56 protein-coding genes and 2 pseudogenes (2 of these 58 running past the window's edge) are annotated in these 57,671 nt (G+C 48.7%); 27 read left to right on the forward strand and 31 right to left on the reverse strand.

What is annotated here, in order from left to right; genetic code table 11:
• Positions 1-1,192: the 5' portion of an MFS transporter gene (locus tag ACJHYR_RS00865; RefSeq protein ID WP_000091836.1), read on the reverse strand. 62 nt of this gene lie to the left of the window's left edge; 1,192 of the gene's 1,254 nt are visible here — the first part of the coding sequence; the start codon lies at positions 1,190-1,192; its stop codon lies beyond the left edge, outside the window.
• A 106-nt stretch (positions 1,193-1,298) separates the two neighbouring features.
• Here ACJHYR_RS00865 and ACJHYR_RS00870 point away from each other — a divergent pair, with 106 nt between their 5' ends.
• From ACJHYR_RS00870 to bioD, 3 genes are all read left to right on the forward strand, one after another.
• Positions 1,299-2,192 carry a LysR family transcriptional regulator gene (locus ACJHYR_RS00870; protein WP_001019558.1) on the forward strand — a complete coding sequence of 298 codons (894 nt, stop codon included), beginning with the start codon at positions 1,299-1,301 and terminating at the stop codon, positions 2,190-2,192.
• A 134-nt stretch (positions 2,193-2,326) separates the two neighbouring features.
• The gene (gene mlc / locus ACJHYR_RS00875) at positions 2,327-3,547 is read left to right on the forward strand and encodes a sugar metabolism global transcriptional regulator Mlc (RefSeq protein ID WP_000225276.1); all 1,221 of its coding nucleotides are present in this window, start codon (positions 2,327-2,329) and stop codon (positions 3,545-3,547) included.
• Between the two features lie 124 nt (positions 3,548-3,671).
• Positions 3,672-4,367: a dethiobiotin synthase gene (bioD, locus tag ACJHYR_RS00880; RefSeq protein ID WP_000919226.1), complete on the forward strand. Its 696-nt coding sequence runs from the start codon at positions 3,672-3,674 to the stop codon at positions 4,365-4,367.
• On the opposite strand, the gene clcB is transcribed toward bioD, so the two are convergent.
• From clcB to ACJHYR_RS00915, 7 genes are all read right to left on the reverse strand, one after another.
• The gene (clcB, locus tag ACJHYR_RS00885; RefSeq protein WP_072262429.1) at positions 4,320-5,612 is read right to left on the reverse strand and encodes a voltage-gated ClC-type chloride channel ClcB; all 1,293 of its coding nucleotides are present in this window, start codon (positions 5,610-5,612) and stop codon (positions 4,320-4,322) included. The genes bioD and clcB overlap by 48 nt on opposite strands.
• A gap of 157 nt (positions 5,613-5,769) precedes the next feature.
• Entirely contained in the window at positions 5,770-6,384 is a 615-nt protein-coding gene (gene dmsD / locus ACJHYR_RS00890; protein WP_059328078.1) for a Tat proofreading chaperone DmsD, read from the reverse strand.
• A 42-nt stretch (positions 6,385-6,426) separates the two neighbouring features.
• The gene (gene ynfH / locus ACJHYR_RS00895; protein WP_410233036.1) at positions 6,427-7,281 is read right to left on the reverse strand and encodes a selenate reductase membrane anchor subunit YnfH; all 855 of its coding nucleotides are present in this window, start codon (positions 7,279-7,281) and stop codon (positions 6,427-6,429) included.
• A gap of 1 nt (position 7,282) precedes the next feature.
• Complete coding sequence (gene ynfG, locus ACJHYR_RS00900) at positions 7,283-7,900, reverse strand: DMSO reductase like molybdoenzyme iron-sulfur subunit YnfG (protein ID WP_000213028.1); 618 nt, start codon at positions 7,898-7,900, stop codon at positions 7,283-7,285.
• Between the two features lie 10 nt (positions 7,901-7,910).
• The gene (gene ynfF, locus ACJHYR_RS00905) at positions 7,911-10,334 is read right to left on the reverse strand and encodes a selenate/tellurate reductase subunit YnfF (RefSeq protein ID WP_072262431.1); all 2,424 of its coding nucleotides are present in this window, start codon (positions 10,332-10,334) and stop codon (positions 7,911-7,913) included.
• 60 nt (positions 10,335-10,394) lie between these two features.
• Positions 10,395-12,821, reverse strand: coding sequence for a selenate/tellurate reductase subunit YnfE (gene ynfE, locus ACJHYR_RS00910; RefSeq protein WP_000041649.1), 2,427 nt, complete (start codon positions 12,819-12,821; stop codon positions 10,395-10,397).
• Positions 12,822-13,019: 198 nt separating this feature from the next.
• On the reverse strand, positions 13,020-13,325 hold the full coding sequence (locus ACJHYR_RS00915) for a DUF1161 domain-containing protein (RefSeq protein ID WP_059328080.1): 306 nt from the start codon (positions 13,323-13,325) through the stop codon (positions 13,020-13,022).
• 107 nt (positions 13,326-13,432) lie between these two features.
• On the opposite strand from ACJHYR_RS00915, the gene ACJHYR_RS00920 reads away from it, so the two are divergent.
• Positions 13,433-14,143 (forward strand): YnfC family lipoprotein, encoded by a 711-nt coding sequence (locus tag ACJHYR_RS00920; RefSeq protein WP_072837393.1) that lies wholly within the window; start codon positions 13,433-13,435, stop codon positions 14,141-14,143.
• A gap of 2 nt (positions 14,144-14,145) precedes the next feature.
• Here the strand turns inward: ACJHYR_RS00920 and speG are convergent, their stop codons facing one another.
• Complete coding sequence (gene speG, locus ACJHYR_RS00925) at positions 14,146-14,706, reverse strand: spermidine N1-acetyltransferase (protein WP_001138584.1); 561 nt, start codon at positions 14,704-14,706, stop codon at positions 14,146-14,148.
• A 34-nt stretch (positions 14,707-14,740) separates the two neighbouring features.
• Positions 14,741-15,082 (reverse strand): DUF1283 family protein, encoded by a 342-nt coding sequence (locus tag ACJHYR_RS00930; protein WP_000705197.1) that lies wholly within the window; start codon positions 15,080-15,082, stop codon positions 14,741-14,743.
• 134 nt (positions 15,083-15,216) lie between these two features.
• Here ACJHYR_RS00930 and ACJHYR_RS00935 point away from each other — a divergent pair, with 134 nt between their 5' ends.
• The 5 genes from ACJHYR_RS00935 (at position 15,217) to ACJHYR_RS00955 (ending at position 20,968) form a co-directional block, all read left to right on the forward strand.
• On the forward strand, positions 15,217-15,543 hold the full coding sequence (locus ACJHYR_RS00935) for a YnfA family protein (RefSeq protein ID WP_025210519.1): 327 nt from the start codon (positions 15,217-15,219) through the stop codon (positions 15,541-15,543).
• A gap of 204 nt (positions 15,544-15,747) precedes the next feature.
• Complete coding sequence (gene rspA / locus ACJHYR_RS00940) at positions 15,748-16,962, forward strand: starvation-sensing protein RspA (RefSeq protein WP_072837380.1); 1,215 nt, start codon at positions 15,748-15,750, stop codon at positions 16,960-16,962.
• Between the two features lie 11 nt (positions 16,963-16,973).
• On the forward strand, positions 16,974-17,993 hold the full coding sequence (locus tag ACJHYR_RS00945; protein WP_059328082.1) for a Zn-dependent oxidoreductase: 1,020 nt from the start codon (positions 16,974-16,976) through the stop codon (positions 17,991-17,993).
• Between the two features lie 57 nt (positions 17,994-18,050).
• Complete coding sequence (gene ydfJ / locus ACJHYR_RS00950; RefSeq protein WP_000151245.1) at positions 18,051-19,418, forward strand: MHS family MFS transporter YdfJ; 1,368 nt, start codon at positions 18,051-18,053, stop codon at positions 19,416-19,418.
• Positions 19,419-19,507: 89 nt separating this feature from the next.
• A complete protein-coding gene (locus tag ACJHYR_RS00955) occupies positions 19,508-20,968 on the forward strand; it encodes a mannitol dehydrogenase family protein (protein WP_000527817.1) in 1,461 nt (486 codons plus the stop codon).
• Positions 20,969-21,003: 35 nt separating this feature from the next.
• Here ACJHYR_RS00955 and ydfZ read toward each other — a convergent pair whose 3' ends face one another.
• The 3 genes from ydfZ to ydfG form a co-directional block, all read right to left on the reverse strand.
• On the reverse strand, positions 21,004-21,207 hold the full coding sequence (gene ydfZ / locus ACJHYR_RS00960; RefSeq protein ID WP_000214712.1) for a putative selenium delivery protein YdfZ: 204 nt from the start codon (positions 21,205-21,207) through the stop codon (positions 21,004-21,006).
• Between the two features lie 177 nt (positions 21,208-21,384).
• Positions 21,385-22,071, reverse strand: coding sequence for a DNA-binding transcriptional regulator rspR (rspR, locus tag ACJHYR_RS00965; RefSeq protein ID WP_000215553.1), 687 nt, complete (start codon positions 22,069-22,071; stop codon positions 21,385-21,387).
• An 88-nt stretch (positions 22,072-22,159) separates the two neighbouring features.
• Positions 22,160-22,906 carry a bifunctional NADP-dependent 3-hydroxy acid dehydrogenase/3-hydroxypropionate dehydrogenase YdfG gene (gene ydfG, locus ACJHYR_RS00970; protein ID WP_000636571.1) on the reverse strand — a complete coding sequence of 249 codons (747 nt, stop codon included), beginning with the start codon at positions 22,904-22,906 and terminating at the stop codon, positions 22,160-22,162.
• 136 nt (positions 22,907-23,042) lie between these two features.
• On the opposite strand from ydfG, the gene dcp reads away from it, so the two are divergent.
• Positions 23,043-25,088, forward strand: a complete 2,046-nt coding sequence (gene dcp / locus ACJHYR_RS00975; RefSeq protein ID WP_059328083.1) for a peptidyl-dipeptidase Dcp — start codon at positions 23,043-23,045, stop codon at positions 25,086-25,088.
• A 44-nt stretch (positions 25,089-25,132) separates the two neighbouring features.
• On the opposite strand, the pseudogene ACJHYR_RS00980 reads toward dcp, so the two are convergent.
• Positions 25,133-25,213 (reverse strand): annotated as a pseudogene (locus tag ACJHYR_RS00980) (hypothetical protein); the annotation flags it as partial.
• 240 nt (positions 25,214-25,453) lie between these two features.
• Here ACJHYR_RS00980 and ydeI point away from each other — a divergent pair.
• Both ydeI and dgcZ read left to right on the forward strand, forming a co-directional pair.
• A complete protein-coding gene (gene ydeI, locus ACJHYR_RS00985; RefSeq protein ID WP_059328084.1) occupies positions 25,454-25,846 on the forward strand; it encodes a YdeI family stress tolerance OB fold protein in 393 nt (130 codons plus the stop codon).
• 254 nt (positions 25,847-26,100) lie between these two features.
• On the forward strand, positions 26,101-26,991 hold the full coding sequence (dgcZ, locus tag ACJHYR_RS00990) for a diguanylate cyclase DgcZ (RefSeq protein ID WP_000592808.1): 891 nt from the start codon (positions 26,101-26,103) through the stop codon (positions 26,989-26,991).
• Positions 26,992-27,105: 114 nt separating this feature from the next.
• Here dgcZ and mgtT read toward each other — a convergent pair whose 3' ends face one another.
• The 3 genes from mgtT to ydeE all read right to left on the reverse strand — a co-directional run bounded on the left by mgtT (position 27,106) and on the right by ydeE (position 28,619).
• Positions 27,106-27,210 carry a hypothetical protein gene (gene mgtT / locus ACJHYR_RS00995; protein ID WP_212734532.1) on the reverse strand — a complete coding sequence of 35 codons (105 nt, stop codon included), beginning with the start codon at positions 27,208-27,210 and terminating at the stop codon, positions 27,106-27,108.
• A complete protein-coding gene (mgtS, locus tag ACJHYR_RS01000; RefSeq protein ID WP_000901367.1) occupies positions 27,210-27,305 on the reverse strand; it encodes a protein MgtS in 96 nt (31 codons plus the stop codon). Before mgtS ends, mgtT begins: the two co-directional genes overlap by 1 nt.
• Positions 27,306-27,431: 126 nt before the next feature.
• Positions 27,432-28,619 carry an efflux MFS transporter YdeE gene (gene ydeE, locus ACJHYR_RS01005; RefSeq protein WP_059328086.1) on the reverse strand — a complete coding sequence of 396 codons (1,188 nt, stop codon included), beginning with the start codon at positions 28,617-28,619 and terminating at the stop codon, positions 27,432-27,434.
• Between the two features lie 194 nt (positions 28,620-28,813).
• On the opposite strand from ydeE, the gene eamA reads away from it, so the two are divergent.
• Positions 28,814-29,713, forward strand: a complete 900-nt coding sequence (gene eamA / locus ACJHYR_RS01010; RefSeq protein ID WP_059328087.1) for an O-acetylserine/cysteine exporter — start codon at positions 28,814-28,816, stop codon at positions 29,711-29,713.
• Positions 29,714-29,757: 44 nt separating this feature from the next.
• Here eamA and ACJHYR_RS01015 read toward each other — a convergent pair whose 3' ends face one another.
• A complete protein-coding gene (locus tag ACJHYR_RS01015) occupies positions 29,758-30,456 on the reverse strand; it encodes a GntR family transcriptional regulator (RefSeq protein WP_000577190.1) in 699 nt (232 codons plus the stop codon).
• A gap of 198 nt (positions 30,457-30,654) precedes the next feature.
• On the opposite strand from ACJHYR_RS01015, the gene ACJHYR_RS01020 reads away from it, so the two are divergent.
• The 5 genes from ACJHYR_RS01020 to ACJHYR_RS01040 all read left to right on the forward strand — a co-directional run bounded on the left by ACJHYR_RS01020 (position 30,655) and on the right by ACJHYR_RS01040 (position 35,935).
• The gene (locus tag ACJHYR_RS01020; protein ID WP_000722571.1) at positions 30,655-30,966 is read left to right on the forward strand and encodes a PTS sugar transporter subunit IIB; all 312 of its coding nucleotides are present in this window, start codon (positions 30,655-30,657) and stop codon (positions 30,964-30,966) included.
• Positions 30,967-31,080: 114 nt separating this feature from the next.
• A complete protein-coding gene (locus tag ACJHYR_RS01025) occupies positions 31,081-32,403 on the forward strand; it encodes a PTS sugar transporter subunit IIC (protein WP_034173948.1) in 1,323 nt (440 codons plus the stop codon).
• A 27-nt stretch (positions 32,404-32,430) separates the two neighbouring features.
• Complete coding sequence (locus ACJHYR_RS01030) at positions 32,431-32,742, forward strand: PTS lactose/cellobiose transporter subunit IIA (protein WP_020233614.1); 312 nt, start codon at positions 32,431-32,433, stop codon at positions 32,740-32,742.
• Positions 32,743-32,797: 55 nt separating this feature from the next.
• Positions 32,798-34,471, forward strand: coding sequence for a carbohydrate porin (locus ACJHYR_RS01035; RefSeq protein ID WP_059328088.1), 1,674 nt, complete (start codon positions 32,798-32,800; stop codon positions 34,469-34,471).
• 24 nt (positions 34,472-34,495) lie between these two features.
• Entirely contained in the window at positions 34,496-35,935 is a 1,440-nt protein-coding gene (locus ACJHYR_RS01040; RefSeq protein ID WP_410233038.1) for a 6-phospho-beta-glucosidase, read from the forward strand.
• Positions 35,936-35,991: 56 nt separating this feature from the next.
• Here ACJHYR_RS01040 and marB read toward each other — a convergent pair whose 3' ends face one another.
• The 3 genes from marB to marR are packed head-to-tail and all read right to left on the reverse strand — an operon-like array spanning position 35,992 to position 37,080.
• On the reverse strand, positions 35,992-36,210 hold the full coding sequence (gene marB / locus ACJHYR_RS01045) for a multiple antibiotic resistance protein MarB (RefSeq protein ID WP_000803518.1): 219 nt from the start codon (positions 36,208-36,210) through the stop codon (positions 35,992-35,994).
• A gap of 31 nt (positions 36,211-36,241) precedes the next feature.
• Positions 36,242-36,625 carry an MDR efflux pump AcrAB transcriptional activator MarA gene (marA, locus tag ACJHYR_RS01050; RefSeq protein ID WP_000091199.1) on the reverse strand — a complete coding sequence of 128 codons (384 nt, stop codon included), beginning with the start codon at positions 36,623-36,625 and terminating at the stop codon, positions 36,242-36,244.
• A gap of 20 nt (positions 36,626-36,645) precedes the next feature.
• Positions 36,646-37,080, reverse strand: coding sequence for a multiple antibiotic resistance transcriptional regulator MarR (gene marR / locus ACJHYR_RS01055; protein WP_000843419.1), 435 nt, complete (start codon positions 37,078-37,080; stop codon positions 36,646-36,648).
• A 211-nt stretch (positions 37,081-37,291) separates the two neighbouring features.
• Between marR and marC the strand changes: the two genes are divergently transcribed.
• Positions 37,292-37,957: an NAAT family transporter MarC gene (gene marC / locus ACJHYR_RS01060; protein WP_000885033.1), complete on the forward strand. Its 666-nt coding sequence runs from the start codon at positions 37,292-37,294 to the stop codon at positions 37,955-37,957.
• A 24-nt stretch (positions 37,958-37,981) separates the two neighbouring features.
• Here marC and ydeA read toward each other — a convergent pair whose 3' ends face one another.
• From ydeA to ptrR, 3 genes are all read right to left on the reverse strand, one after another.
• Positions 37,982-39,172: an L-arabinose MFS transporter gene (ydeA, locus tag ACJHYR_RS01065; protein WP_059328089.1), complete on the reverse strand. Its 1,191-nt coding sequence runs from the start codon at positions 39,170-39,172 to the stop codon at positions 37,982-37,984.
• Positions 39,173-39,321: 149 nt separating this feature from the next.
• Positions 39,322-40,437: a putative protein YneK gene (gene yneK, locus ACJHYR_RS01070; protein WP_059328090.1), complete on the reverse strand. Its 1,116-nt coding sequence runs from the start codon at positions 40,435-40,437 to the stop codon at positions 39,322-39,324.
• Positions 40,438-40,520: 83 nt separating this feature from the next.
• On the reverse strand, positions 40,521-41,396 hold the full coding sequence (gene ptrR, locus ACJHYR_RS01075) for a putrescine utilization regulator PtrR (protein ID WP_001587065.1): 876 nt from the start codon (positions 41,394-41,396) through the stop codon (positions 40,521-40,523).
• A 100-nt stretch (positions 41,397-41,496) separates the two neighbouring features.
• Here ptrR and sad point away from each other — a divergent pair, with 100 nt between their 5' ends.
• The 6 genes from sad to ACJHYR_RS01105 all read left to right on the forward strand — a co-directional run bounded on the left by sad (position 41,497) and on the right by ACJHYR_RS01105 (position 48,580).
• The gene (gene sad / locus ACJHYR_RS01080) at positions 41,497-42,885 is read left to right on the forward strand and encodes a succinate-semialdehyde dehydrogenase (RefSeq protein WP_001587064.1); all 1,389 of its coding nucleotides are present in this window, start codon (positions 41,497-41,499) and stop codon (positions 42,883-42,885) included.
• Positions 42,886-42,948: 63 nt separating this feature from the next.
• The gene (gene glsB / locus ACJHYR_RS01085) at positions 42,949-43,875 is read left to right on the forward strand and encodes a glutaminase B (protein WP_001587063.1); all 927 of its coding nucleotides are present in this window, start codon (positions 42,949-42,951) and stop codon (positions 43,873-43,875) included.
• Complete coding sequence (locus ACJHYR_RS01090; protein ID WP_001559156.1) at positions 43,875-44,234, forward strand: DUF4186 domain-containing protein; 360 nt, start codon at positions 43,875-43,877, stop codon at positions 44,232-44,234. The genes glsB and ACJHYR_RS01090 overlap by 1 nt, the downstream gene beginning before the upstream one ends.
• Before the next feature lie 138 nt (positions 44,235-44,372).
• Positions 44,373-45,791 carry a diguanylate cyclase gene (locus tag ACJHYR_RS01095; RefSeq protein ID WP_000558438.1) on the forward strand — a complete coding sequence of 473 codons (1,419 nt, stop codon included), beginning with the start codon at positions 44,373-44,375 and terminating at the stop codon, positions 45,789-45,791.
• Between the two features lie 226 nt (positions 45,792-46,017).
• Complete coding sequence (gene uxaB / locus ACJHYR_RS01100) at positions 46,018-47,469, forward strand: tagaturonate reductase (RefSeq protein WP_000854600.1); 1,452 nt, start codon at positions 46,018-46,020, stop codon at positions 47,467-47,469.
• A gap of 196 nt (positions 47,470-47,665) precedes the next feature.
• The gene (locus ACJHYR_RS01105; protein ID WP_000637083.1) at positions 47,666-48,580 is read left to right on the forward strand and encodes a bestrophin family protein; all 915 of its coding nucleotides are present in this window, start codon (positions 47,666-47,668) and stop codon (positions 48,578-48,580) included.
• A 3-nt stretch (positions 48,581-48,583) separates the two neighbouring features.
• Here the strand turns inward: ACJHYR_RS01105 and tam are convergent.
• The 7 genes and pseudogenes from tam to lsrA all read right to left on the reverse strand — a co-directional run bounded on the left by tam (position 48,584) and on the right by lsrA (position 55,198).
• Positions 48,584-49,342: pseudogene (gene tam, locus ACJHYR_RS01110) on the reverse strand (trans-aconitate 2-methyltransferase).
• A 56-nt stretch (positions 49,343-49,398) separates the two neighbouring features.
• Positions 49,399-49,689 carry a (4S)-4-hydroxy-5-phosphonooxypentane-2,3-dione isomerase gene (gene lsrG, locus ACJHYR_RS01115; protein WP_000558527.1) on the reverse strand — a complete coding sequence of 97 codons (291 nt, stop codon included), beginning with the start codon at positions 49,687-49,689 and terminating at the stop codon, positions 49,399-49,401.
• 23 nt (positions 49,690-49,712) lie between these two features.
• Positions 49,713-50,588, reverse strand: a complete 876-nt coding sequence (gene lsrF / locus ACJHYR_RS01120; RefSeq protein ID WP_000774181.1) for a 3-hydroxy-5-phosphonooxypentane-2,4-dione thiolase — start codon at positions 50,586-50,588, stop codon at positions 49,713-49,715.
• 26 nt (positions 50,589-50,614) lie between these two features.
• Positions 50,615-51,637, reverse strand: coding sequence for an autoinducer 2 ABC transporter substrate-binding protein LsrB (gene lsrB, locus ACJHYR_RS01125; RefSeq protein WP_000172485.1), 1,023 nt, complete (start codon positions 51,635-51,637; stop codon positions 50,615-50,617).
• Positions 51,638-51,648: 11 nt separating this feature from the next.
• Entirely contained in the window at positions 51,649-52,641 is a 993-nt protein-coding gene (gene lsrD, locus ACJHYR_RS01130; RefSeq protein WP_001222725.1) for an autoinducer 2 ABC transporter permease LsrD, read from the reverse strand.
• On the reverse strand, positions 52,641-53,669 hold the full coding sequence (gene lsrC / locus ACJHYR_RS01135) for an autoinducer 2 ABC transporter permease LsrC (protein WP_059328093.1): 1,029 nt from the start codon (positions 53,667-53,669) through the stop codon (positions 52,641-52,643). The genes lsrD and lsrC overlap by 1 nt, the downstream gene beginning before the upstream one ends.
• Complete coding sequence (lsrA, locus tag ACJHYR_RS01140) at positions 53,663-55,198, reverse strand: autoinducer 2 ABC transporter ATP-binding protein LsrA (protein ID WP_001194896.1); 1,536 nt, start codon at positions 55,196-55,198, stop codon at positions 53,663-53,665. The genes lsrC and lsrA overlap by 7 nt, the downstream gene beginning before the upstream one ends.
• A 248-nt stretch (positions 55,199-55,446) precedes the next feature.
• Between lsrA and lsrR the strand changes: the two genes are divergently transcribed.
• Complete coding sequence (gene lsrR / locus ACJHYR_RS01145) at positions 55,447-56,400, forward strand: transcriptional regulator LsrR (RefSeq protein ID WP_000154338.1); 954 nt, start codon at positions 55,447-55,449, stop codon at positions 56,398-56,400.
• Between the two features lie 78 nt (positions 56,401-56,478).
• Positions 56,479-57,671: the 5' portion of an autoinducer-2 kinase gene (gene lsrK / locus ACJHYR_RS01150; protein ID WP_000113145.1), read on the forward strand. 400 nt of this gene lie beyond the right edge of the window; only the first 1,193 of its 1,593 coding nucleotides appear in the window; the start codon lies at positions 56,479-56,481; its stop codon lies off the right edge, out of view.

Raw genomic sequence — 57,671 nt, forward strand, 5'->3', positions numbered from 1 at the left:
CAATAAATGCGCCGACGCCGTTCCAGCCATAGTTATGCCAGAAAACACCACCCAGCGTCCCGGCAATACTCGACCCCAGATAGTAACTGAACAGATACAGCGAGGAGGCCTGGCCTTTAGCGCGTTTTGCGCGGGGGCCGATCCAGCTGCTGGCAACGGAGTGGGCTGCGAAGAATCCGGCTGAGAAGAATAACATTCCGGCAAAGATCAGCCACAGCGAGCTAAATAAGGTCATCAGTAAACCAAACAGCATAACCCCCGTCGAAAACAACATCACCGGACCGCGCCCATAGCGGGTGGTCATTGTTCCGGCTTTGGGTGAGCTCCATGTACCGGTCAAATAAGCCAGCGATAATAAGCCAACCACGGCCTGGCTGACATGCCAGGGGGAGAGCATCAACCGATAGCCGATGTAATTAAACAGCGTGACGAACGACCCCATCAGCAAAAAGCCTTCTGCGAACAATAACGGTAATCCCCGGTCACGCCAGTGCAGACGAAAGTTGATAAACAACGTCTTAGGTCGCAGCGAAGTCGGGCGAAAATGGCGTGATTCAGGGAGGATTTTCCAGAACATTAACGCCGAGGCCAGCGCGAAACAACCGATTGCCGCCAGCGCAATTCGCCAGTTGAAAAAGTCCGTGAAGACACCGCTAATTAAGCGTCCGCTCATGCCGCCAATTGAGTTGCCGCTGATATACAACCCCATCGAAAAGGCCACGAAACTGGGGTGGATTTCCTCGCTAAGATAAGTCATGCCAACAGCTGCCACGCCACTTAACGAAAGCCCAATCAAGGCGCGCATAATCAAAATGCCGTGCCAGCTGGTCATCATTGTCGAAAGTAACGTACAAATGGAGGCCAACAGTAGCGCCGTGACCATCACTGGTTTGCGACCAATGGCATCGGATAGCGGGCCAGTAAACAGCAAACCGATAGCCAACATCGCCGTTGAAATGGACAGTGAAATACTACTGTTAGCAGGCGTTAAGCCAAACTCCTGCGAAAGCACCGGAAGGATAGGTTGCACACAATAGAGAAGTGCGAAGGTTGCCAGTCCGGCAGAGAAAAGCGCCAGGGTGACACGCATAAATTGCGGCGTACCGCGTTTAATAAATTGATTTGGCTGAGAAATGCTTTGCTTGTCAGTGTCGCTTGCCGGAGCGCCATCAACAGTTGTAGTACGGCTCACTTGAAATCCTTGCTAAATATGCCTGTGGATCAGGCTTATGAATAGATTAGGAAAATCGAATTGTTCTGTCTAATATATTAATAATCTCAAATAAGATGTTTTAAATATGAATATTGAACTTCGTCATCTGCGTTACTTTGTTGCGGTTGCAGAAGAGCTGCATTTCGGGCGCGCCGCTGCCCGCCTGAATATTTCGCAACCACCGCTAAGTCAACAGATTCAGGCGCTGGAGCAACAAATTGGTGCCCGACTGCTGGCACGGACCAATCGCAGTGTATTGCTGACGGCAGCAGGAAAACAGTTTCTTGTAGATAGTCGGCAAATCTTGTCTATGGTGGATGATGCTGCCGCTCGCGCTGAAAGGCTGCATCAGGGCGAAGCGGGGGAGTTGCGCATTGGTTTTACTTCGTCCGCTCCTTTTATTCGGGCGGTGTCCGATACGTTATCGCTGTTTCGCCGTGATTATCCCGATGTCCATTTACAAACCCGCGAAATGAACACTCGCGAGCAAATCGCTCCGCTCATTGAAGGAACGCTGGATATGGGATTGCTGCGTAACACAGCGTTACCGGAGACGCTTGAACACGCAGTCATCGTCCATGAACCGCTTATGGCGATGATCCCGCACGATCATCCCCTGGCAAATAACCCGAGTGTAACGCTGGCTGAACTGGCGAAAGAACCCTTTGTCTTTTTTGATCCGCACGTAGGGACAGGGCTGTATGACGATATTCTCGGGCTGATGCGACGTTACAATTTGACGCCCGTCATCACTCAGGAGGTGGGTGAGGCAATGACCATCATCGGTCTGGTTTCCGCTGGTCTGGGTGTTTCAATTTTGCCTGCGTCATTTAAACGTGTTCAGCTCAACGAAATGCGCTGGGTGCCGATTGCTGAAGAGGATGCGGTTTCTGAAATGTGGTTGGTCTGGCCGAAACACCATGAACAAAGTCCGGCTGCGCGTAACTTTCGTATTCATCTGCTGAATGCTCTCAGGTGAGGGAAATTTCAGCGAAAAAGCCCGAAAAATGTGCTGTTAATCACATGCCTAAGTAAAAATTTGACGACACGTATTGAAGTGCTTCACCATAGCCTACAGATTATTTCGGAGCGCGAAAATATAGGGAGTATGCGGTGGTTGCTGAAAATCAGCCTGGGCACATTGATCAAATAAAGCAGACCAACGCGGGCGCGGTTTATCGCCTGATTGATCAGCTTGGTCCAGTCTCGCGTATCGATCTTTCCCGTCTGGCGCAGCTGGCTCCTGCCAGTATCACTAAAATTGTCCGTGAGATGCTCGAAGCACACCTGGTGCAAGAGCTGGAAATCAAAGAAGCGGGGAACCGTGGCCGTCCGGCAGTGGGGCTGGTGGTTGAAACTGAAGCCTGGCACTATCTTTCTCTGCGCATTAGTCGCGGGGAGATTTTCCTTGCTCTGCGCGATCTGAGCAGCAAACTGGTGGTGGAGGAGTCGCAGGAACTGGCGTTAAAAGATGACTCGCCATTGTTGGATCGTATCATTTCCCATATCGATCAGTTTTTTATCCGCCATCAGAAAAAACTTGAGCGTCTGACTTCGATTGCCATTACCTTGCCGGGAATTATTGATACGGAAAATGGTATTGTACATCGCATGCCGTTCTACGAGGATGTAAAAGAGATGCCGCTCGGCGAGGCGCTGGAGCAGCATACCGGCGTACCGGTTTATATTCAGCATGATATCAGCGCATGGACGATGGCTGAGGCCTTGTTTGGTGCCTCACGCGGGGCGCGCGATGTGATTCAGGTGGTTATCGATCACAACGTGGGGGCGGGCGTCATTACCGATGGTCATCTGCTACACGCAGGCAGCAGTAGCCTCGTGGAAATAGGTCACACGCAGGTCGACCCGTATGGGAAACGCTGTTATTGCGGGAATCACGGCTGCCTCGAAACCATCGCCAGTGTAGACAGTATTCTTGAGCTGGCACAGCTGCGTCTCAATCAATCCATGAGCTCGATGTTACATGGACAACCGTTAACCGTGGACTCATTGTGTCAGGCGGCATTGCGCGGCGATCTACTGGCAAAAGACATCATTACCGGGGTAGGCGCGCATGTCGGTCGCATTCTTGCCATCATGGTGAATTTATTTAACCCACAAAAAATACTGATTGGCTCACCGTTAAGTAAAGCGGCAGATATCCTCTTCCCGGTCATCTCGGACAGCATCCGTCAGCAGGCCCTTCCTGCGTATAGTCAGCACATTAGCGTTGAGAGTACTCAGTTTTCTAACCAGGGTACGATGGCAGGGGCTGCGCTGGTAAAAGACGCGATGTATAACGGTTCTTTGTTGATTCGTCTGTTGCAGGGTTAACATTTTTTAACTGTTCTACCAAAATTTGCGCTATCTCAATTTGGGCCAGGAAAGCATAACTTAGACTTTCAAGGTTAATTATTTTCCTGGTTTATATTTGTGAAGCATAACGGTGGAGTTAGTGATGCTGAAGCGTTTCTTTATTACCGGTACAGACACTTCTGTAGGGAAAACGGTGGTTTCCCGCGCATTGCTACAAGCGTTAGCCTCCCAGGGAAAAACGGTTGCGGGATATAAACCCGTAGCGAAGGGGAGCAAAGAGACACCCGAAGGGCTGCGTAATAAAGATGCCCTGGTGTTGCAGAGTGTTTCAACCATCGAACTGCCTTATGAAGCAGTTAATCCTATCGCGTTAAGCGAAGAAGAAAGTAGCGTGGCGCACAGTTGCCCAATCAATTACACCCTCATTTCAAACGGCCTGGCAAACCTGACCGATAAAGTCGATCATGTGGTGGTAGAAGGGACTGGCGGCTGGCGCAGTCTGATGAATGATTTGCGTCCGCTCTCTGAATGGGTGGTGCAGGAACAACTGCCGGTGTTGATGGTTGTCGGTATTCAGGAAGGTTGCATTAACCATGCACTGCTAACAGCTCAGGCGATCGCCAACGACGGGCTACCGCTCATTGGCTGGGTGGCTAACCGAATCAATCCAGGACTGGCGCATTATGCGGAAATCATTGATGTGCTCGGTAAAAAACTTCCGGCACCGCTCATTGGTGAACTGCCTTATCTGCCGCGCGCCGAACAGCGTGAACTGGGGCAATACATCCGCTTAGCTATGCTTCGCAGTGTGCTGGCGGTAGATAGAGTCACGGTGTAACGTCCGCGAAATTACCGACGCAATTACGCAGGCAATCAATAAACCGGGGAGTAGCTGATACTCCCCGGTCATTTCACATATCATCAACGTCGACATAATCGGCGCGTGCGTGGTTGCCGCCAACAGTGTCGCCATCCCGGTCAATCCGAGTAAAAGCGTAATTTCTTCGCCATCAGGGAACCATAATCCCAGGCTACGACCATACAACATGCCAATGGCAAGACCGATAAATAGCGTCGGTGTAAAGACACCACCGGGCGCGCCAGAACCACTACTCGCCAGCACGGCAAACAGTTTACAGAGGAAGATCCCGGCAATGATCATTAACAGTGGCGGGGCGGTTAAAAAGGATTGTACGGTGCTATAGCCGTTGCCCCACACTGCAGGTGTGAACAGGGAAAGCAGACCCACGATCAACCCGCCCAGTGCCAGTTGCCAGGGCGGCGCAAGTTTGAGACTTACAAATCCACGATGACAGGCGTTCATTAACGTTAACAACAGTGGTCCGCACAGACCTGCCAGCACACCTGTACTGATAATCAGCGCATAGTCACGAGCCTGAACCGTCACTGAGAGTTGTACGCTGTAGAGTAACGCGTCGCTATGATTAATCAGATTGCTAACCAGCAACGCCACGACGGCGGAAATAATCACCGGGCCGAGAGAGGCCAACATCATAGTGCCAAACAGCACTTCGGCTATAAATAAACTGCCAGCAAGCGGGGCGCGATAGGCCGCAGCCATTCCCGCCGCAGCTCCACAGGCGATCCATAATTTCCACTCCTGGCGTGGCGTAAAACGTTGGACAAAACAGGAGGCGGCAAGGGCAGCTAAAAGAATCATCGCACCTTCGCGACCAATTGCACTGCCGCTGGTTACTACCAGCAGAGAGGCAAGCGATTTAACCAGGCTTGCTGCGTAATCAAACTGCCCATCGGTTTGCAACGCTTCCATGTAATCGGTCGGCGCATGAGGGCGTTGCTGGGTAAATTTCTGCCAGCCCATCAGCAACAAACCCGCCGCCAGTCCGCCGAGCGCCGGAGTTAGCAGCCGTCGCCACGGGGAAAGATTTGTCGCTGCATTGACCAGACTGCCCGAGTCATTATTGAGGAACAACCACTCCAGTAGCAGCATCGTATGACGAAACCCGGCAACGGCAAAGGCCGCGAGAATACCGACGACTGTTGCGATAAGCAGACGGCGGAACATAGTGCGCAGATCCGGATAGATGTGTAGATGATGCATGAGCAGAAATGGGCAATGAAACACGGGCGACTATTTTGCGGCAAAAGAGGCCAGACGCAAAAGCAGTGCGTGCTTTAAGAGATAAAAAACGTGACACTGTAACCTATTATTGCCGAATTGCGCGTAATCGCCACCATCCGGCAATATTACGGTGATCCTATCGAAAGAGTGGTTTAACCGCGACAGGAATTAACAGTTGTGATTGCCATTGCGCCAGCGTTAAGCGAGCCAGTTCACCCAGTGCACGGTAGAAAGGGTGTTCTGCTTTTTCGATAAAAACGTCAAGAAAACGTGTTGACCACGGAAAAAGGTGCCATGCCAGCAATTCTTCGCATTCTGTCTGGCGACCATTCTCCGCCAACCACGCAGCCATCAACAGCAGTGAACCAAAATGATCTTCCGGTTCGTTTTGCTGCATTTCAAACTGAATGCCTTTCTCGCGCATCCACTGACGAAGTGCCAATGTTGAATCGCCAAACAGCACAGATTCGCGATCCAGCCAGACCGACCCCCACGGCGGTGATGGCAGAGCCCACGGACCGACAAACAAACGCTGCCAGGCCTGGGCGCGAGTCTCTTCACTCTGTGCCTGAAAAGCCGTCACCAGCGGCGCTAATGACGCTTCTGGTAGAGGCCACTGAGTTTCCCAGCCGTCACGGGTGAGTACCGCAACCAGGGGGGCGGCTTCCGCACTCTCTGGAGCGTAATAAAACAGCGCGCCCAACACGCGCGCCGCGACAGAAAAATTATCTTGCTGTGAAAAATGGGTCATTCCTAACATCCTGAAATGTGCGGGTTGCCCCGCACCAATTTGTTAACCTGCAATAGCCATTCCTACCGTCATGTGCAGGCCATAAAAGAGCACACGCCCGATCATCTCACCGCCAAGTATGAGGATTAGCCCCAGAACAAGTCCGGCAACGTGAGGTTCACGGCGACGAATGAGCGGACAAAGCCAGCATCCTAGACCTGTGCATAACAATACCACACGCCAGACCTGTAAGGAGGCGTAATCTGGTACCAGTGCGCTGGCTTGTTGTACGGATGAGTGAATAGACGCCAGAGACAAACCTTGCAGCACAATCACCCCGGCACAAGCGATCAGCGCCAGAACGCTAATGATGGAAAAGGGTGTGGTATTAAATGTAACGCGGGCTGCCCGCAGAATTGCAGCAGCAAGTATTGGACCGCTCAATAATACTGTCAGGAAGAAAGCCAGCGTAGTGTAACCGTTATGCCAGGTTGGCACAGTGTCGATTTGATACACGCCGGTCATCATCCAGACGAAAATGACGCCGAGCGCCATGCTGACAAGTAACCAGAGTTTCCCCAACGCTTGCGGCATTTTACCGATGATCGCCACCAGCCACCATAATCCGCCAACGGCAAAAAATATTGAACCGGCAGCAATCTCGTTACTCAGACCAGAAGCTCCGATTCGATTCAGCGAGTTAAACGCCCGCAGTGGCGATCCCAGGTGCATGACAGAGGCAATAAACCCGATGCCCATCAACAGCCAGAGGAAAAACATGCCACGAACAATGTGCTGACGGTCTGCGTCATTTTTGGCGGCGAACCAGCCAATTCCGCTAACAATCAGCGCGCCTACTACGCATTGACCCAATACGGTAAAGATAACCAGTGGCCATTCATGCCATCCATTTCCCATTTTACACTTCCTCCGGATTAGCCAGATAACCAGTGGTATCGCCGGTCGGGCGGCTGTTGGCGTTAGGTTTGATAACGATATTGGGTTTTGTGAAATGCGCGCGCGGCAGTGGCGCGACGGCAGCCAGAGTGCCGTGCTTCTGGCGCAGCTCTTCAATTGGACCGAACTCAAGTGCACGCAGCGGGCAGGATTCGACGCATATGGGTTGTTTCCCCTCGGCGACGCGCGAATAACAACCATCGCACTTCGTCATGTGCCCTTTTTCAGCATTGTACTGTGGCGCGCCGTACGGACAAGCCATGTGGCAGTAGCGGCAGCCGATACAAACATCTTCATCAACCACCACAAAGCCATCTTCACGCTTATGCATTGCGCCGCTGGGGCAGACTTTTGTACATGCGGGGTCATCGCAATGGTTACAGGAGATGGAGAGATAATAAGCGAACACGTTCTGGTGCCAGACGCCATTATCTTCCTGCCAGTCGCCGCCAGCATATTCATAAATACGGCGGAAACTGACTTCCGGGCCAAGATCTTTAAAATCTTTGCACGCCAGTTCGCAGGTTTTACAGCCAGTACAGCGGCTGGAATCGATAAAAAATCCATATTGTGTGGTCATGGGCTACTCCTTAAACCTTTTCGATCTGGACAAGATTGCTGTGCGACGGGTTTCCCTTTGCCAGCGGTGAAGGGCGGTGAGAGGTCAGAATATTAATACTGCCGCCGTGATCGACCCGGTCACCAAACATATCCGCTTTAAGCCACGCACCTTGCCCGATGGCGGTAACGCCAGGCAGAATACGCGGAGTCACTTTTGCGGCAATCAGCATTTCTCCATTATTGTTAAATACCCGCACGGTATCGCCATGACGGATACCGCGTGCCTGAGCATCAATAGGGTTGATCCACACCTCTTGTGGGCAGGCCTGCTGTAACACATCAATATTGCCGTAGCTGGAGTGGGTACGCGCTTTGTAGTGGAAGCCCGTTAGCTGCAGTGGATAGGTTTTCCGCAGGGGATCGTCCCAGCCATCAAAACCTGGGGTATACGCAGGAAGGGGATGAATAATTTCATCTTTTTTCAATTCCCAGGTATCCGCAATCGTCGCCAGTCGTTCAGAATAAATTTCGATTTTCCCCGAAGGTGTTTTCAACGGGTTTGCCTGTGGATCTTCACGGAATGCGCGGAAAGCGACGTAGTGTTCTTCCGGGCATTTTTTCTTAAAGATCCCGGTCGTTTTCATCTCCTCGTAGTCGGGCATCTCAGGGTTACGTTCCTTCGTTTTCGCATGGAGATATTTGATCCATTCGTGCTGACTGCGGCCTTCAGTAAAGGTTTGATAAACGTCTGGTCCTAAGCGTTTGGCGACTTCACTCAGCATCCAGTAGATGGGTTTGCGTTCAAATTTTGCTGAGGTTGCGGGTTGGGCGAGGATCACATAGCCCATATTCCCGGCAGATTCGTGAGAGATAAGGTCTTCTTGCTCTGTTGGCATCAGGTCGGGCAACAGGATATCGCAATACTTAGCCGAGGCAGTCATGAAGTGGTCAATGCCAACAATCATCTCGCACTTGCTGTCATCCTGAAGCACCTCATGGGTGTGATTGATGTCGCCATGTTGATTGATCAATGTGTTACTGGCGTAGCACCATAAAAACTTGATGGGGACATCCAGTTTTTCTTTTCCACGAACACCATCACGGGTCGCGGTCATTTCCGTACCATGGTCGATGGCATCTGTCCATGTAAAGACGGAAATCTGCGTTTTAACAGGATTCTCGAGCATCGGGAACCATTCTACCCCCAGATCCCAGCTACCTTCGCGTACACCTGAGTTGCCGCCGTTTATGCCGACGTTACCGGTGAGAACGGAAAGCATGGCAATAGCGCGGGACGTTTGTTCGCCGTTGGAGTGTCGTTGTGGCCCCCAACCCTGACAAATATAAGCAGGTTTTGCTGAACCGATCTCTCGTGCCAAATGGATAATTTTTTCTGCCGGGATGCTGGTGATTTTTGCTGCCCATTCCGGCGTTTTAGCTATGCCGTCAGGCCCTTCGCCCAGAATATAGGCTTTATAATGCGCGTTACGTGGTGCGTTGGCGGGCAGCGTTTTTTCATCGTAACCAACACAATATTTGTCGAGAAATGGCTGATCGACCATGTTTTCAGTAATCAGTACCCAGGCAATCGCACAGGCCAGTGCGCCATCGGTGCCTGGGCGAATTGGCAGCCATTCATCTTCACGCCCGGCAGCAGTGTCGTTATAACGTGGATCGATGACGATCATGCGTGCGTTTGAACGTTCTCGGGCTTGCTCGACGTAGTAAGTGACACCACCGCCGCTCATCCGGGTTTCTGCCGGGTTATTTCCGAACATAACGACCAGTTTCGTATTGGCTATATCATCCGGGCTGTTGCCATCATTGGCACCGAACATATAACTCATTGCGGCACTGATTTGAGCGGTACTGTAGCTGCCATAGCGACTGAGAAAACCACCGCAAGAGTTCATCAGACGGTACGGGACGTTCGAGTTGGTGATGTTTCCGCCATCTACGCCTGTTCCGTACAGGACATGTACAGCCTCATTGCCGTATTCTTTCAGGATCCGCCGAAGATTATCACTGATGGTATCCAGGGCTTCATCCCAACTTATCCGTTCAAATTTACCTTCACCGCGCTTGCCGACGCGCTTCATGGGATATTTCAACCTGTCAGGATGATTCATCCGTCGGCGGATAGAGCGCCCGCGTAAACACGCCCGAACCTGATGATTACCGTAGACGTCGTCACCTGTCGTATCAGACTCCACCCAGTACACGGTGTCATCTTTCACATGCAAACGTAACAGACAGCGGCTCCCGCAGTTAACGGTGCAGGAACTCCAGACCGCTTTCTCTTCTACCGGTGCCTCTGCCGCTCGGACCATTTGGGAAAATGGCAGAGTGAAAGCACTGCTTGCCAGCGCAAGACTGCCAAGTGCGGAGGTTTTCATCAGACTTCTACGGCTGATTTCAGCCTTCATGAGCGCCTCTGTGATATGGATTTTCATCATTACTCACTTATTGCTTTTCAAACAAAATGTCATGTCAGAATTTATGGTTGTAGTGGGTTATATTTTTTCGATCTCGACCAGATTAGTGTGCTGCGGGTTTCCCTTCGCCAGTGGTGAAGGGCGCAGAGTGGTTAGCGTATTCACACAGCCGCCGTGGTCGATTTTATCGCCAGACATATTGGCCTCGTGCCAGGCTCCCTGGCCCATAGCGCTAACCCCAGGGAGAATGCGTGGTGTTACTTTGGCTGGTAGCCGAACTTCGCCACGATGGTTAAACACCCGCACCATATCGCCGTTGGCAATCCCACGTTTCTGTGCATCTATAGGGTTGATCCACACCTCCTGACGGCAGGCTGCCTTCAGGACATCAATATTGCCGTAGGTCGAGTGGGTACGGGATTTGTAATGGAAACCAAACAGTTGCAGTGGGAAGGTTCTACGTTCAGGGGAGTCCCAGCCTTCAAAGGTTGAGGCATAAACTGGCAGTGGGCTTATCACTTCATCTTTTTCCAGTTCCCAGGTACGGGCAATTTCCGCCAGCTTGCTGGAATAAATTTCAATCTTACCGGAAGGCGTTTTAAGTGGATTTTCCTCGGGGTCGTCACGAAATGCTTTGTAGGCGACAAAATGACCATTGGGATCTTTACGCTTATAGATACCCATTTTTTTCAGTTCGTCGTAAGACGGTAACGCCGGATCTTTGGCAAGCATTTTGGCGTACAGATGTTGTAACCATTGTTCCTGCGTGCGACCTTCTGTGAACTTTTGATAGACGTCAGGTCCAAGACGTTTCGCGACCTCACTCAGGATCCAGTAAATCGGTTTGCGTTCGAATTTTTCGCTGGTGACTGGCTGGAGGAAAATGAGATATCCCATGTTACCGGCGTAGTCGTTAGGAATTATATCTTCCTGCTCAACGGTCATCAGGTCTGGCAGCAGAATGTCGGCATATTTTGCCGATGAGGTCATAAAGTTTTCGATGACCACAATCATTTCGCATTTCGATTCGTCCTGCAGAATTTCATGCGTTTTGTTGATGTCAGAATGCTGATTAACCAGGGTATTTCCCGCGTAGTTCCAGATGAACTTAATGGGCACATCCAGTTTATCTTTGCCCCGGACGCCGTCGCGGATTGCCGTCATTTGCGGGCCATGATCGATAGCATCTGTCCAGCTGAAGCAGGAGATTGACGTTTTGACCGGATTATCCAGCACCGGTAGGCGTTCTATGGTAATGGTATAGGTCGATTCACGCGCGCCACTATTCCCGCCGCTGATGCCGACATTGCCCGTCAAAATAGGCAACATAGCAATAGCGCGTGCGGTCAGCTCACCGTTTGCCTGGCGTTGCGGCCCCCAACCCTGGCAGATATAAGCGGGTTTTGCTGTGCCAATTTCACGCGCCAGTTTGATGATACGGTCCACCGGGATACCGGTAATTTGCGAAGCCCACTGCGGCGTTTTCGCTGTTTTATCGTCACCTTCACCAAGAATATAGGCTTTATAGTGACCATTTTTTGGTGCATCTGCGGGTAAGGTTTTTTCGTCATAGCCGACGCAGTATTTATCGAGAAAAGGTTGATCAACGAGATTTTCGTTAATCAATACCCAGGCAATACCCGCAACCAGCGCGGCATCGGTGCCCGGGCGAATAGGAAGCCATTCGTCTTCACGACCGGCAGCCGTATCGGTATATCGCGGATCGATAACAATCATTTTTGCGTTCGATTTCTCGCGCGCTTTTTCAAGAAGATAAGTGATGCCACCACCGCTCATGCGGGTTTCTGCCGGGTTGTTACCAAACATCACGACCAGCTTGCTGTTTTCAATATCCGTGGTGCTGTTGCCATCATTACTGCCGTAGGTGTAGGGCATGGCACAGGAAATTTGCGCGGTGCTGTAGGAGCCATACTGGTTGAGTGAACCGCCGTAGCAGTTCATCAGGCGTTTGACCGCCGAGGCTGATGGTGAAGAGCGGGTCATATTGCCGCCAACAATCCCCGAAGAGTACTGAATATATACAGCCTCATTGCCATATTGTTCGACGGTTTTTTTCAGGCTACTGGCGATAGTATCCAGGGCTTCATCCCAGCTAATCCGTTCGAATTTGCCTTCGCCGCGTTTGCCCACGCGTTTCATTGGGTAATTCAAGCGATCGGGATGATTAATACGCCGACGGATGGAGCGACCGCGCAAACAGGCACGTACTTGATGATTGCCATACTCGTCGTTGCCGGTGTTGTCAGTTTCCACCCAGGTCACTTCATTATCTTTAACATGCAGACGAAGTGCACAGCGGCTACCACAGTTGACGGAACAGGCACCCCAGACCACTTTCTCGCTGGCCTGTTGTACCGCTGCCGCTGCACTGCGCAGGGTGAACGGTAAAGAAAAACCGCCTGCAGCCAGCGCCAGAGAACCTATCGCGGTAGATTTAACGAGTGTTCTGCGGCTGATGCCCACCATTTGTTCATTTTTGGACATAACTCACTCCCTGTTCTTTATCGTTATATAAAAGTTTATATATTGAATATTTAGCGCGCTAACAATAGAGGAAGTCTACCCATTTTGGGTTAAGAATTATTAATCCATATCAATAGAAGGGTATGAGTAATAAGGTGGGATTATGTTGTATGTTCAAATCGCCGGATGTGTCGTATCCGGCGTGCAGTCGATAATGTGTTACTGCGGTTCGGCAGGCGCGCCATCCTGGGTAGACTGCGCGGGAGCAGAGACGTTACCGCTGGTGGTGCGGGTGTAGAGAATTTTATGCGTATCATTAGCGCAATGCCCGACGACCTGGGAATCAGGCTGATCAACCTGGTCATTGGGTACAATACTTAACGTGAAGCTGCTTTCGGGTACGCCATTATTGATAATGCGCTGTGATATATCGCTCTGTATGCGCTCACAGGATCCCGGCGCGGCGAGTACCGCGGGTGAGGCGAGGGCGAGCATAAGCGCGGCACAGCAGGTTGAGAGTTTCATCATAAGCTCCTTACGCGAAGATAACTTCTTTAAGCATAGCATTTAACGTGTAAAGTACTGTATTTGCTACTATGATTGAGAATCATCTCTACTCTCTGGTGACTGTTGTGAAATACAAATTACTGCCATGCTTACTCGCGATATTCCTCACAGGATGTGACCGCACAGAGGTAACACTTTCATTTACCCCTGAGATGGCCAGTTTCTCTAATGAATTCGATTTTGATCCGCTGCGTGGTCCGGTAAAAGATTTCACTCAGACATTAATGGATGAGCAAGGTGAAGTGACGAAACGTGTTTCGGGGACTTTGTCGGAAGAAGGCTGTTTTGATTCACTCGAATTACTGGATCTGGAAAATAATACCGTGGTTGCCCTGGTACTGGACGCCAATTATTACCGTGATGCCCAGACACTGGAGAAAAGAGTTCGTTTGCAGGGAAAATGCCAGCTAGCAGAATTACCTTCTGCTGGGGTGAGTTGGGAAACCGATGATAATGGCTTTGTGATTAAAGCCAGCAGCAAACAGATGCAGATGGAATATCGCTATGATGATCAGGGTTATCCGCTGGGTAAAACCACGAAAAGTAACGACAAAACATTATCTGTTAGCGCTACGCCATCAACGGATCCGATCAAAAAATTAGATTACACAGCGGTTACTTTACTGAATAATCAAAGGGTTGGTAATGTAAAACAGAGCTGTGAATATGACAGTCACGCCAATCCGGTGGACTGTCAGCTAATCATTGTTGATGAAGGAGTAAAACCCTCCGTCGAACGGGTTTACACCATCAAAAATACTATCGATTATTATTAATGCTATTGTGCGGTCGGCTTCAGGAGAGTCTGACCCGGTGTTTTGTGCTCTGCCAGATACTGATGCTGGAATATGCACATGCGAATGGCATTACGATATTGACCATTAATAAAGAACTCATGCATCAATTCACCTTCAACCGTAAAGCCAAGCTTGCGGTAAATGTGAATCGCTTTTTCATTCTCTTTATCGACGATCAGATACAACTTATAGAGATTGAGAACGGTGAAGCCATAGTCCATTGCTAATTTGGCAGCACGGGTTGCCAGACCTTTCCCCTGATACTCTGGGGAGATAATTATCTGAAATTCTGCCCGGCGATGAACATGGTTAATTTCCACCAGCTCCACCAGACCGGCTTTTTCGCCGTCACATTCCACCACAAAGCGTCGTTCGCTCTGATCGTGAATATGCTTATCGTACAGATCAGAGAGTTCAACAAAGGCTTCGTAGGGTTCCTCAAACCAGTAACGCATCACACTGGCGTTATTGTCGAGTTGATGTACATAGCGTAAATCTTCACGCTCCAGCGGGCGTAGCTTAACACTGTGGGCGCTTGGCATAACGTGTCCTTACATTCCTTAAATCAATAACAGGTTAGGGGGTAATAACGCGGCCAGTTCGACGGTCCAGGCAGCGCAAAGTATTTGGCTCCCAGTAGGCATTGATGTTGGCGCTTTGCTCACATTTATCGCGGTTATCAAAAGCGGCGTCGGCTTTATCCCACTCTTTTTCAGTGCGTTTATTCACTTTCTGGCGCAGATTGCGCGTGTCATTCCATTGCTCTTTTTCCATAGCGGCGTGCTGGCGGCTTTGTGCACTGTCGCCAGACTCAATCACCAGTTTGTTAGTTTCGGCATGAACAGTTGTGCTCAATGCCAGTGCGCAAGGCAGCAGAAAAGCGAGCAGGCCAATTCGTTTGCTGAGAGTAATTTTCATAATTCATTCCCTGTGTGAATGATTAAAGGTGATTCTACACCATCCAGTGCGAACGCAAAACGTACCAGGAGGATGTTTATATTGATGATATTATGTCGTCCTATAACTATACATGAAGTCAATAAGTGACAAAGATGATTAAAACAACGTTACTATTTTTTGCTACTGCGCTGTGTGAAATTATTGGATGCTTTCTGCCCTGGTTGTGGTTAAAACGAAACGCTAGTATCTGGCTGTTGCTTCCGGCGGGGATTTCTCTGGCACTGTTTGTCTGGTTGTTAACGTTGCATCCTGCGGCGAGTGGGCGTGTTTACGCGGCTTATGGTGGCGTTTATGTCTGCACGGCGTTGATTTGGCTGCGCGTTGTGGATGGCGTGAAACTGAGTCTTTATGACTGGACGGGGGCGTTGATTGCGATTTGCGGCATGTTGATCATTGTTGCGGGCTGGGGGCGCGCGTAAGGACATAAATCCATTTTATCAATAAGATACAAGGAAGTGTCGCTGACAAAAGGTATTCTATTTCATCTTTTGTCAACCATTCACGGCGCAAATATACGCCTTTTTTTGTGATCACTCCGGCTTTTTTCGATCTTCATACTTGTATGGTAGTAGCTCAGTTGCGTAGATTTCATGCATCACGACAAGCGATGCAAGGAATCGAACATGAAGATCGTAAAGGCTGAAGTTTTTGTTACCTGTCCGGGGCGTGATTTCGTCACATTAAAAATCACCACTGAGGACGGTATTACGGGCCTTGGGGATGCCACCCTCAATGGACGTGAGCTTTCCGTGGCCTCTTATTTGCAGGATCACCTTTGTCCGCAGCTTATTGGTCGCGATGCGCACCGTATCGAAGATATCTGGCAGTTTTTCTATAAAGGTGCTTACTGGCGTCGCGGTCCGGTTACGATGTCGGCCATTTCAGCGGTTGATATGGCGCTGTGGGATATTAAAGCCAAAGCTGCCAACATGCCGCTTTACCAGTTACTCGGCGGCGCGTCTCGTGAAGGGGTGATGGTTTATTGCCATACCACCGGTCACAGTATTGATGAAGCTCTGGATGATTATGCTCGTCATCAGGAGCTGGGATTCAAAGCCATCCGCGTGCAGTGCGGAATCCCTGGTATGAAAACCACCTACGGCATGTCGAAAGGTAAAGGTCTGGCTTATGAACCCGCAACCAAAGGACAGTGGCCGGAAGAGCAGCTGTGGTCAACGGAGAAATACCTCGATTTCATGCCGAAATTGTTTGACGCGGTACGTAACAAGTTTGGTTTTAATGAACATTTGCTGCATGACATGCACCATCGCTTAACGCCTATTGAAGCGGCGCGCTTTGGTAAAAGCATTGAAGATTATCGCATGTTCTGGATGGAAGACCCGACGCCTGCGGAAAACCAGGAATGCTTCCGTCTCATTCGCCAACATACCGTCACACCCATCGCGGTGGGTGAAGTCTTCAACAGCATCTGGGACTGCAAGCAACTGATTGAAGAGCAACTTATCGATTATATCCGCACCACGCTGACCCATGCAGGCGGAATTACCGGTATGCGCCGGATTGCCGATTTTGCTTCGTTGTATCAGGTACGTACTGGCTCACACGGTCCTTCCGATTTGTCACCAGTCTGCATGGCTGCGGCGCTGCACTTTGATCTGTGGGTCCCCAATTTCGGTGTCCAGGAGTACATGGGTTATTCCGAACAAATGCTTGAAGTCTTCCCGCACAACTGGACTTTCGATAACGGCTATATGCATCCGGGAGACAAACCGGGTCTTGGCATCGAATTCGATGAAAAGCTGGCGGCGAAATATCCCTATGAACCTGCTTATCTACCAGTCGCACGTCTGGAAGATGGCACGCTGTGGAACTGGTAAGGAGTAAGATAATGAAAAGCATATTAATTGAAAAACCGAATCAACTGGCGATTGTCGAACGTGAAATACCCACCCCGTCAGCGGGTGAAGTACGAGTAAAAGTAAAACTTGCCGGAATTTGTGGTTCAGATAGCCATATTTATCGTGGGCATAATCCTTTTGCGAAATATCCGCGCGTCATTGGTCATGAATTCTTTGGCGTCATTGATGCAGTGGGTGAAGGCGTGGAAAGCGCCAGAGTCGGTGAACGTGTTGCTGTCGATCCGGTGGTCAGCTGTGGGCATTGCTATCCGTGCTCTATAGGTAAGCCGAACGTTTGTACGACACTGGCTGTATTAGGTGTGCACGCTGACGGTGGTTTCAGTGAATATGCCGTGGTGCCGGCAAAAAATGCGTGGAAAATTCCTGAAGCAGTGGCCGATCAATATGCGGTGATGATCGAACCTTTTACCATTGCGGCTAACGTTTCCGGTCATGGTCAACCGACTGAAAATGATACCGTTCTGGTTTACGGTGCCGGTCCAATCGGCCTGACGATCGTTCAGGTATTAAAAGGCGTCTATAACGTTAAAAATGTGATTGTTGCCGATCGCATTGATGAACGACTGGAAAAAGCGAAAGAGAGCGGGGCTGACTGGGCGATTAATAACAGCCAGACACCGCTTGGCGAGATTTTCGCTGAAAAAGGCATAAAGCCGACATTAATTATCGATGCGGCTTGTCATCCTTCTATCCTGAAAGAGGCCGTAACTCTGGCTTCTCCAGCGGCACGTATTGTATTGATGGGCTTCTCCAGTGAACCGTCTGAAGTGATTCAGCAAGGAATTACCGGAAAAGAACTCTCTATTTTCTCTTCACGCTTAAATGCAAATAAATTCCCGGTCGTTATCGACTGGTTAAGTAAAGGGTTAATTAAACCAGAAAAATTAATTACCCATACGTTTGATTTCCAGCATGTTGCTGATGCCATTAGTTTATTTGAACAGGATCAAAAACATTGCTGCAAAGTCTTACTCACTTTTTCTGAATAATACCAATAACGGCGAGTAAGTAGTACGCATCTTACCTCTTTTTTAGAGATAACCATTATGACAATAGAAAAACACGAAAGAAGCACTAAGGATTTGGTGAAAGCAGCAGTATCGGGATGGCTGGGCACTGCGCTTGAATTTATGGATTTCCAGTTATATTCGCTCGGCGCAGCGTTAGTGTTTCATGAAATATTTTTTCCTGAATCATCAACGGCAATGGCGTTAATTCTGGCAATGGGAACCTACGGTGCAGGTTATGTGGCGCGTATTGTCGGAGCATTTATTTTCGGCAAAATGGGCGACAGAATCGGGCGTAAAAAAGTGCTCTTTATTACCATCACTATGATGGGGATCTGTACTACCTTAATTGGTGTGCTGCCGACCTATGCACAAATTGGTGTGTTTGCACCAATTTTGCTGGTGACGCTGCGTATTATTCAGGGGCTGGGGGCAGGCGCGGAAATTTCCGGTGCCGGCACGATGCTGGCGGAATATGCACCAAAAGGTAAGCGCGGAATTATCTCCTCATTTGTTGCTATGGGGACTAACTGCGGAACCTTAAGCGCAACGGCAATCTGGGCCTTTATGTTCTTCATTCTCAGTAAAGAGGAACTGCTGGCGTGGGGATGGCGTATACCGTTCCTGGCGAGCGTTGTCGTGATGGTCTTTGCTATCTGGTTGCGTATGAATCTGAAAGAAAGCCCGGTCTTTGAGAAGGTTAACGACAGCAACCAACCGACAGCAAAACCTGCACCTGCTGGTAGCATGTTCCAGAGCAAATCCTTCTGGCTGGCAACAGGGCTGCGTTTTGGTCAGGCTGGTAACTCCGGTTTAATTCAGACTTTCCTTGCAGGCTATTTAGTGCAGACGTTATTGTTTAACAAAGCAATTCCAACAGATGCATTGATGATCAGTTCGATTCTCGGCTTTATGACCATTCCGTTCCTTGGTTGGTTATCCGATAAAATTGGTCGCCGGATCCCGTATATTATTATGAATACCTCTGCGATTGTGCTGGCGTGGCCAATGCTTTCTATCATCGTAGATAAAAGCTATGCCCCGAGCACCATTATGGTTGCACTGATTGTGATTCATAACTGTGCGGTGCTGGGATTATTTGCTCTGGAAAACATTACCATGGCAGAAATGTTCGGCTGTAAAAACCGCTTTACCCGGATGGCTATTTCTAAAGAAATTGGTGGTCTTATCGCTTCCGGTTTTGGTCCTATCCTGGCGGGTATTTTCTGCACCATGACGGAATCCTGGTATCCGATCGCCATTATGATCATGGCATATTCAGTGATTGGTTTAATCTCTGCGCTGAAAATGCCAGAAGTGAAAGACCGTGATTTAAGTGCACTGGAAGATGCCGCGGAAGATCAACCGCGTGTTGTAACAGCTGCGCAACCTTCAAGAAGTCTGTAAATCCTCCATCCCTTCTCTTACCGGAGAGGGGATTTTTTATTCATATAACAAAACATGCAGCTTGCCATATTTAAATTTAAGGAATTGTTATGGGAAATAATTTGTTATCAGCAAAAGCGACACTCCCTGTTTATGATCGTAATAACCTGGCCCCAAGAATTGTTCATTTAGGCTTTGGTGCATTTCACCGTGCGCATCAGGGCGTGTATGCCGATATTCTTGCTACAAAACATTTCAGTGACTGGGGATATTATGAGGTCAACTTAATCGGCGGCGAACAGCAAATTGCCGATTTACAACAGCAAGATAATCTTTATACCGTTGCGGAAATGTCGGCCGATGCGTGGACGGCTCGCGTCGTTGGCGTCGTTAAAAAAGCCTTGCACATACAAATAGATGGCTTAGAAACCGTGCTGGCTGCGATGTGTGAACCGCAAATCGCGATTGTCTCTTTGACAATCACCGAAAAAGGGTATTTCCACTCTCCGGCGACCGGACAGTTAATGCTCGATCACCCGATGGTCGTTGCCGACGTACAAAATCCCCACCAGCCGAAAACTGCAACAGGGGTGATTGTCGAGGCGCTGGCTCGCCGTAAAGCGGCAGGACTTCCCGCATTTACCGTCATGTCATGTGACAACATGCCAGAAAACGGTCATGTTATGCGTGACGTTGTCACTTCATACGCGCAAGCTGTTGATGTAAAACTGGCACAATGGATCGAAGAAAACGTGACTTTCCCATCAACAATGGTGGACCGTATTGTGCCCGCAGTGACGGAGGATACGCTGGCGAAAATCGAACAACTTACCGGTGTGCGCGATCCTGCTGGCGTTGCCTGTGAACCTTTCCGCCAGTGGGTAATAGAAGATAACTTTGTTGCCGGACGTCCGGAATGGGAAAAAGCGGGAGCCGAACTGGTTAGTGATGTGTTGCCTTATGAAGAGATGAAGTTGCGCATGCTCAACGGCAGTCATTCATTCCTGGCGTATCTGGGGTATCTTGCCGGATATCAGCACATTAATGACTGCATGGAAGATGAACATTATCGTCATGCAGCGTATGCCTTGATGTTGCAGGAACAAGCGCCGACGTTGAAAGTGCAGGGCGTTGATTTGCAAGATTACGCTAACCGATTAATTGAACGCTATAGCAACCCGGCGCTACGTCATCGAACCTGGCAGATTGCGATGGATGGCAGCCAGAAATTGCCACAGCGGATGTTGGATTCTGTTCGCTGGCATCTGGCGCATGACAGCAAGTTCGATCTGCTGGCGCTGGGCGTCGCAGGTTGGATGCGTTATGTCGGTGGTGTTGATGAACAGGGAAATCCGATAGAAATCAGTGACCCACTGTTACCTGTTATTCAGAAGGCTGTACAAAGTAGTGCCGAAGGGAAAGCGCGCGTCCAGTCATTGCTGGCGATTAAGGCGATCTTTGGTGATGATTTGCCAGACAATAGCTTGTTTACTGCAAAAGTGACGGAAGCGTACTTGTCTTTATTAGCGCATGGTGCGAAAGCGACCGTGGCGAAATATTCCGTGAAGTAAAAAAAGCAATGCCGCCATCGGCGGCATTCACACGCTTAGTTCATGCCGAGACGAATCAGGTCCAGAGGTGCCAGTTTCTCTTCACAACCTTCAACAACTACGGTTTTTCCGCGGCGGATTTGCTCAGCGGTCAGACCTTCAGTATCAATCGACAGGATCTTGCCAGTGTGACCGGTGCCGCTAACCATAACACGGCTGCCAGTGGTGATTGCGTTACGGTTACGATCGTAGGTCGTCATAGGTGTTTTCTCCTTTCTGATTTACAGTCGAAGCCCACGTAACGGGCGCAATATAAATACTCCTGTCGAGTGAAATATTTTTTGTTTTTGATCAAGCTCACATCTTTTTTGATGCATGCATGAGCCATAAGGCGGGGCGAATAGACTCTCACCCCGGATGGGATGAGAGGAAATGAATTACTCTTCGCTAAACCAGTCGCTGTTTTCCTGACGGATCTGGCGCACGGATTCGCTGATTTCCTGCAAATGTTGCGTCATTGCACGTTCTACCGCATCGCCATCACGTTTTTGCAGGGCAGAGAAAATCTCAAGATGCTGGCGTAACAGCATTTCTGGTGGAGAAACGTGGTCGAAACTCATATAGCGCACGCGATCAACGGTCGCTTTCAGGTTCTCAATGGTATCCCACGCCAGTTGACAGTCGGCAATCTGCGTCAGGAGTTGATGGAAGTTGTCATCAAGTTCAAAAAAATCATCCAGTTGCTTGCGCTCAATGGCAATGCGTTGCTGGTGAAGATTTTGTTCCAGTTGGTAGCACTGGCTTTCGGTAATCATGCTCGCCGCCCGACGCGCCACCGCGCACTCAATGGCCTGACGGATAAAACTGCCGTTGCGCACCTGGGCCATGGAAATTTTGTTGACGTAGCTGCCACGCTGCGGACGAATTTGAATCAGGCCGTTTTCCGCCAGTTTAATAAAGGCTTCACGAACCGGCTGGCGTGACACATTGAAACGAACAGAAACTTCTTTTTCCGACAACGGTGTGCCTGGTGCAATCAGGCAATGGACAATGTCGCGACGAAGAATACGATAAATCTGCTGATTGACAGGCTGTGTGGGATTAAGTTGCGTTTCGACGGTCATTCGTTCTTGCTTGTGAGTGAGTTAACTGCATGAGTCTACCACTTTTTTGTGACAAGCAATAACCCGGCAGTTACGCCGGGTATAAAAATTACTGACGGTGGACATTCAGTCCGGCATAGCTTTGGGTAACCGGCATCATTTCCAGGGTATTGATATTGACGTGAGCAGGCAGCGTTGACACCCACCAGACGGCTTCGCTGACATCTTCTGGCGTCAATGCAACGGTATTTTGATAGGTTTTTTCCGCTTTACCGTCATCGCCTTTAAAGCGGACATTGGAAAACTCGGTGCCACCCACCAGACCCGGCTCGATGTCGGTGACGCGCACCGCCGTACCATGCAGGTCCGTACGCAGATTCAGGCTAAACTGACGAACAAACGCTTTCGTCGCACCGTAAACGTTACCACCGGCATACGGCCAGCTGCCTGCCGTTGAGCCAATGTTAATAATATGACCATGATTACGTTCAACCATACCCGGTAAGACGGCGCGCGTCATATATACCAGGCCTTTGTTGTTGGTATCAATCATCGTTTCCCAGTCTTCAACGCTGGCTTTATGCGCAGGCTCCATGCCCAACGCCAGACCGGCATTATTTACCAGGATATCAATATTGCACCACTCGGCAGGAAGCGATGCCAGCATCTCTTCAATAGCGGCGCGGTTGCGAACGTCCAGTTGGGCGATATACAGATTATCTCCCAGTTCGTCTTTTAACTCCTGCAACCGCTCCTGGCGACGGCCAGTGGCGATAACTTTATGCCCTTGTTGAATAAAACGACGAGTAATGCATTCACCAAAACCTGCCGTTGCTCCAGTTACTAAAACGATCATCTCACTGTTCCTCAACGTTTTTGTGTGTCAATAACATAGCACGTGATGCTTAAGAGCGGGTAATACTGGTTTGCAAGATTGCACTCCGTTATCAGTAAGCCTACGCTATGGAACACCTCGCGTTCAGGAGAAGAAAATGACAACAATGAATCCTTTCCTTGTGCAAAGCACACTGCCGTATCTGGCTCCCCATTTTGATCAAATTGCCAATCATCACTATCGCCCGGCATTCGATGAGGGAATGCAGCAAAAGCGGGCAGAAATTGCTGCCATCGCGCTTAACCCGCAAGCGCCTGATTTCAACAATACTATTCTGGCACTGGAACAAAGCGGAGAATTACTTACCCGCGTTACCAGCGTCTTTTTTGCGATGACTGCGGCGCATACTAATGATGAATTACAGCGTCTTGATGAACAGTTTTCCGCTGAACTGGCGGAACTGGCTAATGATATCTATCTGAACGGTGAATTATTCGCGCGGGTAGATGCTGTCTGGCAACGCCGTGAATCCCTGGGACTTGATAGTGAATCCATCCGCCTGGTGGAGGTGATTCATCAACGTTTTGTCCTTGCCGGAGCCAAACTTGCACAAGCTGATAAAGCAAAATTAAAAGTCCTGAATACAGAAGCTGCGACCCTGACCAGCCAGTTTAACCAGCGGTTACTGGCAGCAAATAAATCCGGCGGTCTGGTTGTGAACGATTTCGCGCAGCTGGCAGGAATGAGTGAGCAAGAGATTGCGCTGGCGGCAGAGGCGGCTCGCGAGAAAGGTCTGGGTAACAAATGGCTGATTCCGCTGCTGAATACCACCCAGCAACCAGCGCTTGCTGAACTGCGCGATCGCGCGACGCGTGAAAAACTGTTCACTGCGGGCTGGACGCGAGCGGAAAAAAATGATGCCAATGATACCCGCGCTATCATTCAACGTCTGGTGGAGATCCGCGCGCAGCAGGCGAAACTGCTTGGTTTCCCTCATTATGCCGCATGGAAAATCGCCGATCAGATGGCAAAAACGCCAGAAGCAGCACTCAACTTTATGCGGGAAATTGTTCCAGCGGCGCGTCAACGTGCGAGCGATGAATTAGCCTCCATACAGGCGGTTATCGATAAGCAGCAGGGCGGGTTTAGCGCGCAGCCGTGGGACTGGGCATTTTATGCCGAGCAGGTAAGACGTGAGAAATTCGATCTCGATGAATCGCAGCTCAAGCCATATTTTGAATTAAACACGGTGTTGAATGAAGGTGTATTCTGGACCGCGAATCAGCTCTTCGGTATTAAGTTTGTCGAACGTTTTGATATTCCTGTCTACCATCCTGACGTTCGTGTGTGGGAAATTTTTGATCATAATGGCGTGGGGCTGGCGTTATTTTACGGTGATTTCTTCGCCCGTGATTCAAAAAGCGGCGGTGCATGGATGGGCAATTTTGTTGAGCAATCAACGCTTAATGAAACGCATCCGGTAATTTATAACGTCTGCAATTATCAGAAACCCGCTGCCGGTGAGCCTGCGTTGTTACTCTGGGATGATGTCATAACCTTATTCCATGAATTTGGTCATACGCTGCACGGCCTTTTTGCCCGCCAGCGTTATGCCACGCTTTCCGGCACCAACACGCCGCGTGATTTTGTCGAATTTCCGTCGCAAATCAACGAACACTGGGCAACGCATCCGCAGGTATTCGCTCGCTACGCCCGGCATTATCAGAGCGGGGCAGCAATGCCTGACGAACTGCAACAGAAAATGCGTAATGCCAGCCTGTTCAATAAAGGGTATGAGATGAGCGAACTGCTTAGCGCCGCACTTCTCGATATGCGCTGGCATTACCTGGAAGAAAACGAAGCAATGCAGGATGTCGATGATTTCGAATTGCGGGCGCTGGTAGCGGAAAATATGGATCTTCCCGCTATACCGCCACGCTATCGCAGCAGTTATTTCGCCCATATTTTTGGAGGTGGATATGCCGCAGGTTATTACGCTTATCTGTGGACACAAATGTTGGCCGATGATGGTTACCAGTGGTTTGTTGAGCAGGGCGGATTAACGCGTGAAAATGGGCTGCGTTTTCGCGAGGCGATCCTTTCCAGAGGTAACAGCGAGGATCTGGAACGACTGTATCGACAATGGCGCGGTAAGGCACCTCAGATTATGCCGATGCTGCAACATCGTGGCTTGAACGTATAAACACCACCAGTGGCTGGCCTGGAGATAACGCCAGGCCAGCCTGGTTAGAGCAGTAATTGCAGCAGCTGGGCGAGGGCAAACTTCACCGCTAATGCGAATGCCGTTTCGCAGTCGCCAGCAAAATTACTTTTTTTGTATACTCTTCCGTTATAATAATTTTCAAATTTATAAATCTGATTGTTCTGAAATATGTTTAAGACTCTTTAATCTTCTTCTTAACCTTAGTAAGTTAAATTCTCTGAATATTTGACAGCTAGTTGGCTGATTTTAAATGCCTTATAACAATTAGCAGTATTCTTATTTGGCAATTATAAAAATAGCAACCAGACTTAATAAGTCAAACCAAACGCAATTAAGGAGTCAGTATGAAATTTCAGGCCATTGTATTAGCAAGTTTTCTTGTCATGCCTTATGCGTTGGCAGATGACCAGAGCGGTTTAAAACAGGATGCAGCGCCACCGCCGCCTCATGCAATAGAAGATGGCTATCGCGGAACCGATGATGCAAAAAAAATGACCGTTGATTTCGCAAAAACCATGCACGATGGCGCTTCGGTTTCACTACGCGGTAATTTGATTTCTCACAAAGGAGAGGACCGTTACGTTTTTCGCGATAAGAGCGGTGAAATTAATGTTGTTATTCCTGCGGCAGTCTTTGATGGGCGAGAAGTTCAGCCGGACCAGATGATCAACATTAGCGGTAGTCTGGATAAGAAAAGCGCTCCGGCCGTCGTTCGGGTCACTCATTTGCAGAAATAAAAATAAATTAGCCTGATGGCCTGAACTACTGGGCCATTAGGTTATTGGGTTATGCTATTTGTCATCCTTTTAATTGCGATAATGCAGGCTTAATTTACAGAATTAAACACTTTTTTATCTGCTGATTTTGTTTCAAATCACAATGTTATCTCAGAGATGACTCATAACTTCGGATTTCTATGAAAATATTGACGTAATTTTGCTTTTCTCTCGTTAGAATAGCGCGCACAAGGAACTGTGAAAAAGGAGTGGCAATGATCAAGAAGACAACGGAAATTGATGCCATCTTGTTAAATCTCAATAAGGCTATCGATGCCCACTACCAGTGGCTGGTAAGTATGTTTCACAGCGTAGTCGCGAGAGATGCCAGTAAGCCAGAAATAACGGATAACCATTCTTATGGACTGTGCCAGTTTGGTCGGTGGATTGATCATCTGGGACCACTCGATAACGATGAATTACCTTATGTTCGGCTAATGGATTCTGCCCATCAACATATGCATAACTGTGGTCGGGAATTAATGCTGGCTATTGTTGAAAATCACTGGCAGGACGCGCATTTCGACGCCTTTCAGGAAGGGTTGCTTTCTTTTACTGCGGCATTAACCGATTACAAAATTTATTTGCTGACGATCCGAAGCAATATGGATGTTTTGACGGGATTGCCGGGTCGTCGGGTTCTTGATGAATCCTTTGATCATCAGTTACGCAACGCTGAGCCTCTGAATCTTTATTTAATGTTGTTGGATATTGACCGATTTAAATTGGTTAATGATACCTACGGGCATTTAATCGGCGATGTAGTATTACGCACCCTGGCAACTTACTTAGCCAGTTGGACGCGCGATTACGAAACGGTTTATCGCTACGGTGGAGAAGAATTTATCATTATTGTCAAAGCGGCTAATGATGAAGAAGCATGTCGTGCAGGTATCAGAATTTGCCAGTTAGTCGATAACCATGCCATCACACATTCTGAAGGGCATATCAACATTACCGTGACAGCAGGTGTGAGTCGCGCATTTCCTGAAGAGCCTCTGGATGTGGTCATTGGAAGAGCGGACCGGGCAATGTATGAGGGTAAGCAAACCGGAAGAAATCGCTGTATGTTTATTGACGAACAAAACGTGATTAACCGAGTTTAAGCTCCGTTTAACATTCATTGAGAAAACTGATGCTACTGTGTCAACGATCCGTTATCAGTGCAGGAAAATGCCTGTTAGCGTAAAAGCAAAACACAAATCTATCCATGCAAGCATTCACCGCCGGTTTACTGGCGGTTTTTTTTCGCCGTCATAAAAATCAGGCCCCTTGTACACAGTTGTAACAAGGGGCCGGTTAGGTGAGGGATTATCTCCGTTCATTAGTCATCCCATTTGTGGCTGAAATACGCGGCCAGAAAACCAGAAAATAAAATTATTCCCAGTACGGCCATAAAAACATTCATATTACCCAGCATTATTTGCCTCCGTTTATGGTGTGGTGTGTTTCCTCGCTTACCTTAATTTTCATCTCAATGAGAAAGATATTAGCAGAGGTAACCTAAACGAAGGCTGAATTAAATTTTTATTGTGTTCGACTTAAATCAACAAAGCGCGGGCTGCCCCCACGGTCTTGCTCGAATTCCTTTTAACATCAGCACCCACGCAGCAACGATCACCAACGCTAAGATGATAAACAGCGAAAAAGGTGGCAGACTGGTAAGCACTATGCCACTCACTAATGGGTTAATCGCGGCACCAAGCCAGCCTAAAGACTGGGCGGAAAAATAGCTGGCTTTCATTCCTGGCGGTGCAATATGGTCAATCAACATATACTCGCCCGGCGCATAAATGATTTCACCGACAGTAAATACCGCAGCTGACATACCCCACAATAGCAGGCTGTTGCCGGAAAAAATAAAACCGACCAGCCCAATGACGAAACAGAGGGTGCCTGCTGTCATCAGCGCGCGGATGTTAGCCGGGTTAAGGCGGCGGCCCACGGAATATTGCAACGTAACTACAATGGCAGCATTCACCGGAAGAACAACCGCGACCACCTTTTCGGCAAAATCCCCATCAGCAATCACCATCACATATTGTGAAATGCATGAAGCAAATGCGCCGCTAACAAAGGAAGCCAGAAAACCAGAGCAGGTAAACCACAACAGTGCTTTATCTTGTAATAAAACTTTCGGCGACCAGGCACTGCCTGTTTCCGTGGCGATGATTTTCTCGCTGCGCTTTACCCAAATTTGAATGAAAAGCATGGGAAACGCGGAACAGATAGCTGCCAGCCAAAAGGGCAGATTGATGCTCTGCATCACCAACAGCGTGCCGAGCGGCGGACCGATGGTCCAGCCAATGTTGAGCATGGTGTAGTTGATTGAGAAGATTTTCGTTTTGCTGGTGGAGGAAAGATTGTCGGCAAACCAGGCTTTCAACACGGTAGCAAAAACGGAATAGGCGCAGTTAATAAGGGCAAAAAAGAGCACCACCAGCGTCACGTTATTCACTAAAGGAATGGCAATAAAACCGCTGGCGAAGGCGGTAATTGCCAGTAACATATAGCGTTTCTTGTCGAACTTATCCGCCAGGATACCAAAACCGAGGCTAAAAACGACGCCAATAGTGAGCGCAATTGTCATCGCATAACCGATTAGATCGACACTCAGGCTGTACTGGCGACTCAAGTAAATGGTCATAAACGGCAGCGTAGCGCCGCGTCCGATGGTTAATAACAACGACGAGGCAAGAAGGGCGCTGGTAGAGCGTCGTAGGGATAAGTTCATTTGTCTGTCCGGCAGTGCGTTTCGTTATGTTTTGTTTTAGAGATGTAAAGAAATAGCATGGCAAAAATCCGAAGTATAGCGACTTATTTGCGCATTAATGCCGTCGTAATCGCCGACTAACGAATCAACTGTTAAAGAAAAGTAAATTCAGCTAAGTTGATTGCTTACAAAAGATGAAATTCAGAGGCGGTAGAATGTCGCGAAAAGATGGGTTGTTGGCGCTACTGGTAGTGGTCGTATGGGGGCTAAATTTTGTGGTCATCAAAGTGGGGCTTCATAACATGCCACCGCTGATGTTGGCCGGTTTGCGCTTTATGCTGGTTGCTTTTCCGGCTATCTTTTTTGTCGCACGACCGAAAGTACCACTGAATTTGCTGCTGGGGTATGGATTAACCATCAGTTTTGCGCAGTTTGCTTTTCTTTTTTGTGCCATTAACTTCGGTATGCCTGCTGGACTGGCTTCGCTGGTGTTACAGGCACAGGCGTTTTTTACTATCGTGCTTGGCGCGTTTACTTTCGGTGAGCGACTGCATGGCAAACAATTGGCGGGGATCGCCTTAGCGATTTTTGGCGTACTGGTGTTAATCGAAGATAGTCTGAACGGTCAGCATGTGGCGATGCTCGGCTTTATGTTGACCCTGGCGGCAGCATTTAGTTGGGCGTGTGGCAACATCTTCAATAAAAAGATCATGTCGCACTCAACGCGTCCGGCGGTGATGTCGCTGGTAATCTGGAGCGCTTTAATCCCAATCATTCCCTTCTTTGTTGCCTCGCTGATTCTCGATGGTTCCGCAGCCATGATTCACAGTCTGGTTACTATCGATATGACCACCATCTTGTCTCTGATGTATCTGGCGTTTGTGGCGACAATTGTTGGTTATGGGATCTGGGGGACGTTACTGGGACGCTATGAAACCTGGCGGGTTGCACCGTTATCGTTACTGGTGCCCGTAGTAGGACTGGCAAGTGCGGCACTATTGTTGGATGAACGCTTAACGGGTCTACAATTTTTCGGGGCGGTGCTCATTATGACCGGGCTGTATATCAATGTATTTGGCTTGCGGTGGCGTAAAGCGGTAAAGGTTAGAGGCTAAACCATACGCACAGAATGTGATGTCAGCACTCTGTGCGTCTGCTTTTATCGCGGGAAAAAGTACTTTACCTGGAACTCGAAAATATTGCTGTAAAGTAACGAATAATCCAGCGGAATAGAGTTACTGTCCACAGCCTGGGTCTGAATTTTAAGTATGGGATCCCGTGGGCTGATCCGTAAAATACTGGCGATTTCTGGGGTAGGAAAAGTAGGGGAGAAAGTTTCAAAGGTGCCAATGATTTTGATCCCGCATTCGTTCTCAATATACGAAAATTTGGATTTTTGCATATGTGCTACGGTTAAATCAGGAAAACGTGCCACTGACATCCACGTTTCTTCTAATTGTGCTGCATTATCCTCAATGAATCGCAGTCTCTTTATGTAATAAACCTGCTCACCAGTCACTAAATTCAGCTCAGTCGCAATAGGGGGAGAAGCATCCTGCACTTCAAATTTCATAATCTGACTTCCTGCCTCCTTGCCGCTTTTATGCGCAATTTCACTGAAGCTGTTCATGTGATCAATGTGTGCAACAAAATTCTTTTTTTGAATATATGTTCCTGAACCATGCTTTCTATGAATAATTCCTTCGCCTTCCAGCAAGGATAATGCCTTACGCAGGGTATTACGCGAAACATTATAACGAACAGCGAGTTCAGCTTCTGACGGCAACAAATCACCAACATGCCATGAATAGCCATTGATCTCGGATTTAAGTAAGCGGGCAATCTTTTGAAAAATCACTTTTGCACCTTTTAAGAGCCATTGAAAACAAGGAGTTGAGTCCTGATTGGTTTATCGTATGGTCGAGTCGTTTAATTATCACCCTGATGTTGAACAACTTTAGTGCTGTATTACTGTGATCAATGTACCAGGACGTATAGCTACTGCGGGATATGATATTTACACAATGTAATCTGTTATATACCAGTAAGGGAAAATATGAAAAAGATATTGTTAGTTTGCGCTGCTGGCATGTCAACCAGTATGCTGGTTAAACGTATGATTGATCATGCTAACGCTATTTCACTTGAAGTTAATATTTCCGCATTGGCGATTGCAGAGGCTAAAGGGAAAATTAAAAATAACGAAGTTGACGTTGTTTTACTTGGCCCGCAAGTTCGCTTTCAGAAACCAGAGATTGAAGCTGTTGCACAGGGGAAAATGCCTGTAGCTGTTATCGAGATGAAAGACTATGGCACCATGAACGGACAGGCAGTTCTTGAATTTGCGATGAAACTACTGCAAGAGTAAGAATCTAATATTATTAAACTATTACCTGAACTAACTTTTCACACATCATAAAATGGATATGGCATACATGCTTTATTGGGATGTATAAATATCCAGAACAACAGGTATAAAAAAATGGGATTAATGACCTCATTCGAACGTGGAATGGAACGTTTTCTTGTTCCAGTTGCTATCAAGTTAAACTCACAAAAACATGTTGCAGCGGTGAGAGATGGATTCGTTTTTACGTTTCCAATTATCATGGCAAGCTCATTAATTATATTAATTAACTTTGCCATATTATCGCCCGACGGCTTTATTGCCGGGCTGCTGCATCTGAACCGCGTTTTCCCCAACCTTGAAAAAGCACAAGCTATTTTTACTCCGGTAATGAATGGCTCTGTAAATATCATGTCAATTATGATTGCTTTCCTGGTCGCCAGAAATATGGCGATTAGCTATGAGCAAGATGATCTTTTATGCGGATTAACGGCAATAGGAGCATTTTTTATTGTTTATACGCCATATCAGATGATAGATGGGCAAGCATTCCTGACGACCAAATATCTCGGCGCACAGGGGTTGTTTGTTGCTGTTATCGTTGCATTAATCACCAGTGAAATATTTTGTCGCTTAGCTCGAAACCCCAAAATCACCATAACGATGCCGGCAGCTGTACCTCCTGCGGTATCGCGTTCATTTAAAGTTTTATTGCCAATATTTTTTGTCATGGTGTTCTTTTCCGCACTTAATTATTGCCTGACACTGATATCCCCGGCAGGATTAAACGATCTCATTTACACATTAATCCAGACGCCGCTCAAACATATGGGAACGAATATCTTTGCGGTAATTATCCTGGGGGCTGTGGGTAATTTCCTGTGGGTGCTGGGGATCCACGGACCTAATACCACCTCGGCAATTCGAGAAACTGTTTTTTCTGAGGCTAATCTGGAGAATCTCTCCTGGGCCGCTCAACACGGCACTACCTGGGGCGCGCCATATCCGATTACCTGGACTTCTATTAATGATGCATTCGCCAACTGCGGCGGTTCAGGTATGACGTTGGGGTTATTGTTGGCTATTTTTATCGCGTCTAAGCGTGCGGAATACCGTGATCTGGCAAAAATGTCGTTTATCCCCGGTATTTTCAATATCAATGAACCGATAATGTTCGGCCTTCCTATTGTACTTAACCCCATCATGATGGTGCCGTTTATTCTGGTTCCCATTGTTAACTGTGCCATTGGTTACTTCTTTGTTTCGATGGAAATTATTCCACCGGTTGCTTATGCCGTGCCCTGGACTACGCCCGGACCTTTAATTGCTTTCCTCGGAACCGGGGGAAACTGGCTGGCGTTACTGGTGGGTTTTTTATGTTTAGGTGTGGCGACAATGATCTATTTACCTTTTGTTATTGCCGCCAACAAGGTCAATAACTTAACAACTAACGGATAATCCCATTTACACAGGAAGGAGATGTTGATGTTTGCAGATGAAGAACTTGTTATGGAGTTACTGATCAACGCGGGACAGGCACGTTCTGATGCGATGGAAGCCATACGTTGTGCCGGGCAAAAAGACTGGCAGGGCGCAACTCAGCTAATGGCCAGTTCGGAATTAGCCTGTCTTCAGGCACATAAAATTCAGACCGCGTTAATTAGTCAGGATGAAGGTTGTGGCAAAATAGTAGTTAATTTAATTCTGGTTCATGCACAGGATCATTTGATGAATGCAATATTATGCCAGGATTTAGCCAGGGAAATTATTTCATTAAGAAAAGAGCTCCATGCCTGATTTTTTCCTCCAGTGCGATAGCTGGAGGAAATTATTACACTCTTAAGGATAAGTCATGAATATAAAGACGCTTAACGTCAGCCTTTTGTCTTTTTCTATTATTACAGCATTGTTTCCGTTGAACGCGTTGGCAACAAAATTAACCATTGAGCAGCGCCTTGAACTGCTTGAAAATGAATTGTCGCAAAATAAACAAGAGCTGAGAGCAACACAGAATGAACTGGGGGTATATAAATCCCGACTTTCGACCTTACAAAAAAGTATTACGGAAAATAAATACAAATCAGCCTCACTTGCTGAAATATCAGCGACATCTCCCGTCGCTGATAACATCAAAAATGAAAACGGTGAACAGAACTCGTCTGCCGCAGCGCATACTATAAATGGATCGCAGCAAGTTGCCGTTATTGAAAGTAAAGGCGACAAAACCACTATCGAAAGCGTGACCCTGAAAGATATCAGTAAATATATAAAGGATGATATTGGGTTCAGCTATCAGGGGTACTTCCGCTCAGGCTGGGGTACCGGAAATCATGGCTCACCACAAACTTATGCAGCGGGTTCTCTGGGACGTTTTGGTAACGAGATGAGCGGTTGGTTTGACTTAACCTTAAATCAGCGTGTTTATAATCAGGACGGTAAAACGGCAAATGCGGTCGTTACCTATGATGGCAACGTAGGTGAGCAGTATAACGATGCCTGGTTTGGTGACAGTGCCAATGAAAATATCATGCAGTTCAGTGATATTTATCTGACAACGCGAGGTTTTTTACCCTTCGCGTCAGAGGCAGACTTCTGGGTAGGCAAACATAAACTCCCGCAATATGAGATCCAAATGCTGGACTGGAAAACCTTAACCACGGATGTCGCTGCGGGTGTGGGGATTGAAAACTGGGCACTTGGTGTAGGGATGTTTGATATGTCCTTAAGCCGTGATGATGTCGATGTTTACTCTCGTGATTTTACGCGTACCAGTCAGATGAATACCAATTCTGTGGATGTTCGTTATCGCAATATCCCGTTATGGGATGATGCAACATTATCATTAATGGCTAAATATTCCGCACCAAATAAAACGGATCAACAACAAGATAATGAAAATGACGACAGTTATTTTGAAATGAAAGATAGCTGGATGCTGACTTCTGTTTTACGGCAAAACCTGCAACGCGATACGTTTAATGAATTTACGTTACAGGTTGCCAATAATTCCTATGCCAGCAGTTTTGCCAGTTTCTCAGATGCCAGTAACACGATGGCGCATGGTCGCTATTACTATGGTGACCATACCAATGGGATCGCCTGGCGTTTAATCTCTCAGGGCGAGATGTATCTTACTGACAATATTATTATGGCTAACGCGCTTGTCTATTCTCATGGCGAAGATGTTTATAGTTATGAAAGTGGCGCTCATAGTGATTTTGACAGTATTCGCACCGTAGTAAGACCGGCCTGGATCTGGAATACATGGAATCAGACGGGGCTTGAATTAGGCTGGTTTAAGCAACAGAACAAAACACAGCAGGGTGTAACACTAAATGAATCGGCTTATAAAACGACACTCTGGCATGCATTGAAAGTGGGTGAAAGCATTTTAGGTTCACGACCAGAAATTCGCTTCTATGGCACGTATATCAATATTCTGGATAACGAATTATCTAATTTTAAGTTTAATGAGAACAGCAAAGACGAGTTTATGGCCGGCATCCAGGCGGAAGTCTGGTGGTAATCTATTTTAGTTAAGGAGTTGTGTATGTCAGGATTTAAAAAAGGTTTTTTATGGGGCGGCGCGGTAGCCGCGCATCAGTTGGAAGGTGGCTGGAATGAAGGAGGAAAAGGCATCAGTATCGCTGATGTGATGACTGCTGGCGCTCACGGTGTGCCGCGTGAAGTGACAGAAGGCGTTATCGACGGACTTAATTATCCCAATCATGAAGCAATTGATTTTTATCATCGCTATAAAACAGATATTCAGTTATTTGCCGAGATGGGATTCAAATGCTTTCGAACTTCCATTGCCTGGACACGAATCTTTCCGCAAGGTGACGAACAGGAGCCGAATGAAGAGGGTTTAAAATTTTATGATGATCTGTTCGATGAATGCCTGAAGCAGGGAATGGAACCTGTGGTGACGCTTTCGCATTTTGAGATGCCTTACCATCTGGTGACAAAATATGGTGGCTGGCGAAACCGTAAACTGATCGACTTTTTTATCCGCTTCGCATCAACGGTCTTCACGCGCTATAAAGAAAAAGTAAAGTACTGGATGACGTTTAACGAAATCAATAATCAGGTGAATTTCAGCGAAAGCCTGTGTCCATTTACTAATTCCGGTATCTTGTATTCGCCAGAGGAAGATATCAATGAGCGCGAACAAATAATGTACCAGGCGGTACATTACGAGTTAGTTGCCAGTGCCCTGGCAGTACAGACTGGTAAATCGATCAATCCTGAATTTAATATCGGCTGTATGATCGCCATGTGCCCCATCTATCCTCTGACTTGTGCACCCAACGATATGATGATGGCCACGAAAGCGATGCATCGTCGTTACTGGTTTACTGATGTTCATGCGCGTGGATATTATCCGCAACATATGCTGAATTACTTTGCCAGGAAAGGATTCAACCTCGATATCACACCAGAAGATAATGCGATTCTTGCCAGAGGTTGTGTCGACTTTATCGGCTTTAGCTACTACATGTCTTTTACGACACAATTTTCGCCAGATAACCCGCAACTGGATTATGTTGAGCCACGAGATTTGGTCAGCAACCCTTATATCGATACACCCGAATGGGGATGGCAAATTGATCCGGCAGGGCTACGTTATTCGCTCAACTGGTTCTGGGATCATTTCCAGTTGCCGCTGTTTATTGTCGAAAATGGATTTGGTGCGGTTGACCAGAGACAAGCTGACGGCACGGTGAACGATCACTATCGCATTGATTACTTTGCTTCCCATATTCGGGAAATGAAAAAAGCCGTAGTCGAAGATGGTGTTGACTTAATTGGCTACACCCCATGGGGCTGTATTGACCTGGTTTCTGCCGGAACAGGGGAAATGAAAAAGCGCTACGGAATGATTTACGTCGATAAAGACAACGAAGGGAAGGGAACGCTGGAACGGATACGTAAAGCGTCGTTTTACTGGTATAGGGATCTCATCGCCAACAATGGCGAAAATATTTGAGACTTCAGGAAGATATTACGGAGATATCAGGCTCTGTGATCAGAGCCTGACAATAACTACATAGCGTGTTGATTATAATAGGGCACGCCGAGCGCATCCGACTTATCACTGCCAGTACCCATGTGATTTAAATCAAACGGTGGTTGTTCCTGCGATGGGGGAACAACCACGACATTGGCACAGGAAGTAACAACCGGCTGCGTGGTTTGTTCCGCAATGCCCTGCGTGGAAAAGAGAATAAACGCAGCTGCTATTGCGGATAAAAGTGGTTTCATGATTGCCTCAGTGACGTTGTCACGTTATCAACTAGCTGTTGTAATGATTTAATGGATGTAAAAAGCGCGATTCGCCCTGCATATTGGTCATCCGGTATTTATGTGGCGGAACATCAAAGTAATTTTTGAAGGTTCGGGTCAGAGTTTGTTGCGACTCGAAGCCATATCGTTCTGCCAGATAGAGTATCGGCTCGTTACTTTCCTTCAGCTTTTGCGCGATTTCCGTCATCTTACGGCTGCGGATGTATTGGCCTAATGAATGACCGGTTTCTTTTTTAAACATCCGTTGCAGGTGCCATTTGGAGTAACCCGAACGCTCTGACACTTTCTCCAGTGACAGTGGCGATTCCAGGTTGTCCTCGATCCAGTCCAAAATGCTATGAATGGTAATAGCGTCAGTATTGCGTCTGGACATCGTCATACCTCTTTTTTTGTTTACGGCAGGACTTTCTTAAGCAAATGCTCAAGTGTTGCCACTTCGTCCGCCGTCAGGTTTTTTGTTAATTCTTGATGCAGGTCCTGGCCAACTAATTGATGGCATTGTTCACATATTGCCGCGCCGCTGGTGGTAAGTTTTACCAGTACGCCGCGCTTGTCATTCGGGTTCGGCAACCTTTCCACCCAGCCTTTACAGACCAGGCGATCCAGCATACGGGTCAGCGCCCCCAGGTCGACCGATAACACTTTTTTCAGTTCAACCGGAGTAATACACGCCGCGCAGCGGATAGAGCAGAGCACCTTAAACTGTGCCGCGGTAATATCCAGCGGAGACAGATACTCGTTAAGCAGGCGATCTTTCTTCTGATTAACCATATGGATCAAGCGACCCAATGGAATAATTTCATTGAACAGATCGCTGGTACTTTTCACATTAGTTGCCCTGGCAAGTAATTAGTTGCAGGGGATAATATTGCCCAGGCAAGTATAAGTCAAATGAATGAATTGACCGATGCCACGTTTTGCTAAATCGGTTCAAGTTTTGGTCAATGCGATGCAAGGCTAGCTAAAGAGTGACACTTTATCGTTGTTTACCCCTTATACTTTTCGCTGATAACCCAGATACACAGGATAACAACCACCAATGTTAGATTTATTTAAAGCAATTGGCCTGGGGCTGGTGGTGTTACTACCGTTAGCTAACCCATTAACAACTGTCGCGTTATTTCTTGGCCTGGCAGGCAACATGAACAGTGCCGAACGTAATCGTCAGTCGTTGATGGCCTCGGTGTACGTCTTTGCCATCATGATGGTGGCGTATTACGCCGGGCAACTGGTGATGGATACATTTGGCATTTCGATTCCCGGTCTGCGAATTGCAGGCGGCTTAATCGTCGCGTTTATCGGTTTTCGGATGCTCTTTCCGCAACAGAAAGCGATTGATTCACCGGAGGCGAAAAGCAAGTCGGAAGAGCTGGAAGATGAACCCAGCGCCAATATTGCTTTTGTACCACTGGCAATGCCAAGTACCGCCGGTCCGGGAACCATAGCGATGATTATTAGCTCGGCGTCCACAGTGCGTCAGAGTTCAACCTTTGCTGATTGGGTACTGATGGTTGCGCCGCCGCTGATCTTTTTCCTGGTGGCGGTTATTTTGTGGGGAAGTCTACGCAGCTCTGGCGCAATTATGCGGCTGGTGGGTAAGGGGGGCATTGAAGCGATCTCCCGTCTGATGGGATTCCTGCTGGTATGTATGGGGGTGCAGTTTATTATTAACGGCATCCTGGAAATCATTAAAACGTACCACTAAAAAAGGCCCAAATGGGCCTTTCAACTATTGCGTCTGTTCTTCGAGTGTCACTGGCCAGCGGCGGAAAATGATGATTGACCATATTAACGCGGCAAAAGCAGGCACCGCGCCCACATAACCAATCATCGACATTGACCAGTGCAGACTGACCTGATTACCTACCAACGCACCCGCGCCGATTCCAATATTAAATATCCCGGAGAATAGCGCCATCGCGACGTCGGTAGCATCTGGTGCCAGCGCCAGCACTTTAACCTGCATACCAAGCCCAATGATCATCATCGCTATCCCCCAGAAAATACTCAGCACCCCGAGGTGTATTTCACTGTTCGCCGCAGATAGCAGCAGTGCCAGGCACACCAGCAACAGCGCAATCGCCGTACTCACCAACGCAGACGCATACTGATTACCCAGTTTACCGAAAATCACGCTGCCAATAATGCCCGCACCACCGAGTAATAACAGTAATGCCGTGGCAAAGTTGGCGCTGAATCCCGCAATGTTTTGCACAAAAGGCTCGATATAGCTGTATGCCGTGTAATGGGCGGTGACAACCACCACAGTTAACAAATAAATGCTCATCAATGCCGGGCGGCGGAATAATAGCGGGAGGCTTTTCAGCGAACCGGAATGCTCACTGGGCAGTAAGGGAAGTAACTTAATCAGGCACAAAAGGGTGATAAGCGCCCCGATACCAATCGCGAAGAAGGTCATTCGCCAACCGAAATACTGCCCCACAATGCGCCCGAGAGGTAAACCTAATACCATTGCCAGTGCAGTACCGGTGGCAATTAAACTCAACGCCTGCGCTCGCTTCCCGGCCGGAGCCATACGGATCGCCAGAGACGCCGTAATCGACCAGAAAATCGCATGTGCAAAAGCCACACCAATGCGACTGATCACCAGAACGGTAAAACTCCACGATAAAAACGACAGTACGTGGCTGGCAATAAACACTACAAACAGGCAGATCAGTAATTTGCGCCGTTCAACCTGGCTGGTCATTAACATAAAAGGCAATGACATTAGCGCTACTACCCATGCGTAAATGGTCAACATAATGCCGACCTGAGCGGTTTGCATGTGAAAACTTTGCGCAATGTCAGAGAGCAGGCCAACTGGGACAAATTCGGTGGTGTTGAAGATGAAGGCGGCGACTGCCAGCGTAACGACCCGTAGCCACGCCACTTTGCGGGAAACAGTGTTTGTTGTCATAACAGATTATCGGGTGAGTTGCGAAAAAGTGATGAAATGATCTTAAAACGGTTAATGATGTGAATACAATGCATTTGTGATCTGGATCGCGTTTTCCGTTTCTCTGACGCTGATTCTTTCACGCGTCAGAGAGTCGGTCACATCACGGTTTAATAACGTTCAGGGAGGTCTGGCGTTTTGGAGGTTGCGGGTATAGGTGGTCTGACAGGGGAGCGAGGCCTGTTTTTCACCAGGTCTTCATGAGTAACTTTTGGCGGCGTTTCATTTTTTACAAAAAGTTTGAGGGTCTTGCACGCCATATGTTTGATAATTTTATCATCACTTAATGATGCTGGCATCAACACGTCAATCAAATCACTTTCATTGGGATTCATAAATTGGTGATAGTGCAATAACATATTGGCGAAAAATAAAAATAAGTCCTGAAAATGTGGAAAATCTTGTTCTGCTAAAATGGATAAAAAGCAGATGCAGACTTCGGGTAGTACATGTTTGTTAGAACCTAGTGAATCCATCAGACTTTGCAATAAATCCTCTTTTAATTCGCTGTCCGTTATGTCGAGAATAGCGGTGAGCAAGTTAGGTTCTTTATTCCCGAACCATCTGTGAACCTCAGAGTTATTCCATAATCGGGGGAGTATGACAAAATTACCGCGAGAGATAAAATTCAGGACAAGCAAATCAAACTGGCGTAAGTAATCTGCAGCGGTATGGTGATCCGGATGCAGGGGTTCAATATGTGGCGTATGCGCTCTTTTGATAGGAACGCCAGGGTTGATCATTGGAAATTGTTCAATAAAATCATTCAGAAACAGAAAGAGTACACGCTCGACGCCGGTCTGAAATACGCGCCCCATAGTGACAGGCTTTGGGTTGGGAGCGCAAAAAATATTAATTTCCCCATCATGGCGGAAATTATCTAAATAAATAGGGCTTAAATTTATTACTACCTGAAATTCAATATTTTCTTTGTGTCTTCCATTCCTGGCAGGATAAGTGAGTTTAAATTGAACCTTTTCATTGTATAGCGTGTTGTTACCCCGGAAAGAGGTTCTCTGAATATATGATAAGTTGTCAAGGTTATTAAATATCTTTTTTGTGGCTGAGCTGATGTTTAAAGACGTACGCCACTCTTCATCACATATTATAGTACTTAGCGCATCAATAAAATCCTTTAAAACTTCTTTTACCTGTGGTGCAATATTACGAACGGGAAAATCATCAGGAAGAGATATGTAATTGCTGATGCTTACTGGCGTAACCATATTTGCCCCATATAGTCATAAGTCATCGGAGCATCACTATATAGAGCATATTAGCCGCAAGAACTATCAAAAATAGCTCATTGCTAACTCTGTTTTGCCGAGTCAGACACATCCAGTAGTTGAATAAATGCCTCAAGCGGACGCGTTTTCGCACCGCGACGCCAGACCAGCCAGGTTGTTAACCAACGCCATTGCTCAGCTAACGGCCACGCTTCAACCTGGTGATGCCCCGGCATACTTTCCAGCATAGAGCGTGGAATAAGCGCAATGCCTGCTCCTGCGACCACACAGGCCAACATCCCGTGATACGACTCCATCTCGTGAATAGTTCCCGGAGCGGCACCGTCAGCATGAAACCAGCTCTCGAAGTGGCGACGATACGAACAATTGGCGCGGAAGGCATAAATGTTACTGCCATTAACCTGACTGGCACGGGTTACTGGCGCATGTCCTTGTGGCGTGACAATCATCAGCTCCTCGCGGTACACCGGTATCCCGTCAATGGCAGTATGGTTAATGGGCCCATCAATAAACGCCGCATTCAGTTTTCCCTCCAGCACCCCTTCCAGCATAGTGCCGGAAGGGCCGGTGGAAAGTGAAAACTGAATTTTGGGATAACGACGGTTAAATTCCGCCAGCGTGGCCGGAATGCGCACTGCTGCGGTGCTTTCCAGCGAACCAAGAGAAAATAAACCTTGCGGCTCATCGCCAGCGACAATGCTCCGCGCTTCATCCACTAATGCGAGAATTTGTTGGCTATAGCGTAAAAAGTTATGCCCGGCAGGCGAGAGACGTAAACGCTGATTCTCGCGAATAAACAGATCAACCCCCAGTTCTGTTTCCAGCTGGCGTAGACGGGTAGTGAGATTCGACGGCACGCGATGCACTTTTGCTGCAGCCTGGGTTATGCTGCCAGCTTCGGCAACCGCGTTGAACATCTCCAGTTGGGTCAGATCCATAATATTCTCGATTCGTGAATAAGTGGCTTAATATTATTCATTTTAAAGCAAGAGTAAATCTGCGTATCTTCATACAATGACTCATAAAGGAGATACCCCGATGACCATTACTCCGGAAACTCATGCAATTTCGATAAATCCTGCCACCGGTGAACAACTTTCTGTGCTGCCGTGGGCTGGCGCTGACGATATCGAAAACGCACTTCAGCTGGCGGCAGCAGGCTTTCGCGACTGGCGCGAGACAAATATAGATTATCGTGCTGAAAAACTGCGCGATATCGGTAAGGCTCTGCGTGTCCGTAGCGAAGAAATGGCGCAAATGATCACCCGTGAAATGGGCAAACCAATCAACCAGGCGCGCGCTGAAGTGGCGAAATCGGCGAATTTGTGTGACTGGTATGCAGAACATGGTCCGGCAATGCTGAAGGCGGAACCTACGCTGGTGGAAAATCAGCAGGCAGTTATTGAGTATCGACCGTTGGGGACAATTCTGGCGATTATGCCGTGGAATTTTCCGTTATGGCAGGTGATGCGTGGCGCGGTTCCCATCATTCTTGCAGGTAACGGCTACTTACTTAAACATGCGCCGAATGTGATGGGCTGTGCACAGCTCATTGCCCAGGTGTTTAAAGATGCGGGTATCCCACAAGGCGTATATGGCTGGCTGAATGCCGACAACGACGGCGTCAGTCAGATGATTAAAGACTCGCGCATTGCTGCTGTCACGGTGACCGGAAGTGTTCGTGCGGGAGCGGCTATTGGCGCACAGGCTGGAGCGGCACTGAAAAAATGCGTACTGGAACTGGGCGGTTCGGATCCATTTATTGTGCTTAACGATGCCGATCTGGAACTGGCGGTTAAAGCGGCGGTAGCCGGACGTTATCAGAATACCGGACAGGTTTGTGCAGCGGCAAAACGCTTTATCATCGAAGAGGGAATTGCTTCGCCATTTACCGAACGTTTTGTGGCAGCTGCGGCAGCCTTGAAAATGGGCGATCCCCGTGACGAAGAGAACACTCTCGGACCAATGGCTCGTTTTGATTTACGTGATGAGCTGCATCATCAGGTGGAGAAAACCCTGGCGCAGGGTGCGCGTTTGTTACTGGGCGGGGAAAAGATGGCTGGGGCAGGTAACTACTATCCGCCAACGGTTCTGGCGAATGTTACCCCAGAAATGACCGCGTTTCGGGAAGAAATGTTTGGCCCCGTTGCGGCAATCACGATTGCGAAAGATGCAGAACATGCACTGGAACTGGCTAATGATAGCGAGTTCGGCCTTTCAGCGACCATTTTTACCACTGACGAAACACAGGCCGGACAGATGGCGGCACGTCTGGAATGCGGTGGGGTGTTTATCAATGGTTATTGTGCCAGCGACGCGCGAGTGGCCTTTGGTGGCGTGAAAAAGAGTGGCTTTGGTCGTGAGCTTTCCCATTTCGGCTTACACGAATTCTGTAATATCCAGACGGTGTGGAAAGACCGGATCTGACGCTACATATTCAGCTCTGATATACTCGCAGGTCTTTTCAGACCTGCGGTCCAGGAGTAGAAAGTGGCAGTCGCCATGGATAATGCAATTTTAGAAAACATCTTGCGGCAAGTGCGGCCGCTCATTGGTCAGGGTAAAGTCGCGGATTATATTCCGGCGCTGGCTACGGTAGACGGTTCCCGATTGGGCATTGCTATCTGTACCGTTGACGGACAGCTTTTTCAGGCCGGAGACGCGCAAGAACGTTTTTCCATTCAGTCTATTTCCAAAGTGCTGAGTCTCGTTGTCGCCATGCGTCATTACTCCGAAGAGGAAATCTGGCAACGCGTCGGCAAAGATCCGTCTGGATCACCGTTCAATTCTTTAGTGCAACTGGAAATGGAGCAGGGTATTCCGCGTAATCCGTTTATTAATGCCGGTGCGCTGGTGGTCTGCGATATGTTGCAAGGGCGATTAAGCGCTCCTCGGCAACGTATGCTGGAAGTCGTGCGCGGCTTAAGCGGTGTGTCTGATATTTCCTACGATACGGTGGTAGCGCGTTCCGAATTTGAACACTCCGCGCGAAATGCGGCTATCGCCTGGCTGATGAAGTCGTTTGGCAATTTCAATCATGACGTGACAACCGTTCTGCAAAACTACTTTCATTACTGCGCTCTGAAAATGAGCTGTGTAGAGCTGGCCCGGACGTTTGTCTTTCTGGCTAATCAGGGGAAAGCTATTCATATTGATGAACCTGTGGTGACGCCAATGCAGGCGCGGCAAATTAACGCACTGATGGCGACCAGTGGTATGTACCAGAACGCGGGGGAGTTTGCCTGGCGGGTGGGACTACCGGCGAAATCTGGCGTTGGTGGCGGTATTGTGGCGATTGTTCCGCATGAAATGGCCATCGCAGTCTGGAGCCCGGAACTGGATGATGCCGGTAACTCGCTTGCGGGCATTGCTGTCCTTGAACAATTGACGAAACAACTAGGGCGTTCGGTTTATTAATGCAGTCTCTCGATCCACTCTTCGCGCGTTTATCCCGTTCAAAATTTCGCTCTCGGTTTCGTTTGGGCATGAAAGAGCGTCAGTATTGTCTGGAGAAAGGCGCGCCAGTCATCGAACAACATGCGGCGGATTTTGTCGCTAAACGTCTTGCTCCGGCATTACCGACTAATGACGGTAAGCAAACCCCCATGCGCGGGCATCCTGTGTTTATCGCTCAGCACGCCACTGCAACCTGTTGTCGCGGTTGTCTGGCTAAGTGGCATAACATTCCGCAGGGTGTTTCGTTAAGCGAGGAACAACAACGTTATATCGTGGCGGTAATCTATCACTGGTTGGTTATACAGATGAATCAGCCATGATAATTGCGGAAAACGATAAAATAGCATTCCCAGGATATCTTTATTTGCCGCCGCTGTCAGCGAACATGCTATCCTTTATAAGAATTTACTTATTACGTTGAGATAATTGCCACCCGCAATTGTATGGACAGATAATTAATGCATGTACAGCCCATTTCAACTTTCCGTTTGTTCCAGGAAGGTCATCTGCTACGTAATAGCATCGCTATTTTTGCGCTAACCACGCTGTTCTATTTTATTGGTGCAGAGTTACGGCTGGTTCACGAACTTTCTCTTTTCTGGCCGCTGAATGGCGTAATGGCGGGGGTGTTTGCCCGCTATGTCTGGCTTAATCGACTGCATTACTATGCGATCAGTTATGTGGCAATGCTGGTTTATGATGCCATAACCACCGAATGGGGGCTGGTTTCACTGGCTATCAATTTCTCCAATATGATGTTTATTGTTACCGTCGCCTTACTGGTCGCGCGGGATAAGCGTCTGGGGAAAAATAAGTACGAGCCAGTAAGTGCCTTACGGCTATTTAATTACTGTCTGATTGCCGCATTATTATGCGCTATTGTCGGGGCGATTGGTTCGGTCAGTATTGATAGTCTGGATTTCTGGCCTTTGCTTGCCGACTGGTTCAGTGAGCAATTCTCAACGGGCGTGTTGATCGTGCCTTGTATGCTGACGTTGGCAATTCCTGGAGTGCTGCCGCGCTTTAAAGCAGAACAGATGATGCCCGCTATCGCGCTTATTGTGTCGGTTATTGCCTCGGTAGTCATTGGCGGAGCGGGGAGTCTGGCGTTCCCGCTGCCTGCATTAATCTGGTGTGCAGTGCGCTATACGCCGCAGGTAACATGTCTGTTGACCTTTGTCACCGGTGCGGTGGAAATCGTACTGGTGGCAAATTCGGTGATTGATATCTCGGTCGGTTCGCCATTCTCCATTCCAGAAATGTTCTCCGCACGTCTCGGTATTGCCACGATGGCGATATGCCCAATTATGGTTTCTTTTAGCGTGGCAGCGATCAATTCGCTAATGAAGCAAGTTGCGCTGCGAGCCGACTTTGATTTTCTGACTCAGGTTTACTCACGGTCCGGTCTTTATGAGGCGCTGAAAAGTCCATCGCTGAAACAGACACAACATCTGACTGTCATGCTGCTTGATATCGACTATTTCAAAAGCATTAACGATAACTATGGACATGAATGTGGCGATAAAGTGTTAAGCGTGTTTGCCCAGCATATTCAGAAGATTGTCGGTGATAAGGGGCTGGTGGCGCGAATGGGCGGCGAAGAATTTGCTGTTGCAGTGCCGTCGGTGAATCCTGTCGATGGTTTGCTAATGGCGGAAAAAATCCGTAAAGGCGTTGAATTGCAACCGTTCACCTGGCAACAAAAAACGCTTTATCTCACGGTAAGTATTGGCGTCGGTAGTGGATGCGCATCGTACCGAACGCTGACCGATGACTTTAATAAATTGATGGTCGAAGCCGATACGTGTCTGTATCGCTCGAAGAAAGATGGGCGCAACCGTACCAGCACTATGCGTTACGGTGAGGAAGTTGTCTGACATCTTTATTTACTCAGAGCGATTTAAATGCAATGTGTTCTACCACTTTATGATCCAAGAAAAGGCCTGTTTCCTCGATTAAACCATGATCCGCGCCACACTTTTCTCATAAAACTGCTCATTAATCATCAGGAGTTGATCAAAACAGGGGTTCGGCGTATTAAAGTTTGCTAACCTGTCGTACCAATTCAAACAGGTTGTATGACTAATCAGAAGGGAACCCATTGTGAAAACACTAAATCGTCGCGATTTTCCCGGTGCAAAGTATCCAGAACGTATCATTCAGTTTGGTGAAGGTAACTTCCTGCGCGCCTTTGTTGACTGGCAAATCGATCTCCTGAATGAGCACACCGATCTGAATTCTGGCGTGGTCGTTGTTCGTCCGATTGAAACTTCATTCCCGCCGTCACTGAGCACGCAGGATGGTCTGTACACCACCATTATCCGTGGTCTGAACGAGAAGGGGGAAGCGGTCAGCGACGCGCGTCTGATTCGCTCTGTTAATCGTGAAATCAGCGTCTACAGTGAATACGATGAATTCCTGAAACTGGCGCACAACCCGGAAATGCGCTTTGTTTTCTCTAACACCACCGAAGCGGGTATCAGCTACCATGCGGGCGATAAATTCGATGACGCGCCAGCGGTAAGTTATCCGGCAAAACTGACCCGTCTGCTGTTCGAACGTTTTAGCCATTTCAACGGAGCGCAGGATAAAGGTTGGATCATCATCCCATGTGAACTGATCGACTATAACGGCGATGCACTGCGTGAACTGGTGCTGCGCTACGCGCAAGAGTGGGCACTACCAGAAGCATTTATTCAATGGCTGGATCAGGCTAACAGCTTCTGTTCTACGCTGGTGGACCGTATCGTTACCGGCTATCCGCGTGATGAAGTGGCTAAACTGGAAGAAGAACTGGGTTATCACGATGGTTTCCTCGACACCGCTGAACACTTTTACCTGTTTGTGATTCAGGGGCCGAAATCCTTAGCGACTGAGCTGCGTCTGGACAAATATCCGCTCAACGTGCTGATTGTTGACGATATTAAACCGTATAAAGAGCGCAAAGTGGCAATCCTCAACGGTGCACACACGGCGCTGGTGCCGGTGGCGTTCCAGGCAGGGCTGGATACTGTAGGTGAAGCGATGAACGATGCTGAAATTTGTGCATTCGTTGAAAAAGCCATCTACGAAGAGATTATTCCGGTACTGGATTTGCCTCGTGATGAACTGGAATCTTTCGCCAGTGCAGTCACCGGACGTTTCCGTAATCCGTACATCAAGCATCAGCTGCTGTCTATCGCGCTTAACGGTATGACCAAGTTCCGCACCCGTATCCTGCCGCAGCTGCTGGCAGGGCAGAAGGCAAACGGCACACTTCCGGCGCGCCTGACTTTCGCATTAGCGGCATTGATTGCGTTTTATCGCGGTGAGCGTAATGGAGAAACATATCCGGTACAGGACGATGCACACTGGCTGGAACGTTATCAGCAACTCTGGAGCCAGCATCGTGACCGTGTTATCGGTACCCAGGAACTGGTAGCGATTGTGTTGGCAGAAAAAGACCACTGGGAGCAGGACCTGACGCAAGTGCCTGGTCTGGTCGAGCAGGTGGCTAATGACCTGGATGTGATTCTCGAAAAAGGAATGCGCGAAGCTGTACGTCCGTTGTGCTAATACTCTGAACCCGGTTTCGACCGGGTTTCTTATTTCACTATATTAGTTACAACATCCTATGTGCCTTTATCATTAACGGGTGCCATATGCCACACCTGTAAATGTTGTAAGCTTGTAGGTAATTTGTACGTAGCGTCTTGAGAATGTGATCGTAATCACGTTTAATAGGGCGACTTTTCCACGCCTGAAGATAACCATGATTGTTCGTCCACAACAACACTGGCTGCGCCGTATTTTTGTCTGGCACGGTTCAGTATTATCCAAGATATCCTCGCGCTTACTACTCAATTTTCTCTTTTCTATCGCTGTTATTTTCATGCTGCCCTGGTACACGCATTTGGGCATTAAATTCACCCTCGCACCTTTCAGCATTCTCGGTGTCGCCATCGCCATTTTTCTTGGTTTTCGTAATAATGCCGGGTACGCCCGTTACGTTGAAGCGCGAAAACTTTGGGGGCAGTTGATGATTGCCTCACGGTCGTTACTGCGCGAGGTAAAAACGACATTGCCGGATTCGGCAAGTGTAAGGGAGTTTGCCCGGCTGCAAATCGCCTTCGCCCACTGTTTACGCATGACATTACGCAAACAACCACAGGCGGAAGTGCTGGCACATTATCTCAAGACTGAAGATCTTCAGCGTGTACTGGCTTCAAACACTCCAGCTAACCGTATTTTGTTGATAATGGGGGAGTGGTTGGCGGTTCAGCGACGCAATGGACAGCTTTCAGATATCCTGTTTATTAGCCTCAACGATCGGCTTAATGATATTTCAGCGGTTCTGGCAGGCTGCGAGCGCATTGCCTATACGCCAATTCCCTTTGCCTACACCCTGATTTTGCATCGTACCGTTTATCTGTTTTGTATCATGCTGCCGTTCGCGCTGGTCGTGGATCTGCATTACATGACGCCTTTTATCTCTGTGCTGATTTCCTACACTTTTATTTCGCTGGATTGTCTGGCGGAAGAACTGGAAGATCCCTTCGGTACTGAAAACAATGATTTACCGCTGGATGCTATCTGCAACGCTATTGAAATTGACCTGTTACAGATGAACGATGAAGCAGAAATTCCGGCAAAAATTCTTCCCGATCGTCATTACCAGCTGAGGTAATATTTACTCCGTACGCCGGGCAACAATAAACAGACGCGGAAATGCCAGCAGTATCTGTCCGTTCTCTTGCAGTGGATACTGCTCTTCCAGCATCTGATGGTAGCGCGTAAGAAAATGCTGCTGTTCGCTCTCGGTCAGATCCTGTAACCACGGACGTAATCCAGTGGCGGTCACCCAATCGATAATCGCCTGGTGCGACGGCATCTGGTGATAGTAGGTGGTTCGCCAGATATCGACCTCACATCCGGCTTCGCTCAAAATATCGTAGTAAGCATGAACGCCAGCCAGCGGCTCACGCCCGCGATCCGGATAATTTTGTTCCCAGGCGACTTCGCGCATGAGCACATGGGTTGGCTCTAGCCAGTTATCTGGCATCTGTACTGCCAACACACCATGCGAATTAAGTAAAGAAACCAGATGAGGGAACAATTCGTAGTGGTCGGGCAGCCATTGCAGTGAGGCATTAGCGAAAATCAGATCCAGTGTCTATTCCGGTTGCCAGTTGCGGATATCTGCTTCCACAAACTGGCAGTCTGGCAAAGCACTGCGCGCTTCGGCAATCATCGCCGGAGACGAGTCGATGCCTGTTATCCTGGCCGCAGGCCAACGTTGATGCAGCAGGGCGGTGCTGATACCTGGGCCACAGCCAAGATCGGCAACGTATTTGATATTCTCCAGCGGCACTCTGGCAAGCAGCTCCACCGCCGGACGCGATCGTTCAGCGGCAAAGTGCAGATATAAAGAGGGGTTCCAGTCAGACATTTATTTACTCCCGTCAGCGCGTTACCCCTAGTGTAGATAAAACTGATAAATTCGCCTCACGGCATCAACCCATTGAACAGACGTTTTTTACGCGGCCCGGTCATTAAAGATTCCAGTTTCGCGACACAGGTTTTGTAATGGGGCGTGGTTTTATGGAATGCCACTGCGTCTTCATCTTTATAGGCTTCGTAGATATAAAAGCGCGAATTCACTTCAGGGTCCTGTAAGACATCGAAGCGCAAATTGCCTTCTTCCTGTACCGAGCCCAGGTGGTTCTGGCGAAAGACCTCGATAAACTCGTCAACTTTGTCTTCATGAACGTTAATTTCAACCAGTGTGACGTGCATAATTCTTCTCCTTAAATCCGCAGTTACTGTTTTTCACTCAGATAGAGTTCATATGCCCGATCAGCCGTTTCGTTATGGTGTACCACCGCCTGTACGGCTTTCATCATCGCCACCGGATGTTCAGACTGGAAAATATTACGCCCCATATCCACACCAGAAGCGCCCTGATCGATAGCCTGCCAGCACATTTCCAGCGCTTCGCGCTCCGGTAACTTTTTACCGCCAGCAATAACAATGGGTACCGGACATCCGGCAACAATCCGTTCAAAACCTTTATCGACATAATAGGTTTTGATAATTTGCGCCCCCATTTCAGCGGCGATTCGAGTCGCGAGCGAGAAATAGCGCTGATCGCGCACCATATCTTTGCCCACGCCTGTCACGGCCATGGTCGGCATTCCCACTTTCATTCCGGCATCGACCAGCTGAATAATATTTTTGATCGACTGATGTTCATATTCGCTGCCGATATAAACCTGCGCCGCCACCGCGCAACTGTTCAGGCGCACGGCATCATCCATCGATAACGCCACGGCTTCATTACTTAATTCCGCCAGAATAGAGTTTGCACCTGACGCCCGTAGTACCACCGGCTTATTGGTCGCCGGGGGGACTACGCTGCGCAAAATGCCGCGCGTACACATTAATACATCGGCATGTTCAAACAGCGGGGCGATATTTATATCAATGCGTTCAAGTCCGGTAGTCGGCCCCTGAAAATAACCATGATCAAAGGCCAGCATCACGGTTTTACCCGTTTTCGGATTAAATATCCGCGATAAGCGTGACTGCATTCCCCAATCCAGTGCACCGCAACCTTTCAGGGTAAAAGGGATATTTTGTTGCGGTTGATCGGTACGAAAATCTTTACCATCTTTAATATCGTCTAAATCTGCCATAACGTACTCCGGTTAAGTAATGCACATCAGAAATCGTATTTGCCGATATTCTCTTTGTTGAATATCACGCGCTCCGGTAACAGTACGATGCCATTACCATCCGCTTCGTAGTCATAGCCCTGAACGCTGTTTGGCGAGACTTCCACCTGACCTACGCCCTGAATATCCAGCTTGTCGCCCGTTTTCATTGATCCTTTTTTCAATAATGCATCCGCGACATAAACTGAAATTTTGCCTTGCTGAACCACATCCCACAGGCCAAATTCTTTCACCGTGCCGCGCTCTACATACGGGCGCATCACATTTGGCGTACTGAATCCGACAATCGCAACTTTGTCATTTTTCAGGTTTTCTGCGGCTTGTGCGGCAGCGGGCAGGGCGTTGGCATCGGGGGCGATAATGGCGTCGAGATCGCTATACGCTTTTAATATTCCTTCTGCGGTTTGTAACGATTTAGTGGCATCGTTATAGCCAAACTGCGTAGTGACAATTTCCCAGCCAGGATGCTCTTTGGCGATTTTCGCTTTCGCTTCTTTCACCCACTGGTTTTGGTCCGTAACGGTGGGGCTTGAGTAGAAAAACGCGACTTTGGCTTTGTCTTTATTCACCTGACGCGCCGCCATATCCACCAACATACCTCCCAACTGGGCGGGCGTTCCCTGATTAATGTAGTAAGAGCGGCACTCCGGTTTGGTATCAGAGTCCCAGGTCAGCACTCTCACACCACGTTGCATGGCGCGTTTCAGTGCCGGACACAAGCCATCAGGCGAAACCGCAGAAACGATAATGGCGTTATACCCCTGATTGACGAAGTTATTAATCAACTGTACCTGACCAGAAACACTGGGTTCTGTCGGCCCGTCGTAGGTCACATCAACGCCCAGCTCTTTACCCGCTTGTTGTGCGCCGTTGCCACCGCTGGTAAAAAATCCTACGCCAACCAGTTTGGGAATAAATGCAATACGCTCTGCCGCCTGCACATTCATAGAGATTACGGCAATGCCAAGCGCGCTAAGTAAGGCGATTTTCTTAAAGCGATGAAGTGTCATGAAGATATCCTTTATGGCAATGGGTTATTGGCCCGACGCGCCAGCCACTCTTTAATTTGCTGGCGATGCAGGCTAACGGAACGACCTACGACAACGACGATAAGTAGCGCACCGGAAAGGGCGCTGGACACCTGATTTGGCACTCCTGCCATTTGCAAACCTTGTTGCAAATATCCCACTAATAAAACCGCAATGGCGGTGCCGATAATGGAACCAGAACCACCATAAATATTGGCACCGCCGAGCACTACGGCGGTGATGGCGGGCATCAGAAACGACGCACCGAGATCGGAACGTGCTGAACCAAAATACGATACCAGCAGCACAGCGGCGACCGCAGACGCCAGCCCCGTCATGGCATAGAGCGCACACAAGGTGCGGTTAACTGGAATCGCGCTATAAACCGCCACACGCGGGCTTTGCCCAATTAAAAACACGTTACGTCCGGCATGGGTTTTATGCAGCCAGAGCCAGAAAACGAGGAGACATATCAGGAAGATAATCAGCGGAACAGGGAGTCCCAGCACATCCAGGTTAGCGAAATCTGTAAACGCCATCGGGAATCCACCAATACCTTCGTACCCCGTCGCTCCGGCCATCCCGGAAAGCAGCAGGGCGCTTCCGGCAAACAGATACAGCGTGCCAAGCGTAATCACCAGCGGGTTAACTTTGGTATAGATAATTAATCCGGCGTTGATCAGCCCGCACAATGCGCCGAGCAGTAAGGTCAGGAGAATCGCCAGCGGCATCGGCACACCACTTTGAAACAGTACGCCCAATGCAATGGCGCAGAGGCCGATGGTCGAACCAAACGAAATATCGATCCCGCCACTGACAATCACCATCGTCAGCGGTAGGGCGACAATGCCAATGCAGATAAAGTCACTGGTGCTGAACAGCAACATATTGAGATCTAACATCCGCGGGTTAATTGCACCAAATGCGACAATCTCAATAACGAGCAGTGCGGCAAGAGCCAGTTCCCAACCGTAGCGAATACGCATTATGCGGCCTCCCGTTTTTTACCTAACGAAGCGGGTTTAACGGATGGCGGTGGCATCATAAAGCGGGCATATTTTTGCCGCCGCAGATTACGTTCCAGCGCACAACGCAGGCGTCCATCAAACACCAGCACCGCCAGCAGCACGAGGCCCGCGATAAAATCGTTCCACCATGCCGGAATGCGCAACAGCACCAGTACGCTATCGATCTGCGTCAGGAACCATGCGCCTAATACCGCACCGATGATCGCGCCGGAACCGCCGAGCAAACTAATGCCGCCCAGCACGCAGGCTGCAATTGCTTTCATCTCCAGCCCGGTACCGGTCTGGTTGGGGATAAAACCAATCTGCGAAGCAAACACAATTCCCGCCAGTGCCGCCATGCAGCCGTTCAACGAAAATGCCACAATGCGAATGGCTTCCGTACGAACGCCCAGTTGACGAGCGCCCTGTAAATTATCGCCCGTGACATAAAAACTGCGTCCAAACGCCGTCTTTGCCAGCAGCCAGGCCATAAATGCCACCAGAATTATCGTCAACCAACCAATCGCGGAAACGCCAAACAGCAGCGGTGCGGAGAGCTGTTTCAGTTCGGCGGGTAACCCTTCAATCCATTTGCCGCCAGTCCACAGCAACATGATGCCTCTGTACAACCCTAACGTGCCAAGGGTGGTAACAATGGCAGGGATCTTTAGCCACGCGACCAGGACACCGTTGAAAAATCCCGCGAGCAAACCAAGCAGTAAAGTCGCGACACAGGCAACAGGTAGTGAATATCCTGCGTTCAGTAACATCCCCAACAGCACCGCGCACATTCCGGTAATCGAACCCACTGATACATCAATATTGCGCGTAAGCATTACCAGCGTCGCGCCCATTGCCAGCAGGATCAGGATTTGCGCGCTGCTATAAACCATGGTCAGCGTTTGCACACTTAAATACTGGCGGTCGAGAAAACCGGGTAATACAAACAGCAGCACCACCGCCAGCAGTGCCGTGATTTCACGGTTGTTCTGAATAAATTTCAGCATGACGCCTCCTGACGCTGACTATCGCCGAAGGCAACGCGCATAATGGTCTCGACATTAATATCGCGTCCGGTCAGTGCAGAGTGGGCAATTTCGCCCTGATGCATCACATATACGCGATCTGCCATCAGTTCGATCTCTTCCAGATCAGAGGAGATAAGCAGCACTGCCACATTCTGTGCGGCGATGCTGCGCAACAGCTGGTAGATATCATTACGGGCTGAGACATCCACGCCGCGCGTCGGCTCATCGACAATCAATACTTGCGGCGAGGCTTCCAGACATTTGGCAATCAGGATTTTTTGCTGGTTGCCGCCGGATAAGGTCCGCGCAGCTTGTTCCGGTTGGTTAAATTTAATATTCAGCGCCCGACGATAACGTTCCAGTGTGGCGTTATCTTTCGCGGTTTTCGCCCAGAATCCACGAAGGTTATGAGTAAGGGCGCAGACATTCCAGGCCAGCGAAGCATCGAGATTCAGTCCGGATGACTGGCGATCTTCCGGCAGATAAACCAGACCGCGCAGTAAACGTTCTCCAGTGGATAATTTATTGATCTCTTTACCATTCAGCATAATGCGTCCGCCACGCAAAGTACGCAGACCATAGAGCGTCTCGGCCAGTTCTGTGCGTCCGGCCCCCACCAGCCCAGCCAGCCCCAGAATTTCTCCGGCATTAAGCGTCAGGCTGACATTCATAAAACCTTCGCCGGTCAGGTTTTCCAGTGTCAGCACCGGCGTTCCGGCGGCATGTTGTGGGCGGTTGCCAGGTAACTCCAGCCATAATTTTTGGCTGGCAGAGAGCGATTTTTCCCGTAGCGCTGGCGTGATGGCCTGAATAATGTCGTCGGTAGACAGTTCGATGGTTTTGCCGCTTAAGGCGATAGTTCCGTCGCGCATCACGCTAATCCGATCGGCAATCTGGCGAATTTCCGGCAGCTTATGCGAGATAAAAACAATACCCACGCCAGTAGCAAGCAGCTCCCGCAAGCGACTAAACAAGCGTTCGGTTTCCGCAGGGGTAAGCGAGGCGGTAGGTTCATCGAGGATCAGAATCTGCGAGTCGCGCATCAGCCCACGGAGGATTTCCACCATTTGGCGATCGGCGACATCCAGCGATCCTGCCAGACTATGCAGATCAAACTGGCAGCCCAGCGCCACCAGCAAGTTATTCATTTTCTGTATGGAGAGTTGTTTTTTTGCCAGACCAAACAGGATGTTTTCTTTTATCGACAGGCTTGGAAAAAGCAGCGGTTCCTGGGGAACGAGATAAATGCCCAGCTGATGAGCATGAACTGGCGTTAATCTGGTGTAGTTGTTGCCCCCAATCTCAAGCGTACCGCTATCAGCAGGGGTAATACCGGCAATAATCTTCATTAACGTCGATTTACCGGCACCATTGCCGCCGAGCAGGGCGTGGACCTCCCCCTGGTGCAACGTAAAATCGATGCCTTTCAGGACATTAACCCCTGAATACTGTTTATAAACCGAGCGGGCGCAAAGTAGCGGTAACGCGCGGGTATCACTCGTTTGCATATTTCCCCCGTTCAGTTTTGCAGGTGAGTTTTGAACAAATGTATTTTTGCTTTTAATTTGTTCATAACCTTAGGCGGGCATTGCATATATTTCCGACGAATAGATCACAATTTATGCTATTTTGATTTTCACGGTTGCGTTTGTTCATGCTCGTAGAGTCAAACTGTGGTTGCTATCACAGATATAAATGCGCAAGAACTGAACAATTGCATTAAAGATTTAAATATGTTCAAAGTGAAGAATGAATTATGACAATCAACGATTCGGCAATTTCAGAACAGGGAATGTGTGAAGAAGAACAGGTCGCGCGGATCGCGTGGTTTTACTACCACGACGGGCTGACCCAGAGCGAGATCAGCGATCGTCTCGGGCTGACCCGTTTGAAAGTGTCGCGATTACTGGAGAAAGGGCATCAGTCCGGCATTATTCGCGTGCAGATTAATTCTCGCTTTGAAGGCTGTCTGGAATATGAAACACAATTACGTCGTCAGTTTTCGCTACAACATGTCCGGGTGATCCCTGGGCTTGCGGATGCTGATGTCGGCGGGCGACTGGGGATAGGCGCGGCGCATATGTTGATGAGTTTACTTCAACCACAACAGATGCTGGCGATTGGTTTTGGCGAGGCAACCATGAATACGCTGCAACGCTTAAGTGGTTTTATTTCGTCACAGCAAATTCGCCTGGTCACGCTCTCCGGTGGCGTCGGTTCTTATATGACGGGTATCGGGCAGCTTAACGCGGCGTGCAGTGTGAATATTATTCCGGCTCCGTTGCGGGCATCCTCCGCTGACATTGCCCGTACGCTAAAAAATGAAAATTGCGTCAAAGACGTTCTGCTAGCCGCGCAAGCAGCGGATGTGGCGATTGTCGGCATTGGGGCTGTGAGTCAACAAGACGACGCAACAATCATTCGCTCCGGCTATATCAGCCAGGGCGAACAGTTAATGATTGGTCGAAAAGGGGCGGTTGGCGACATTTTAGGCTACTTTTTTGATGCAAAAGGTGACGTTGTCACGGATATTAAAATACATAACGAACTGATTGGCTTACCTTTAAGCGCGCTGAAGACCATTCCCGTCCGGGTTGGTGTGGCAGGGGGAGAAAATAAAGCCGAAGCCATTGCCGCTGCAATGAAAGGCGGCTATATCAACGCACTGGTTACCGATCAGGACACAGCAGCGGCGATTTTACGTATTTAAATTTGCATGACCTTATTACCGGGAATGATGGAGAACGTATAGAGGAACAGACAGAACGCATAAGCCGAGGATAATCTAATGGCTCGACTCTTTACCCCTTCAGAATCAAAGTACTACCTGATGGCGCTGGATGCAGGCACCGGAAGTATTCGGGCTGTGATATTCGACCTGGAAGGCAATCAAATAGCAGTGGGACAGGCGGAGTGGCGGCATCTGGCAGTACCGGACGTTCCTGGTTCTATGGAATTTGATCTCAACAAAAACTGGCAACTGGCGTGTGAGTGTATGCGCCAGGCGCTGCACAACGCCGGCATAGCCCCGGAGTATATCGCTGCCGTTTCGGCATGTTCGATGCGCGAAGGCATTGTTTTATATAACAATGAAGGAACACCGATCTGGGCCTGCGCCAATGTGGATGCCAGAGCGGCGCGCGAAGTTAGCGAACTTAAAGAACTGCACAACAATACCTTTGAAAACGAAGTTTATCGCGCCACCGGACAAACGCTGGCTTTAAGCGCTATTCCCAGATTACTTTGGCTGGCGCACCATCGTTCTGATATCTACCGACAGGCGTCGACCATCACCATGATCAGCGACTGGCTGGCCTATATGCTCAGCGGCGAACTGGCGGTGGATCCCTCTAACGCTGGCACCACGGGACTTCTTGACCTAACCACCCGTGACTGGAAACCTGCATTGCTGGATATGGCCGGACTGCGGGCCGATATTCTTTCTCCTGTCAAAGAAACCGGCACATTGCTGGGCGTGGTAAGTTCACAAGCGGCGGAACTCTGCGGTCTGAAGGCGGGCACTCCGGTGGTCGTTGGAGGAGGCGACGTGCAACTTGGTTGCCTGGGGTTAGGCGTTGTGCGTCCGGCACAAACCGCTGTTCTTGGCGGCACATTCTGGCAGCAAGTTGTAAACTTAGCCGCGCCGGTGACAGACCCAGAAATGAACGTGCGCGTTAATCCTCATGTTATTCCTGGCATGGTACAAGCTGAATCTATAAGCTTTTTTACCGGACTCACCATGCGCTGGTTCCGCGATGCTTTCTGTGCCGAAGAAAAACTGATTGCCGAACGTTTAGGCATCGACACCTATACGCTGCTGGAAGAGATGGCAAGTCGGGTGCCGCCTGGGTCGTGGGGCGTAATGCCGATATTCTCCGACAGAATGCGCTTTAAAACCTGGTATCACGCTGCGCCTTCCTTTATTAATTTGTCTATTGATCCGGATAAATGTAACAAAGCGACGTTGTTCCGTGCGCTGGA

Origin of the sequence: Escherichia sp. WS1450 (assembly GCF_046487395.1) — a bacterium.
GTDB lineage: Bacteria > Pseudomonadota > Gammaproteobacteria > Enterobacterales > Enterobacteriaceae > Escherichia > Escherichia coli.

Coding starts and splice junctions, on each gene's coding strand:
- ACJHYR_RS00870 (WP_001019558.1), top strand. CDS start 1,299: ATGAATATTGAACTTCGTCATCTGCGTTACTTTGTTGCGGTTGCAGAA.
- bioD (WP_000919226.1), top strand. CDS start 3,672: ATGCTGAAGCGTTTCTTTATTACCGGTACAGACACTTCTGTAGGGAAA.
- clcB (WP_072262429.1), bottom strand. CDS start 5,612: ATGCATCATCTACACATCTATCCGGATCTGCGCACTATGTTCCGCCGT.
- dmsD (WP_059328078.1), bottom strand. CDS start 6,384: ATGACCCATTTTTCACAGCAAGATAATTTTTCTGTCGCGGCGCGCGTG.
- ynfH (WP_410233036.1), bottom strand. CDS start 7,281: ATGGGAAATGGATGGCATGAATGGCCACTGGTTATCTTTACCGTATTG.
- ynfG (WP_000213028.1), bottom strand. CDS start 7,900: ATGACCACACAATATGGATTTTTTATCGATTCCAGCCGCTGTACTGGC.
- ynfF (WP_072262431.1), bottom strand. CDS start 10,334: ATGAAAATCCATATCACAGAGGCGCTCATGAAGGCTGAAATCAGCCGT.
- ynfE (WP_000041649.1), bottom strand. CDS start 12,821: ATGTCCAAAAATGAACAAATGGTGGGCATCAGCCGCAGAACACTCGTT.
- ACJHYR_RS00915 (WP_059328080.1), bottom strand. CDS start 13,325: ATGAAACTCTCAACCTGCTGTGCCGCGCTTATGCTCGCCCTCGCCTCA.
- speG (WP_001138584.1), bottom strand. CDS start 14,706: ATGCCAAGCGCCCACAGTGTTAAGCTACGCCCGCTGGAGCGTGAAGAT.
- ACJHYR_RS00930 (WP_000705197.1), bottom strand. CDS start 15,082: ATGAAAATTACTCTCAGCAAACGAATTGGCCTGCTCGCTTTTCTGCTG.
- ACJHYR_RS00935 (WP_025210519.1), top strand. CDS start 15,217: ATGATTAAAACAACGTTACTATTTTTTGCTACTGCGCTGTGTGAAATT.
- rspA (WP_072837380.1), top strand. CDS start 15,748: ATGAAGATCGTAAAGGCTGAAGTTTTTGTTACCTGTCCGGGGCGTGAT.
- ACJHYR_RS00945 (WP_059328082.1), top strand. CDS start 16,974: ATGAAAAGCATATTAATTGAAAAACCGAATCAACTGGCGATTGTCGAA.
- ydfJ (WP_000151245.1), top strand. CDS start 18,051: ATGACAATAGAAAAACACGAAAGAAGCACTAAGGATTTGGTGAAAGCA.
- ACJHYR_RS00955 (WP_000527817.1), top strand. CDS start 19,508: ATGGGAAATAATTTGTTATCAGCAAAAGCGACACTCCCTGTTTATGAT.
- ydfZ (WP_000214712.1), bottom strand. CDS start 21,207: ATGACGACCTACGATCGTAACCGTAACGCAATCACCACTGGCAGCCGT.
- rspR (WP_000215553.1), bottom strand. CDS start 22,071: ATGACCGTCGAAACGCAACTTAATCCCACACAGCCTGTCAATCAGCAG.
- ydfG (WP_000636571.1), bottom strand. CDS start 22,906: ATGATCGTTTTAGTAACTGGAGCAACGGCAGGTTTTGGTGAATGCATT.
- dcp (WP_059328083.1), top strand. CDS start 23,043: ATGACAACAATGAATCCTTTCCTTGTGCAAAGCACACTGCCGTATCTG.
- ydeI (WP_059328084.1), top strand. CDS start 25,454: ATGAAATTTCAGGCCATTGTATTAGCAAGTTTTCTTGTCATGCCTTAT.
- dgcZ (WP_000592808.1), top strand. CDS start 26,101: ATGATCAAGAAGACAACGGAAATTGATGCCATCTTGTTAAATCTCAAT.
- mgtT (WP_212734532.1), bottom strand. CDS start 27,210: ATGAACGGAGATAATCCCTCACCTAACCGGCCCCTTGTTACAACTGTG.
- mgtS (WP_000901367.1), bottom strand. CDS start 27,305: ATGCTGGGTAATATGAATGTTTTTATGGCCGTACTGGGAATAATTTTA.
- ydeE (WP_059328086.1), bottom strand. CDS start 28,619: ATGAACTTATCCCTACGACGCTCTACCAGCGCCCTTCTTGCCTCGTCG.
- eamA (WP_059328087.1), top strand. CDS start 28,814: ATGTCGCGAAAAGATGGGTTGTTGGCGCTACTGGTAGTGGTCGTATGG.
- ACJHYR_RS01020 (WP_000722571.1), top strand. CDS start 30,655: ATGAAAAAGATATTGTTAGTTTGCGCTGCTGGCATGTCAACCAGTATG.
- ACJHYR_RS01025 (WP_034173948.1), top strand. CDS start 31,081: ATGGGATTAATGACCTCATTCGAACGTGGAATGGAACGTTTTCTTGTT.
- ACJHYR_RS01030 (WP_020233614.1), top strand. CDS start 32,431: ATGTTTGCAGATGAAGAACTTGTTATGGAGTTACTGATCAACGCGGGA.
- ACJHYR_RS01035 (WP_059328088.1), top strand. CDS start 32,798: ATGAATATAAAGACGCTTAACGTCAGCCTTTTGTCTTTTTCTATTATT.
- ACJHYR_RS01040 (WP_410233038.1), top strand. CDS start 34,496: ATGTCAGGATTTAAAAAAGGTTTTTTATGGGGCGGCGCGGTAGCCGCG.
- marB (WP_000803518.1), bottom strand. CDS start 36,210: ATGAAACCACTTTTATCCGCAATAGCAGCTGCGTTTATTCTCTTTTCC.
- marA (WP_000091199.1), bottom strand. CDS start 36,625: ATGTCCAGACGCAATACTGACGCTATTACCATTCATAGCATTTTGGAC.
- marC (WP_000885033.1), top strand. CDS start 37,292: ATGTTAGATTTATTTAAAGCAATTGGCCTGGGGCTGGTGGTGTTACTA.
- ydeA (WP_059328089.1), bottom strand. CDS start 39,172: ATGACAACAAACACTGTTTCCCGCAAAGTGGCGTGGCTACGGGTCGTT.
- yneK (WP_059328090.1), bottom strand. CDS start 40,437: ATGGTTACGCCAGTAAGCATCAGCAATTACATATCTCTTCCTGATGAT.
- ptrR (WP_001587065.1), bottom strand. CDS start 41,396: ATGGATCTGACCCAACTGGAGATGTTCAACGCGGTTGCCGAAGCTGGC.
- sad (WP_001587064.1), top strand. CDS start 41,497: ATGACCATTACTCCGGAAACTCATGCAATTTCGATAAATCCTGCCACC.
- ACJHYR_RS01090 (WP_001559156.1), top strand. CDS start 43,875: ATGCAGTCTCTCGATCCACTCTTCGCGCGTTTATCCCGTTCAAAATTT.
- ACJHYR_RS01095 (WP_000558438.1), top strand. CDS start 44,373: ATGCATGTACAGCCCATTTCAACTTTCCGTTTGTTCCAGGAAGGTCAT.
- ACJHYR_RS01105 (WP_000637083.1), top strand. CDS start 47,666: ATGATTGTTCGTCCACAACAACACTGGCTGCGCCGTATTTTTGTCTGG.
- lsrG (WP_000558527.1), bottom strand. CDS start 49,689: ATGCACGTCACACTGGTTGAAATTAACGTTCATGAAGACAAAGTTGAC.
- lsrF (WP_000774181.1), bottom strand. CDS start 50,588: ATGGCAGATTTAGACGATATTAAAGATGGTAAAGATTTTCGTACCGAT.
- lsrB (WP_000172485.1), bottom strand. CDS start 51,637: ATGACACTTCATCGCTTTAAGAAAATCGCCTTACTTAGCGCGCTTGGC.
- lsrD (WP_001222725.1), bottom strand. CDS start 52,641: ATGCGTATTCGCTACGGTTGGGAACTGGCTCTTGCCGCACTGCTCGTT.
- lsrC (WP_059328093.1), bottom strand. CDS start 53,669: ATGCTGAAATTTATTCAGAACAACCGTGAAATCACGGCACTGCTGGCG.
- lsrA (WP_001194896.1), bottom strand. CDS start 55,198: ATGCAAACGAGTGATACCCGCGCGTTACCGCTACTTTGCGCCCGCTCG.
- lsrR (WP_000154338.1), top strand. CDS start 55,447: ATGACAATCAACGATTCGGCAATTTCAGAACAGGGAATGTGTGAAGAA.